At 43.9% G+C, this 57,671-nt stretch carries 52 protein-coding genes and 1 pseudogene (2 of these 53 only partly in view); 31 read left to right on the plus strand and 22 right to left on the minus strand.

Annotated elements, in window-relative coordinates; translation table 11 throughout:
* The 8 genes from tldD to BAE46_RS14560 form a co-directional block, all read right to left on the minus strand.
* Positions 1-1,279 carry the 5' portion of a metalloprotease TldD gene (gene tldD / locus BAE46_RS03580; protein ID WP_006002192.1) on the minus strand. It extends 167 nt beyond the left edge of the window, so 1,279 of the gene's 1,446 nt are visible here — the first part of the coding sequence; the start codon lies at positions 1,277-1,279; the stop codon falls past the left edge of the window.
* Between the two features lie 182 nt (positions 1,280-1,461).
* Entirely contained in the window at positions 1,462-5,367 is a 3,906-nt protein-coding gene (locus BAE46_RS03585) for a YhdP family protein (RefSeq protein WP_006002194.1), read from the minus strand.
* Between the two features lie 7 nt (positions 5,368-5,374).
* Positions 5,375-6,841 carry a ribonuclease G gene (gene rng / locus BAE46_RS03590; RefSeq protein WP_070111766.1) on the minus strand — a complete coding sequence of 489 codons (1,467 nt, stop codon included), beginning with the start codon at positions 6,839-6,841 and terminating at the stop codon, positions 5,375-5,377.
* Positions 6,842-6,846: 5 nt separating this feature from the next.
* On the minus strand, positions 6,847-7,401 hold the full coding sequence (locus BAE46_RS03595) for a Maf family protein (RefSeq protein ID WP_244884982.1): 555 nt from the start codon (positions 7,399-7,401) through the stop codon (positions 6,847-6,849).
* An 18-nt stretch (positions 7,402-7,419) separates the two neighbouring features.
* Entirely contained in the window at positions 7,420-7,896 is a 477-nt protein-coding gene (gene mreD / locus BAE46_RS03600; RefSeq protein ID WP_006002201.1) for a rod shape-determining protein MreD, read from the minus strand.
* Positions 7,897-8,772 carry a rod shape-determining protein MreC gene (mreC, locus tag BAE46_RS03605; protein WP_006002204.1) on the minus strand — a complete coding sequence of 292 codons (876 nt, stop codon included), beginning with the start codon at positions 8,770-8,772 and terminating at the stop codon, positions 7,897-7,899.
* 11 nt (positions 8,773-8,783) lie between these two features.
* The gene (locus tag BAE46_RS03610; RefSeq protein ID WP_006002206.1) at positions 8,784-9,827 is read right to left on the minus strand and encodes a rod shape-determining protein; all 1,044 of its coding nucleotides are present in this window, start codon (positions 9,825-9,827) and stop codon (positions 8,784-8,786) included.
* Positions 9,828-10,008: 181 nt separating this feature from the next.
* On the minus strand, positions 10,009-10,323 hold the full coding sequence (locus tag BAE46_RS14560) for a hypothetical protein (protein ID WP_006002208.1): 315 nt from the start codon (positions 10,321-10,323) through the stop codon (positions 10,009-10,011).
* A 250-nt stretch (positions 10,324-10,573) separates the two neighbouring features.
* Here BAE46_RS14560 and BAE46_RS03620 point away from each other — a divergent pair, with 250 nt between their 5' ends.
* Positions 10,574-11,146, plus strand: coding sequence for a hypothetical protein (locus BAE46_RS03620; protein ID WP_006002210.1), 573 nt, complete (start codon positions 10,574-10,576; stop codon positions 11,144-11,146).
* Positions 11,147-11,367: 221 nt separating this feature from the next.
* On the opposite strand, the gene ssb is transcribed toward BAE46_RS03620, so the two are convergent.
* A complete protein-coding gene (gene ssb, locus BAE46_RS03625) occupies positions 11,368-11,946 on the minus strand; it encodes a single-stranded DNA-binding protein (RefSeq protein ID WP_070111767.1) in 579 nt (192 codons plus the stop codon).
* Between the two features lie 24 nt (positions 11,947-11,970).
* A complete protein-coding gene (locus tag BAE46_RS03630) occupies positions 11,971-13,347 on the minus strand; it encodes an MFS transporter (RefSeq protein WP_006002215.1) in 1,377 nt (458 codons plus the stop codon).
* Positions 13,348-13,545: 198 nt separating this feature from the next.
* Between BAE46_RS03630 and BAE46_RS03635 the strand changes: the two genes are divergently transcribed.
* Both BAE46_RS03635 and uvrA read left to right on the plus strand, forming a co-directional pair.
* On the plus strand, positions 13,546-14,019 hold the full coding sequence (locus BAE46_RS03635; protein ID WP_006002218.1) for a LabA-like NYN domain-containing protein: 474 nt from the start codon (positions 13,546-13,548) through the stop codon (positions 14,017-14,019).
* 108 nt (positions 14,020-14,127) lie between these two features.
* Positions 14,128-16,968 carry an excinuclease ABC subunit UvrA gene (gene uvrA, locus BAE46_RS03640; RefSeq protein ID WP_006002221.1) on the plus strand — a complete coding sequence of 947 codons (2,841 nt, stop codon included), beginning with the start codon at positions 14,128-14,130 and terminating at the stop codon, positions 16,966-16,968.
* 74 nt (positions 16,969-17,042) lie between these two features.
* Here the strand turns inward: uvrA and ppa are convergent, their stop codons facing one another.
* Positions 17,043-17,579, minus strand: coding sequence for an inorganic diphosphatase (ppa, locus tag BAE46_RS03645; protein ID WP_006002223.1), 537 nt, complete (start codon positions 17,577-17,579; stop codon positions 17,043-17,045).
* Between the two features lie 75 nt (positions 17,580-17,654).
* Complete coding sequence (locus BAE46_RS03650; RefSeq protein ID WP_006002225.1) at positions 17,655-18,623, minus strand: class 1 fructose-bisphosphatase; 969 nt, start codon at positions 18,621-18,623, stop codon at positions 17,655-17,657.
* A gap of 221 nt (positions 18,624-18,844) precedes the next feature.
* Here BAE46_RS03650 and mpl point away from each other — a divergent pair, with 221 nt between their 5' ends.
* Positions 18,845-20,224 (plus strand): UDP-N-acetylmuramate:L-alanyl-gamma-D-glutamyl-meso-diaminopimelate ligase, encoded by a 1,380-nt coding sequence (mpl, locus tag BAE46_RS03655; RefSeq protein ID WP_083256783.1) that lies wholly within the window; start codon positions 18,845-18,847, stop codon positions 20,222-20,224.
* 170 nt (positions 20,225-20,394) lie between these two features.
* Positions 20,395-21,183, plus strand: coding sequence for a S1/P1 nuclease (locus tag BAE46_RS03660; protein WP_070111769.1), 789 nt, complete (start codon positions 20,395-20,397; stop codon positions 21,181-21,183).
* 94 nt (positions 21,184-21,277) lie between these two features.
* Here the strand turns inward: BAE46_RS03660 and rraA are convergent, their stop codons facing one another.
* Entirely contained in the window at positions 21,278-21,763 is a 486-nt protein-coding gene (gene rraA / locus BAE46_RS03665; protein ID WP_070111770.1) for a ribonuclease E activity regulator RraA, read from the minus strand.
* A gap of 168 nt (positions 21,764-21,931) precedes the next feature.
* Here rraA and lptM point away from each other — a divergent pair, with 168 nt between their 5' ends.
* From lptM to cysE, 10 genes are all read left to right on the plus strand, one after another.
* Positions 21,932-22,117, plus strand: a complete 186-nt coding sequence (gene lptM / locus BAE46_RS15200) for an LPS translocon maturation chaperone LptM (protein WP_141729315.1) — start codon at positions 21,932-21,934, stop codon at positions 22,115-22,117.
* A gap of 3 nt (positions 22,118-22,120) precedes the next feature.
* Positions 22,121-23,371 (plus strand): diaminopimelate decarboxylase, encoded by a 1,251-nt coding sequence (gene lysA, locus BAE46_RS03675; protein ID WP_070111772.1) that lies wholly within the window; start codon positions 22,121-22,123, stop codon positions 23,369-23,371.
* A gap of 3 nt (positions 23,372-23,374) precedes the next feature.
* The gene (dapF, locus tag BAE46_RS03680) at positions 23,375-24,265 is read left to right on the plus strand and encodes a diaminopimelate epimerase (RefSeq protein WP_006002238.1); all 891 of its coding nucleotides are present in this window, start codon (positions 23,375-23,377) and stop codon (positions 24,263-24,265) included.
* Positions 24,262-25,008 carry a DUF484 family protein gene (locus BAE46_RS03685; protein WP_006002240.1) on the plus strand — a complete coding sequence of 249 codons (747 nt, stop codon included), beginning with the start codon at positions 24,262-24,264 and terminating at the stop codon, positions 25,006-25,008. Before dapF ends, BAE46_RS03685 begins: the two co-directional genes overlap by 4 nt.
* A gap of 5 nt (positions 25,009-25,013) precedes the next feature.
* Complete coding sequence (locus tag BAE46_RS03690; protein ID WP_070111773.1) at positions 25,014-25,913, plus strand: tyrosine recombinase XerC; 900 nt, start codon at positions 25,014-25,016, stop codon at positions 25,911-25,913.
* The gene (locus BAE46_RS03695) at positions 25,910-26,635 is read left to right on the plus strand and encodes an HAD-IA family hydrolase (protein WP_006002244.1); all 726 of its coding nucleotides are present in this window, start codon (positions 25,910-25,912) and stop codon (positions 26,633-26,635) included. The genes BAE46_RS03690 and BAE46_RS03695 overlap by 4 nt, the downstream gene beginning before the upstream one ends.
* A 422-nt stretch (positions 26,636-27,057) precedes the next feature.
* Positions 27,058-28,227 (plus strand): benzoate/H(+) symporter BenE family transporter, encoded by a 1,170-nt coding sequence (locus BAE46_RS03700; RefSeq protein WP_070111774.1) that lies wholly within the window; start codon positions 27,058-27,060, stop codon positions 28,225-28,227.
* 254 nt (positions 28,228-28,481) lie between these two features.
* Positions 28,482-31,091: a TonB-dependent receptor plug domain-containing protein gene (locus tag BAE46_RS03705; RefSeq protein WP_006002248.1), complete on the plus strand. Its 2,610-nt coding sequence runs from the start codon at positions 28,482-28,484 to the stop codon at positions 31,089-31,091.
* A 213-nt stretch (positions 31,092-31,304) separates the two neighbouring features.
* Entirely contained in the window at positions 31,305-32,159 is an 855-nt protein-coding gene (gene yghU, locus BAE46_RS03710) for a glutathione-dependent disulfide-bond oxidoreductase (protein WP_070111775.1), read from the plus strand.
* 138 nt (positions 32,160-32,297) lie between these two features.
* Positions 32,298-33,113, plus strand: a complete 816-nt coding sequence (gene cysE, locus BAE46_RS03715; RefSeq protein ID WP_006002252.1) for a serine O-acetyltransferase — start codon at positions 32,298-32,300, stop codon at positions 33,111-33,113.
* Positions 33,114-33,302: 189 nt separating this feature from the next.
* Here cysE and BAE46_RS03720 read toward each other — a convergent pair whose 3' ends face one another.
* Entirely contained in the window at positions 33,303-33,488 is a 186-nt protein-coding gene (locus tag BAE46_RS03720; protein ID WP_006002256.1) for a hypothetical protein, read from the minus strand.
* Positions 33,489-33,762: 274 nt separating this feature from the next.
* Here BAE46_RS03720 and BAE46_RS03725 point away from each other — a divergent pair, with 274 nt between their 5' ends.
* The 5 genes from BAE46_RS03725 to BAE46_RS03745 all read left to right on the plus strand — a co-directional run bounded on the left by BAE46_RS03725 (position 33,763) and on the right by BAE46_RS03745 (position 41,727).
* Positions 33,763-34,374, plus strand: a complete 612-nt coding sequence (locus tag BAE46_RS03725) for a flavin reductase family protein (protein ID WP_070111776.1) — start codon at positions 33,763-33,765, stop codon at positions 34,372-34,374.
* 117 nt (positions 34,375-34,491) lie between these two features.
* Positions 34,492-36,660, plus strand: coding sequence for a DNA helicase II (gene uvrD, locus BAE46_RS03730; RefSeq protein ID WP_070111777.1), 2,169 nt, complete (start codon positions 34,492-34,494; stop codon positions 36,658-36,660).
* A gap of 344 nt (positions 36,661-37,004) precedes the next feature.
* Positions 37,005-38,105 carry an efflux RND transporter periplasmic adaptor subunit gene (locus tag BAE46_RS03735; protein WP_070111778.1) on the plus strand — a complete coding sequence of 367 codons (1,101 nt, stop codon included), beginning with the start codon at positions 37,005-37,007 and terminating at the stop codon, positions 38,103-38,105.
* Positions 38,106-38,252: 147 nt separating this feature from the next.
* Positions 38,253-41,330: an efflux RND transporter permease subunit gene (locus tag BAE46_RS03740; protein WP_051987255.1), complete on the plus strand. Its 3,078-nt coding sequence runs from the start codon at positions 38,253-38,255 to the stop codon at positions 41,328-41,330.
* Between the two features lie 58 nt (positions 41,331-41,388).
* On the plus strand, positions 41,389-41,727 hold the full coding sequence (locus tag BAE46_RS03745) for a hypothetical protein (protein ID WP_070111779.1): 339 nt from the start codon (positions 41,389-41,391) through the stop codon (positions 41,725-41,727).
* Between the two features lie 167 nt (positions 41,728-41,894).
* On the opposite strand, the gene BAE46_RS03750 is transcribed toward BAE46_RS03745, so the two are convergent.
* A complete protein-coding gene (locus BAE46_RS03750; RefSeq protein ID WP_070111780.1) occupies positions 41,895-42,380 on the minus strand; it encodes a GreA/GreB family elongation factor in 486 nt (161 codons plus the stop codon).
* Positions 42,381-42,626: 246 nt separating this feature from the next.
* Here BAE46_RS03750 and BAE46_RS03755 point away from each other — a divergent pair, with 246 nt between their 5' ends.
* The 3 genes from BAE46_RS03755 (at position 42,627) to BAE46_RS03765 (ending at position 44,190) form a co-directional block, all read left to right on the plus strand.
* Positions 42,627-43,076: a phosphate-starvation-inducible protein PsiE gene (locus tag BAE46_RS03755; RefSeq protein WP_070111781.1), complete on the plus strand. Its 450-nt coding sequence runs from the start codon at positions 42,627-42,629 to the stop codon at positions 43,074-43,076.
* A 425-nt stretch (positions 43,077-43,501) separates the two neighbouring features.
* Positions 43,502-43,972: a hypothetical protein gene (locus BAE46_RS14730; protein WP_006002275.1), complete on the plus strand. Its 471-nt coding sequence runs from the start codon at positions 43,502-43,504 to the stop codon at positions 43,970-43,972.
* The gene (locus tag BAE46_RS03765; protein ID WP_006002277.1) at positions 43,972-44,190 is read left to right on the plus strand and encodes a helix-turn-helix transcriptional regulator; all 219 of its coding nucleotides are present in this window, start codon (positions 43,972-43,974) and stop codon (positions 44,188-44,190) included. The genes BAE46_RS14730 and BAE46_RS03765 overlap by 1 nt, the downstream gene beginning before the upstream one ends.
* Before the next feature lie 165 nt (positions 44,191-44,355).
* Here BAE46_RS03765 and BAE46_RS03770 read toward each other — a convergent pair.
* A pseudogene (locus tag BAE46_RS03770) lies at positions 44,356-44,664 on the minus strand (pirin family protein); the annotation flags it as partial.
* Between the two features lie 50 nt (positions 44,665-44,714).
* Entirely contained in the window at positions 44,715-45,593 is an 879-nt protein-coding gene (locus BAE46_RS03775) for a LysR family transcriptional regulator (RefSeq protein WP_006002279.1), read from the minus strand.
* Between the two features lie 154 nt (positions 45,594-45,747).
* Here BAE46_RS03775 and BAE46_RS03780 point away from each other — a divergent pair, with 154 nt between their 5' ends.
* A complete protein-coding gene (locus tag BAE46_RS03780) occupies positions 45,748-46,248 on the plus strand; it encodes a lactoylglutathione lyase family protein (RefSeq protein ID WP_006002280.1) in 501 nt (166 codons plus the stop codon).
* Between the two features lie 57 nt (positions 46,249-46,305).
* Here BAE46_RS03780 and BAE46_RS03785 read toward each other — a convergent pair whose 3' ends face one another.
* Entirely contained in the window at positions 46,306-46,488 is a 183-nt protein-coding gene (locus tag BAE46_RS03785) for a hypothetical protein (protein WP_006002281.1), read from the minus strand.
* A gap of 102 nt (positions 46,489-46,590) precedes the next feature.
* Here BAE46_RS03785 and BAE46_RS03790 point away from each other — a divergent pair, with 102 nt between their 5' ends.
* Both BAE46_RS03790 and BAE46_RS03795 read left to right on the plus strand, forming a co-directional pair.
* Entirely contained in the window at positions 46,591-46,803 is a 213-nt protein-coding gene (locus tag BAE46_RS03790; RefSeq protein ID WP_070111782.1) for a hypothetical protein, read from the plus strand.
* Between the two features lie 71 nt (positions 46,804-46,874).
* Positions 46,875-47,729, plus strand: coding sequence for a phytanoyl-CoA dioxygenase family protein (locus BAE46_RS03795; RefSeq protein WP_070111783.1), 855 nt, complete (start codon positions 46,875-46,877; stop codon positions 47,727-47,729).
* A 305-nt stretch (positions 47,730-48,034) separates the two neighbouring features.
* Here BAE46_RS03795 and rarD read toward each other — a convergent pair whose 3' ends face one another.
* Positions 48,035-48,997: an EamA family transporter RarD gene (rarD, locus tag BAE46_RS03800; RefSeq protein ID WP_051987256.1), complete on the minus strand. Its 963-nt coding sequence runs from the start codon at positions 48,995-48,997 to the stop codon at positions 48,035-48,037.
* A 193-nt stretch (positions 48,998-49,190) separates the two neighbouring features.
* Between rarD and recQ the strand changes: the two genes are divergently transcribed.
* Positions 49,191-51,014, plus strand: coding sequence for a DNA helicase RecQ (gene recQ, locus BAE46_RS03805; RefSeq protein WP_081483868.1), 1,824 nt, complete (start codon positions 49,191-49,193; stop codon positions 51,012-51,014).
* Positions 51,015-51,016: 2 nt separating this feature from the next.
* Here the strand turns inward: recQ and BAE46_RS03810 are convergent, their stop codons facing one another.
* Together BAE46_RS03810 and BAE46_RS03815 are read right to left on the minus strand one after the other, a co-directional pair.
* Positions 51,017-51,688: a glutathione S-transferase gene (locus tag BAE46_RS03810; protein WP_006002286.1), complete on the minus strand. Its 672-nt coding sequence runs from the start codon at positions 51,686-51,688 to the stop codon at positions 51,017-51,019.
* A gap of 84 nt (positions 51,689-51,772) precedes the next feature.
* Complete coding sequence (locus tag BAE46_RS03815) at positions 51,773-52,156, minus strand: c-type cytochrome (protein WP_006002288.1); 384 nt, start codon at positions 52,154-52,156, stop codon at positions 51,773-51,775.
* 304 nt (positions 52,157-52,460) lie between these two features.
* Between BAE46_RS03815 and BAE46_RS03820 the strand changes: the two genes are divergently transcribed.
* The 4 genes from BAE46_RS03820 (at position 52,461) to BAE46_RS03835 (ending at position 56,867) form a co-directional block, all read left to right on the plus strand.
* Complete coding sequence (locus BAE46_RS03820; protein ID WP_040519852.1) at positions 52,461-55,331, plus strand: EAL domain-containing protein; 2,871 nt, start codon at positions 52,461-52,463, stop codon at positions 55,329-55,331.
* Positions 55,332-55,449: 118 nt separating this feature from the next.
* On the plus strand, positions 55,450-56,067 hold the full coding sequence (gene ribA / locus BAE46_RS03825; protein ID WP_070111784.1) for a GTP cyclohydrolase II: 618 nt from the start codon (positions 55,450-55,452) through the stop codon (positions 56,065-56,067).
* Between the two features lie 237 nt (positions 56,068-56,304).
* Positions 56,305-56,550 (plus strand): type II toxin-antitoxin system CcdA family antitoxin, encoded by a 246-nt coding sequence (locus tag BAE46_RS03830; protein WP_040519854.1) that lies wholly within the window; start codon positions 56,305-56,307, stop codon positions 56,548-56,550.
* Positions 56,550-56,867, plus strand: a complete 318-nt coding sequence (locus tag BAE46_RS03835) for a CcdB family protein (RefSeq protein ID WP_040519856.1) — start codon at positions 56,550-56,552, stop codon at positions 56,865-56,867. Before BAE46_RS03830 ends, BAE46_RS03835 begins: the two co-directional genes overlap by 1 nt.
* Positions 56,868-57,063: 196 nt before the next feature.
* On the opposite strand, the gene BAE46_RS03840 is transcribed toward BAE46_RS03835, so the two are convergent.
* Positions 57,064-57,671, minus strand: partial view of an ATP-grasp domain-containing protein gene (locus BAE46_RS03840; protein WP_006002301.1) — the 3' portion only. The gene runs 259 nt beyond the window's last position; 608 of the gene's 867 nt are visible here — the last part of the coding sequence; its start codon lies off the right edge, out of view — the gene reads right to left on this strand; its stop codon occupies positions 57,064-57,066.

Consider the following 57,671-nt stretch of genomic DNA (forward strand, 5'->3'; position numbering starts at 1 on the left):
GCGTTGCTCCCTTAATAGCGTGAGTAATTTTACCCTTTTCAATAAGGTAGGCTTCTGAGGTTGAAAACACGAATTTGCCCGAGGTAATATCTACTTGTCCACCACCAAAATTAGGCGCGTAAATACCTTTATCCACTGACCCAATAATGTCCTGTGGTGAATGTTCACCGCCCAGCATGTAGGTATTGGTCATACGCGGCATAGGCAGGTGCGCATATGATTCTCGACGCCCATTCCCCGTGGGCTTTACACCCATTAGGCCAGCATTGTGCTTGTCTTGCATATAACCAGTCAGTATGCCGTCTTCAATGAGTACGTTACGCTGAGTAGGCGTACCTTCATCGTCTATTGACAGTGAACCACGGCGGTCGTCCATAGTACCATCATCAATTACGGTTACGCCACGTGATGCTACTTGCTTGCCCATACGGCCACTGAAAGTAGATGCGCCTTTTCGATTAAAATCACCCTCTAGTCCATGCCCTACCGCTTCATGCAGCAGCACGCCAGGCCAACCACTGCCTAGTACGACCGGCATCGCGCCAGCAGGTGCTGCAATAGCGTTAAGGTTAACGCGCGCCATGTGTATCGCTTGATCAGCGATTTGCTCATACCGCAGTTGCCCCGATTCAATGGTTTGTTCAAAAAAATCATAGGTTCTGCGTCCGCCAGCACCAGAGCTTCCACGCTCTCGTTTTCCATCTTTTTCTAGCAACACTGAGCAATTTAAGCGAATAAGGGGACGAATGTCGGTAGCGAATGTGCCATCAGTAGCGGCGATTAATATCTCTTCGTACACGCCGGTTAAACTAACGCTAACTTGACTAGCCTCTGGTGCTTTAAGGCGAGTGTAACTGTCCACCCTTTTAAGTATGTCAACTTTGTCGGCGTCGGTCATTTTCAGCAGCGGATTACTGCTAGTATAAAGCGCCTTATTACTTGAGCTTGTGAACCCCGTTACCGATACTTTGCGACCACTTTTGGCAATGCTACGTGAGGCTTTACAGGCTTCTTGCAGCGCTTTTAGGCTAATTTCATCTGAATATGCGAAACCCGTTTGTTCGCCAGTAATAGCGCGTACACCAACGCCTCGTTCAATATTATAGCTGCCGTCTTTTATAATTCCATCTTCTAACACCCAGCTTTCATGCTGAGATAACTGAAAATATAGATCGGCAAAGTCAATTTTGTAATCTAGAATAAGGTCTAACAACTGCGTGAGGTTTTGTTGGTCAAGCCCAGATTGGCTTAATAAATTATCGACAACATTAGGATTCAATAGCGTATCTCTCTTTATGATGGAGCCCCATAGGGTTTTGCGAGCGCTTCATTGCATGTTTCATTACGTTCTTATAGCGATAATGCAGATGCTACTACAAAACACGCCATTTCGATACCGCAGTGCTTTAATAGACATAGCAAGTGGGTGTAAAAGTATTGAGTAGTCAACACCCCCCTTGTTCAGCCGCCTTGCTCTTGTAAGTCGGTCAGACCTTCGTTGGTAGGCGGTGCAAAAGGAGGCAAGTTGCCACTAGGAATAGCCTCTATTTTGGCCGGTAATTCAACCTCAGTGCTTTGTCTGCCCGTTTCAACCAATATCGGTTGAGAAATTGTGCCCGTTATTGAATAATTAATATTAGAAATAACTTTGGCAGATGTCAGCACTTGGTCAAGTGCTAACGCGGCTAGCGCTGTAGGTGGACTAACCGTAAAAAAATAAACCAGCACCGGCAGATTCCCCGTTACATTAGGCGCGAAACTAACATTGTAGTTGAGTACTTGGGTGGTTAAATTAGTGTTGCCATATATTTCAATTTCGCCTGCTGCGCCGTCTATGAAGGTGTCACGCGTGTCTGCTATGCCTTGGGCAATTTGAATGGAGCCTTTCATGTTGTCGTAAAAAAAACCTCTGGCAAAGACATCTCGAAAATCTAAGGACAGTTTCCTGACTAAGGAGTTTAAGCTCAACAAGGTAAAAATGCGCGAGCCTTGATCACTCAACTCGGTCAGTGAGCCATCGCTCAAGGACCAGTCAAGTTGACCATCAAGATTGGCAAAGGCAATATCCATCGGTGAATCTTTCCACGTCAATGCAAATGACATATTCGCAGAGGAGTCTTTAATACCGGCATCAAATCCAAGCTTACTTACAAATGCGCCGAAGTCCTTACTCGTGACATCGCCTGCGATAAAGGTGTAATGATCTTGATTGCGTTTGTACCACTGACCCGACGTGTTTACAGAGCCAAATTCATTGTTAAACTTAAGTGAGCTTATTTTCAACCCTTTGCTGTTAGGGGCCGCTGAAAAAGCTATTTCGCCAAAATTTATGCCCTTGATATCGCAGGCTTTGCAAGTAAAATTTATACGGGGCAAAGACTGTGGCTCAAGCTTGAACTGATCAATCACTGTGTCTTGTTCATCCAAACCTTCTACTTCAATTTCTTCATTTTTTATGCTCGCTTTTGCAATGCGAACATATTCGGCATCAACCACAAGACCTTTGTCATCACGATCATCGAATAAGCTAACGTTAGCCTTAAGCTCGTTGGCATCCACATCGAAAGACCATTGGTCTGTAAGGCGTCTTATATTTATATTCGCGTTGCTTAGTATCTCTCCTGCAACAATTAATTTGGCTGTATTAATGAAAATACGCTCAGGGACCCCTAGTAAATTTATTTTTTGAGGGTCAACACCACTCGTTAATGTGTTTATGAAGGGATACCAATCCTGCGCAATTATGCGATCTAGATTGGCAGTAATACTAAAGCCAAGGCCACGATTACCTTCGGGTACTGATCCTAAGGATAAATGTGCACGGTTAAACTGCTTTTCTTGATGTGCAAGTGCCCCGTCAAAATAAGCAATATCGCCCAGGCTAAGGGTAATGCTCGACGCTATACGATCTCCACTTGCGTTAAGTATTAAGGGTAAATTCCGTTGCGCTGTTTTAGCAAAGGGCTTAGGTAACTTTGCTTCAATGCCAACTAAGCTGCTGGTAAGCTTAGCGTCATAAGTGAAATTCTTTGCCATAAGATCAAGACCAAGATTGAATTGCCAATCGCTACGCCCATCGAATAAGGCGGCAAGCTCTGCATTTATGTTTTGAGCCAGCAGCGACGCCTGCCAGTTACCAGTCATATCAGCGCTGAGAGAATATTTGTCTTTTGATTGTTTTCCGCTAATATCAATGCTAACAGCTTGATCAAACAATGTTGCCTTCATGGCGTCAATACGGATGGTTTCGTTATCAAAACTTAACAGGCCTTTGGTATTATTAAAAGCAAGATTGATGGCGGGAATAGAAACCTTATTGTTGTCTAAATACACCTCTCCCTTCACGCGGGTTTTAGTCCCATCGTTTAAGGGGATATACAAGGCTAACTGTGTGCTTAGGTCGCCATCAACTAACACATCTTTGTGTAGCAGTTGACCTAAGCTCGCGGCAAGGGAGCTTTGCAACATAAGACTGGTAATATCGGCGCTGCTGGCCGCTCCGTCAGCAATAATCGTGAGCAGCGCATTGGCATCTAGCGCATCAATATTGGCCTGCAAGTTCGTTAAGGCGACTTTGTCTAATAATCCCCTTTGACCTTTCATGTTTAGGCTTTTATTTTCAAACAGTAAATCAATGTCTAGCTTAGTCAGTGCAGGCCAACCCTTGGAAAAAGAAAAGTCGGCTTGCTCTATTGCCACCGAACTTTGAAATACGCCGGAATTATCAGTAAATGGAAAGTTGGATAAGGCTCCATGCCAAATTATGTCGGCATCGTTTGCCTTACCCTTGCCCACAAAGGCATTTTGCAAAAAACGGCGCGTTCCATCGCCCATTAAGTGCTTAGGCAGCAAACCTGGTATTTTAGCAAGCGCAAAAGGCTCTACGTCAATCGCCAGCGATAAAAATTTATTGGCAGATGCGTACTGCGTGTTAACCAGCAGTGCTAATCCATCAACTAGCGCTGTACCGTCTTTTATGGCTAAGCTTATAGCGCCTTGGTCTTTGACTAGATTGATAAGCAAAGGTAGCTTAAGTGCTTTTACGGGCACCGACCGCGAAAAATAATACTGTGAAGCAAGCAAGGAATCCTGGCTACTAAGCGCTACTTTTCCGCTTTTACCTTGCCAAAAAATAGAGGCCTGTAAATTGTTAAAGCCCGGTAGCTTATTATACTCTTGCCAGTGCATATCTTGAATCTCGGCTTGTAAACTCAAGCCACTTTGATCAACTAAAGCACTCAGCTCAAACAGAGTAGCGTCGGCATCGGCCTTTACAAGTGTTTCGCCTAAAGCGCTAGAAAACAGACTCGTCAGCGGCAGTAAAGGTTTCAAAGACAGCGCTTGTTCTAAGCGAAAAACCGCGCCTTGCTGCGGTGAAAAGTGGCCATGTATGTCGCTTTTAAAATCATTGCCTTGAGTTTGAATATGCAAGTCAGCGATGGAAAAATCCCATTTTTCTTCATCTTTTATTCCAGCAAAACGCGCGTTAATGCTGTTGCTTAAAGTCGATTCTTTAGTGACCCATTCAAAGGTGGTGGGTAATATCTGTCCGTCAATTCTTTGTAATTCGCCATTTTTGATGTTGGCCCACACTTCCAAATTGCCTTTACTCGAGACCAGCTTACCTTCTAAGCCCGTAAATTCGTTTATCCATGAAGATAAGTTTATATCTTGAGCCTTGGCAAATAGTGTGCCGCTGTAGCTATCTACATTGCCATATAAATCGAGTATGAAACGTGCACTGTTGCTAGAAAAATCCTGCAAAGTAAATTCGCCCACGCCTTGATGCCGATTGTCTTGGTTAAGCCAAGACAATTTTGTAATATCAATGACTTGATTATTTTCTTGGCTTATGAGGCTTAAGCGGCTATTTGATACTTCAAAGCTACTTAACTGCTCAAGAAAAATGTTCTCAAGTGCCGCTATAATAGGAAAGTCTGAATTAGCCGTCTTCATGCGAGTGAGATCAATATCTAAGGCTAGTTCGTTGAGTGAAACCTTATTGCTTTGCACTTTACCAGACACAATAGACGCCCAAAAATCGACTTTTAAAAACACTTCTTCGATATTCAGGACCAAAGGGGATTGGTCACCATTTTTAATGCTGACATTGCGCAAAACGATGGCTGGACCGTCGTTTTGCCAACTAGCAAATAACTCGCCTATGGCTAGCTCTATTGAATATTCACGGCTAATGTAGTTTTCAAGGTATTCTTTATTATCGTTTAAAAAAGGCAGCGAATAGCGCAGCAAGCTCATAATTAAGGCAAGTAGCACCAGAGCAATGGCAAATAAGGTCCATAGCTTTTTTAGCATGAAGGTCGCGCCAGCGCCTAGTTTACTGCCCCAACTGGCTTTTGTTATCATTACATCATTACATCATTACAACGTCAAACTTGTCTTGATGGTAAAGCGGCTCGTTAAGTACCTTAATTTGTTTCCCAACAAATGCCTCCAGTTCGGCCAAAATATCTGACTCTTCTCCAAGCAAAGCTTCTGCCACAATTGCAGACGCATAAATCACAAATTTGTCAGCGCTGTAAGCCTTATTCACCCTGACTATTTCACGCGTAATTTCAAAACAAATAGTCTCTATGGTTTTTATACTGCCGCGCCCTTTGCAAGCGGGGCATTCACCGCATAGTAAATGTTCAAGAGACTCACGCGTGCGCTTGCGCGTCATTTCAATCAGTCCAAGCGCCGTGAAGCCGTAGATATTCGATTTAGCTCTGTCTTTTGCTATGCTAATTTCTAATGAATGTAAGACTCGCTTTTTGTGATCTGGTTCCATCATATCGATAAAATCGATGAGGATCATGCCGCCTAAATTACGCAATCGAAGCTGACGCGCAATCACCGACGTCGCCTCTATATTGGTGTTGAAAATAGTTTCTTCTAAGTTACGATGCCCTACAAAAGCCCCTGTATTTATGTCGATGGTGGTCATTGCTTCGGTTTGGTCTATAATTAAGTAGCCGCCCGATTTTAAGTCTACCCGCCGGCCTAAGGCACGCTGAAGCTCGTTTTCAACATCGTACAAATCAAATATTGGCAGGTCACCTTGATAGTATTCAAGCTTGTCGAACACCTCTGGCACATATTCTTTGGTAAATGTTCTAAGCTCAGTGTAAGTCAGTTTTGAGTCTACCCTTACCCGATCAATTTTTGACCCGACGAAGTCACGCAGTACACGCCGCGCTACGGGCAAATCCTCATATAGCATATGAATTTTAGTGCCGGGCTTGCGCGACTGAATTTTTTCCCATAAGGCGCGTAAAAAGCTTGCATCTTGAATTAGCTCTTGTGCCTCTGCGCCCTCTGCTGCGGTGCGCAATATAAAACCGCCGTTTTCGTCACACAAGCCTGACACTATAGCGCTTAATCGCTCTCTTTCTGCGCTGTCCTCGATTTTTTGGGAAATGCCCACGTGCGTCACCGACGGCATGAACACTAAATATCGTGACGGTATGGTAATATCGGTGGTGAGTCTTGCGCCTTTTGTACCGATTGGGTCTTTCACCACTTGCACAACAATGATTTGTCCCTCGCGCACCAGCATACGAATATCTTTTCTATCAAGTTGGGAAGCGTTCACCTCTTCGGCAAGTTCATCGTATACCGCAATGTCGGAGGCGTGTAAGAAAGCCGCTTTGTCTAAGCCTATATCGACAAAGGCTGCCTGCATGCCCGGCAACACTCTGATTACTTTGGCTTTATAGATGTTGCCAACTAAGCCTTTTTTCGTATGTCTTTCTATGTGAATTTCTTGCAGAATTGAATTTTCAATTAACGCAACGCGCGACTCGGAAGGGGTAACATTAATTAGTAGTTCTGCGCTCATGAGATTTACTCGCTGACTTGTGTTAAAAGTTCTTTGGTTTCATAAATAGGAATACCGATAACCGCGCTAATACTGCCGCTTATAGATTTCACATATTTGCCACCAATGCCTTGGATAGCATAGCCACCGGCTTTATCATGTGGCTCGCCTGTTTGCCAATAGCTAAGTGCGCTTTGACTAGATATTTCACCCATGTTCACATGGGTGATGAGCACCTTATTTAACGTACGCATGCTAACGGTATTAATGACAGCTACGCCAGTATAAACTTGATGCTGGGTATTACTTAACAATGTCATCATGCGCCTAAAATCGGTAAGGTCGTAAGGCTTTCCTAAAATAGTATCGCCGACGCTAATCACCGTATCTGAGCCAATCACTAAAGACCTAGGATGACGCTTTGCCACGCTCTGGGCCTTGCTCAGCGCAAGGCGCAGAACTAGATCGTGCGGACTTTCATGGGGAGACGGCGTTTCGTCTATGTCGGCGCTGTCAAAACTCAACTCAGGCGCAATATAAGCCACCAGCTCTCTACGCCTAGGAGATGCTGATGCTAACACAACCGGCAAACAATACATTTAGGTAACCCGAAGGTTGCGTCGAAATTTTCGTAACAGCCAGAAAAGCCATGGCCAGAGGATCATAGACGCCAAACATGGCCACATAAACACCCAGCTAAATTCAATACCGGTGATTAAATACACCAACCAGTACACAATCAGGTGATATAACGCCGACAGTACAAGCACCATTACTGCTTGCTGAGGCATAGAGTAATTACGTAAACGCTGATAATTAGCCGACATTAGATAAACCGGAACCGCTAAAGCAAAGCTGTGAACGCCTAAAGCCGTGCCATATAAAATATCAAGAATAAGCCCTGCAATACCGGCAACTCCTACATTTACCCTATTTGGCAGCGCCATTGCCCAATACAATAGAATAAGCAAAAGCCAGTCAGGACGGTATAAATCCATTGGCGGCGGCATCGGAATAATCTGCAGGATAACACCCATTATAATGCTGATAAAAATAAAGGATTTATTGGCGCGCATTTAAGAGCCCTCTCGCGTTAATTCGTCGCTAGGACTTAATGCGTCTACCGGCGCTATGTCGGGAGGCCATAGTAGCAATAAATATTTAATACGGTCTAATTGAGCTGAAGGCTTTGCCGTAATACTGGCAAAAGGTAAACTCTCGTCTCGCACAATATTAATAATGGTGGCCACCGGGTAACCGGCAGGGAAAATGTTGCCTAAACCTGACGATATTAATAAATCGCCCTCTTGGATATCACCGCTGTGGACAACGTGGTTGAGGCTTAGCTCGTTTAAGCTGCCACTGCCGCTGGCAATCATGCGAATATTATTACGACTTATGCGCACCGGAATAGCGTGCGTTATATCAGATATGAGTAACACCCGCGAGTTGGTGGTACCAACTTCAACAATCTGCCCCACAACACCCGTGTCATCTAGCACCGGCTGGCCCTCGTAAACACCGTGAATAGCACCTTTGTTAATCACTATTTGATGGCTATACGGATTATTGTCTACCGCCATTAACTCCGCAATCATCCTATACATACCTTCGCGCACGGGGGCATCGAGTAACTCTCGCAAGTTATTATTCTCGTCTTCAAGCACAACAAAACGCTGAAGTTTTTCATTCATGAGAGTAATCTGATTAGTCAGACGTGAGTTCTCTTCAAGCATTTTTTGACGAGAATTAAAGCGAGAGGCGCTCCAATCAAGGAGCCCTCCGGGTAAATCGGCAATGTACTGCAGCGGACTCACCAAAGAAGTAAGGTAGGTGCGCAGAGTTGACAAATTATCCACTTTGGTGTCGATCACCATAGCCCCAACGCTTAGCATGAGCACTATACATAAGCGTGTTAGTAAGGAAGGGCCGCGGGCGAATACTTCATTCATATAGGCGTGGCCTACTCGTAGCTAAACAAGTCGCCGCCGTGCATGTCGATCATATCGAAGGCTTTACCGCCGCCGCGCGCTACACAGGTGAGCGGATCGTCTGCAATAACCACCGGAATGCCAGTTTCTTCCATTAGCAAACGGTCAATGTCTTTTAACAAAGCGCCACCGCCAGTGAGAACCATGCCGCGTTCAGAAATATCTGACGCGAGTTCGGGCGGAGACTGCTCCAACGCCACCATAACCGCGCTAACTATACCGGAAAGTGGTTCTTGCAGGGCTTCCAAAATTTCATTGCTGTTAAGGGTGAAACCACGCGGTACTCCTTCGGCTAGATTACGTCCCCGCACTTCAATTTCTTTTACATCTTCCCCTGGATAGGCCGTGCCAATTTCATGTTTTATACGCTCTGCGGTGGCTTCACCAATTAATGAACCAAAGTTACGACGAATATAATTAATGATGGCTTCGTCGAATTTGTCACCGCCAATACGCACTGAAGACGAATATACCACGCCGTTTAAAGAAATGATCGCCACTTCGGTGGTACCGCCGCCAATATCAACCACCATGGAACCAGTCGCTTCAGAAACCGGCAGACCAGCCCCTATCGCGGCAGCCATGGGCTCGTCTATGAGGAATACTTCACGTGCGCCTGCACCTAGGGCTGATTCACGAATAGCACGACGCTCAACTTGGGTAGATCCACACGGCACGCACACCAGCACGCGAGGTGAGGGGCGCAAAAAGTTGTTATCGTGGACTTGTCTAATAAAATGTTGAAGCATTTTTTCAGTCACATAGAAGTCGGCAATTACACCGTCTTTCAAGGGCCGAATGGCTTTTATATTACCCGGGGTTCGGCCCAGCATCTGTTTTGCTTCATGTCCAACAGCCGCGAGACTTTTAGGCCCAGCATGGCGCTCTTGTCGAATGGCGACAACCGAAGGCTCGTTAAGCACTATTCCTTTGTCTTTAATATAAATAAGGGTGTTTGCGGTACCGAGGTCGATAGCCAAGTCGTTTGAGAACATGCCTCGAAGCTTTTTGAACATGGGGTGCCTTTATTATTATAATGTGAATAAACGGTACTATTGTAACCTAAGTCTTTTCATTTCCATAGCGTTGGGCTTAAGTAAATACCGAAGACAAAGGAATTTTGAAGGTATACGAGATGACTTCGCTAGCAAGCAGTAAAGACGCATTAATGTTGACAGAGCATAGCACTACACATTTTTACAAAATGATTTTGAGTATCGCATAAACCGACAAGGTTCTGCTCACGACATTAACGCTTGTTTCACAAAAACCGGTGCTGGAAAATCTGAAGTATTGTCGGTTTACGCCATTAAACGAAATAGTTTGCGTGGTGCGTGTGGCTGCATCCCTGCGCCCGTTTAGGCGTGTGACATTGCTAAAACTGAGCGCGCTTGAAGCCGTTGTATTAGAGCTTAGTGCGGCTAAATTCAAAGGGAAGCTTGTTGTGGTTGAATTACCAGTAATGAAATCGATAAAATTGGGGGTAAGGAAAATGTTGTTGGGAATACACATTACAAAACTTGTTCTTCCAATATGTTTGGTAATTGGTATGTTCGTGAAGATTTTATTACTTCCCCCTAATATTGATTAAACTATGAAACCTAACAAAACAATAAACATCGTTCGCTTTGCTTTCTGTGAAAAAAACTCGCGCTCGCTCTTCTTTTCACGTTATTATAGGCGTTATATTTCAGAGTCACTCCACCGATAAGCGGGGCACTCTTTAAAGTTTTGGAATTCAATTAAAAAGAGGACTACTAATATGCGCTCTGTTTGTTACTTTTATTTTGCCATTTTTTTATTATTCACGTGCGAACTTGCAAACGCAGAAGATGAATCTATACGTCATAATGAATTGCAAAAATCTGAAAGTCTGATTGATGCCTTTTATTCATTTGAAAAAGATCGACTAGAAGCCGAGTTAACATTTGCACAAGGTTCGATTCCCTATGTCCTATTTTATCAAGGGTGGGCAGAAGGCGGTAATTACAAAATTATAAAACGTCAGCCATGTTTAGCAAAGAAGTTAGAGATTATAAGTTGCTCTATAAAAGTTCAAGATGATCTTATGCTTGCTTTAGGTATTGATTTCAATGTTACAGATACCTTCAAAATTAAATTCTCTGGTTCGAAAATTATTTCAGTAGAAACAAGCTCTAATGACTTGGAGGTTTTTTGGCAGGCGAGAGAATGGGTTAAGATAAAAAACCCAGAATTAATTGAAGTCCCATGTATAGGAATTTGGAATGGTGGCCCAACGCCCGGGAAATGCGTACGTGCAATGGTTGAAGGTTATACTCTTTTCGCCAAGAGTGATGATTTTCCAAAACAATAACGTGTAGCGGTGTTAAGTTATTATCCATACAAGCCACTCAAGCAGGACTTTTGACAGTTGGTTAGTTTCCGCTTCGCTTCACATTTTAACCAACAATTAAAAGCCTCTTTTAATGTACAAAAAAACCCCTTTTTTTTATCAATCCTAGCTGTAGGCTAGTAAAAATAAAGAACAAAGGGGTTTTAAATAATCTTACCCTACTAATCTAAGTTTCTTTCAAATTAAAACGGGATATCGTCATCAAAATCTATATCTGGCTCAGACATTTTAGGTGCCTGCTGGGGCGCTTGCTGGGGCTTTTGTGGGTTTTGCTTATATCCACCTTGACCGCCGCCCGAGTTTTGCTGATCATTACTTTGATCGTAGCTGTCTTGACCGCCACTGCTTTGCTGCGCCGGACGCTGCTGGTAGCCGCCGCCTTGTGCGTTTTGACCGCCGCCTTGGTTACCCCCACCGCCACCGCCGCCGCCACCCATCATTTGCATGTTGTCAGCAATGATTTCAGTTGTATAACGGTCGTTACCCTGCTGGTCTTGCCATTTGCGGGTTTGTAGTTTTCCTTCAACGAATATTTGTGAACCCTTCTTTAAATATTCACCGGCAACTTCAGCTAAACGGCGGTACATGGTTACTTTGTGCCATTCTGTGCGTTCTTGCTGCGCGCCTTGCTGATCTTTCCAGCTTTCACTGGTGGCAATGCTCAAATTAGCCACTGCGTTTCCGTTTGGCATGTAGCGTATTTCAGGATCGTTACCTAAGTTACCTACAATGATGACTTTGTTTACACCTCGTGAGGCCATGATGTTTCCTTTATTAATCTGGTTTTAAATCTGTGCTTTAATATGCGCGTTAGCTACGTCCATTTCAAATATTTTAGCGTCTACTTTCAAATACATAGCATTTTCTTCAGGGTCGGCTAGTACTTCTTGCACGCCTGCCATGCTGTTAATTTTGTCGCGTAAAAGCTGCAGGCTTTGCGCGTCTTTATGTCTATTTTCGAGCCTTAGTGTGACGCGCTGTACTTGCAGCGTGCTAGAAGCTAGGCCTGAGGCTATTAAGCTTAACAAAAAGATAACGACTAAGCACATAATAAAGGTATATTCAGGTGAGAAATAGCTGTTCAAAAGGCCTGAAAGTACACCGCCTAAAAACGCCCCTAAAAACTGATGGCTCGCATAAATACCCATGGCACTGCCTTTGCTGCCAGCGGGGGATATTGAAGACACCATTGCCGGCATTTTTGCCTCTAAAAAATTAAAGCCGGTAAAGAACAATATTCCCGCCATCGCGATGCCAGACCAGCTAGGCGAAAGAATGAGTAACAAAGCAAATGCACTGGCCATAAACAACAGCGCTACCCTAAAACTGATACTAACGGGCAGTTTACCAGCCATTTTTATCAAGCCTATAAGGCCTATTACCGAGGCAAACAGTACCAAAGAATAAAGCGCCCAATGCTCGCTTAAGGGCACATTTATGCTAATTAACATAACTGGCACCTGCACAAAAAAGCAGGTAATTAGCAAATGCACCACTAATACCGACCAGTTTAGCCGCCATAAATGAGGATGCTTAAATAAACTACCCAGCAGCTTTGTCTTTGGTAGCGCATCGCCCGACGGCGCCTGATAGGCCTTATTGTCGATGCCTAGGCGCACCAGTGGAATACACAACAGAGAAAATACAGCAGTAATCAAAAAAATGCCCTGCAGACCAAAGCTCGCCGCAATCACAGGACCTAGTAACAAAGCAATGTAAAAAGAAAACCCAATTGAAATACCAATTAAAGCCATTACCTTAGTACGCTGTGATTCACGCGTAACATCGGTAGCCAAGGCCATTATAGCGCCGGCAATAGCACCACTACCCTGTATTATTCGGCCAATAGTGAGTAACCACATACTGTCTGCCAAGCCCGCTATTAATGAACCAATAGCGAATAAAACGAGCCCAATATAAATAATGGGCTTACGTCCCCACTTGTCCGAGAGCAGGCCCATTGGGATTTGAAAAATAGCCTGTGTTAGTCCGTAGCCGCCTATGGCTAAACCAACCCACAGCGGCGAATAGTCGGGGTATTCTTGCGCGGCTACTGCAATAACCGGAATTACCATGAACAGACCAAGCATACGTAACACGTAGACCGAGGCTAAACTTATGCCAGCCTGCCATTCAGATTTAGTCAGTGAATTTGCTTCCATTTAGCGCAAAAGCTTCCTATGTGATCAAAAGATTGTGTAACAATGTGTCACCATATATGGTAGACCTTTGTGGTGCATATTAATAGTATTGCACGCATACTGGCAAGCTAGTAAATGTAAAGCACACAGACATGGCACCCTTAGTTCACTAATTACAGTTAGTATGTCAAAGCCCCACATCAATGAGGAACCTATCCATTGCACAAAATAGCGATTTTTGCCGATGTTCAAAACATTTACTACACCACCCGCGACACCTTTAACCGGCCATTTAACTACCGCGCTTTTATGCACGAGCTGAGTTTACATAATGACATTGTATCGGCCTATGCCTATGCTATTGACCGAGGCGATCCCCAACAAATGAAATTTCAAAGTGCGCTGAAACATATAGGCTTTGAGGTAAAACTCAAGCCGTTTATTCAGCGTAGCGATGGCTCAGCCAAAGGCGACTGGGATGTTGGCATAACCATTGATGTGTTAGAACAAGCCCCACACGTTGACGAAGTTATATTGTTATCAGGCGACGGCGACTTTGCTATTTTACTAGACACCATTACTCGCAAGTATGGCTGTAAAACCTCGGTATACGGTGTATTAAACCTTAGCGCCAACGCACTCATACAAAGCGCGACTCAATTTATAGATATCAATAAAAAGTGGTTACTGTAACCAAAGTGTACACTTTGTTTAGATGAAGGATGTTTAACAAAAGCATCATTTTTAAGAAAGCTGTGACATAATATTTGATTACTTTAGAAAGGTGTATTTTTAGCAAACATGGATTACATAGAAGTTCGCGGTGCGCGCACGCACAACCTCAAGAATATCGACATAACCCTTCCTCGCAATAAACTCGTTGTCATTACAGGCTTATCAGGATCGGGAAAATCTTCTCTAGCGTTTGACACTTTATATGCAGAAGGTCAGCGCCGTTATGTTGAGAGTCTTTCGGCCTATGCTAGGCAGTTTTTGTCCATGATGGAAAAACCCGATGTCGATCACATTGAAGGTTTATCTCCCGCTATTTCGATAGAACAAAAGTCTACTTCGCATAACCCTCGTTCAACCGTGGGCACTATTACCGAAATTTATGATTATTTACGCTTGATGTTTGCTCGCGTTGGCACACCGCGTTGCCCCGAGCATAAAGTGGCTTTAGATGCACAAACAATCAGTCAAATGGTCGACAAGGTGCTGACCTTTAAAGAAGGCACCAAGTTAATGTTACTTGCACCGGTAGTGCAAGAGCGAAAAGGTGAACATACAAAAACCCTAGAAAGTTTAAGCGCACAAGGCTTCATTCGCGCCCGTATCGACGGCGAAGTATGTGATTTATCCGATCCTCCCGACCTAGATTTGCGCAAAAAACATACTATCGAAGTCGTTGTAGACCGTTTCAAAGTACGTGACGATCTACAACTGCGTTTAACTGAGTCTTTTGAAACCGCATTAGCGCTATCCGCAGGCACGGTAAAAGTGGTTTACATGGATGACAAGGATCAAGACGAGATTGTGTTTTCGGCTAATTTTGCCTGCTCACACTGCGGCTACAGTATTTCTGAGCTAGAGCCTCGGATCTTCTCATTTAACAATCCCGCAGGAGCGTGTCAAACCTGCGATGGTTTGGGCACAAAACAGTTTTTCGATTCACATCGAGTTGTGTCAAACAGCGAGCTGAGTTTGTCGGGCGGTGCTATTCGTGGTTGGGACAAGCGCAGCTATTACTATTTTCAAATGCTGATGTCGGTAGCCGAGCATTTCAGTTTTGACTTAAAAATACCTTTTAAAGATTTAGATAAATCTGCCAGAGACATTGTGCTAAACGGCTCAAAAGGCGAATCAATCACCTTTAAATATATAAATGAACGCGGCGACATTATGGAGCGCAAGCATCCGTTTGAGGGGATAATCCCTAATATGGAGCGCCGATATAAAGAAACCGAGTCAAACACCGTGCGCGAAGAACTCGCTAAGTACATGAGCCACCAGCACTGCACTGCCTGCTCAGGCTCGCGTTTGCGTTTAGAAGCGCGCAACGTATTTATACAAGAAACGAACTTGCCTGCCATCGCTAACATGTCGATTGAAGAAGCATTTAACTTTTTCCGCGACCTTAAACTAAGCGGTCAGCGCGCCGCTATTGCTGATAAAATTCTAAAAGAAATTATGGATAGACTTAATTTCTTAATTAACGTGGGCCTTAATTACTTGTCGCTTGAACGCAGCGCCGACACTTTGTCAGGCGGCGAAGCCCAGCGTATTCGTCTGGCTAGCCAAATAGGAGCTGGACTTGTAGGGGTTATGTACGTGCTTGACGAACCTTCAATTGGTTTGCACCAGCGCGACAACGAGCGCTTGCTCAAAACACTTCGCCACCTGCGCGACTTAGGCAACACCGTAATAGTGGTAGAGCACGATGAAGACGCCATCAAAGAAGCCGACTACATCGTAGATATTGGCCCTGGCGCTGGCATACACGGCGGTGAAATAATCGCACAAGGCAGCTTGCAAGACATTATGTCGTGCCCTGAATCACTCACGGGGAAATATCTTGCAGGCATCGAACGGATAGAAATACCAAAAGTACGCACGTCCACCGCAGACAAACATTGGTTAGAGCTAAAAGGGGCCACTGGCAACAACTTACGTAATGTAGATCTTAAAATACCCACTGGCTTGCTGACTTGTATCACCGGCGTCTCGGGCTCGGGTAAATCAACTTTAATAAACGACACTTTTTATCGCATTGCCCAGCGCGAACTTAATCGCGCCACGGTGAATGAGCCCGCGCCGTATAAGTCAATGACGGGCTTAGAACATCTTGACAAAGTGGTCGACATTAATCAGGGTCCAATCGGCCGAACGCCGCGTTCAAATCCAGCAACCTATGCGGGTTTATTTACGCCTATTCGTGAAATATTCTCAGGCACACAAGAGGCGCGCTCACGTGGCTACAAGCCCGGCCGCTTTAGTTTCAACGTAAAAGGCGGACGCTGTGAAGCCTGCCAAGGAGATGGCTTAATAAAGGTTGAGATGCACTTTTTACCCGACGTATATGTGCCGTGCGACGTCTGCAAATGCAAGCGTTATAACCGAGAAACGCTCGAAATACGGTTTAAGAATAAGAATATCCATGAAGTGCTCGACATGACGGTTGAAGACGCGCATGCGTTTTTTGAAAAGATCCCTTCAATCGCCCGCAAACTTCGTACCTTGATGGATGTAGGGCTTTCTTATATACGCTTAGGTCAATCGGCTACTACGCTTTCAGGCGGAGAAGCGCAGCGCGTTAAGTTAGCCAAAGAGCTATCAAAACGTGACACCGGCCAAACGCTTTATATTTTAGATGAACCCACCACCGGCCTGCATTTTCACGATATAAAGCAGCTGCTGCAGGTACTGCATAGGCTAAGAGATCATGGCAACACGGTTGTGGTTATTGAGCACAATTTAGACGTTGTAAAAACAGCAGACTGGGTCATAGACTTAGGTCCTGAAGGCGGTTCAGGCGGCGGCCAAATTATTGCACAAGGTACGCCAGAAAGCGTAGCGAAGAGTAAAAAATCGTATACGGGCGGTTTTTTAGCGCCAATGCTTAAGGCAAAGCGTCCTGCATAGGGTGCTAAGCGTGCATAGTTAATAAAGCCCGCGAGGCGGGCTTTTTTAAACTAATATAGAAGTGCTTAAGCCTACTATTTTGCATCTTTTTGGTAGCGTTCAGCGCTTGACACAAGTTCAGCTTTGGCGGCATCTATACCTGCCCAGCCTTCAATTTTGACCCACTTGCCTTTTTCCAAATCTTTGTAATGCGAGAAGAAATGCTCAATCTGGTTTTTAGTGATTTCAGGCACATCGTCAATATCTTTGATGTCTGAGTAAATTTTAGATAGCTTATCTACCGGCACCGCAATTATTTTAGCGTCTATGCCCGACTCATCAGTCATGTTTAATACGCCTACAGGACGTACTTTAATGACCGAACCTGCAATAAGAGGATGCGGCGTCATGACGAGTACATCAACTGCGTCACCGTCGTCAGACAAAGTGTTGTTTACATAGCCATAGTTAAGTGGATACTGCATGCAGGTACCCATAAAACGATCGACAAACAAAGCACCTGTGTCTTTGTCTACTTCATATTTTATAGGAGCCGAATATGCGGGTATTTCGATGATCACTAATACTTCATCAGGCAAGTTCTCACCAGCCGGTACGTTGTTCAAACTCATTTTTTTTCCTTTGTGTAATACTCAATTAATAATGTATATAGCCAACTACCATGAGTAGCCAGCCTTGCTGCTTGGCTACTTGAAACGCGCCACGCAGTTCTCAACTTCTTCTTTAGACCCAATAATAACGGGAACGCGCTGGTGAATTTCCTCAGGCATTACATCCATAATACGGCCACTACCGGTAGAGGCTAAACCGCCGGCTTGCTCTACCAAAAACGCCATGGGATTTGCTTCGTACAATAAACGTAATTTACCTGGCATTTGTGGATTGCGCTTATCAAAAGGGTACATGAAAATACCGCCGCGGCAAAGCACCCGATGAACGTCGCCTACCATGGCAGCAACCCAGCGCATATTGTAATCTTTTTCACGCGGCCCTTCGCTACCGGCTAATAATTCACTTACGTAGCTTTGAATGGGCTCTTGCCAATGGCGTTGGTTAGACGTGTTGATAGAAAATTCACTGGTTTGCACAGGTATTTTCACATTAGGATGCGTGAGTAGAAAGCCGCCGTGAGTTTTATCTAGGGTATATAAATGCGTACCGCGACCGGTTGTCATGGCTAACATAGTAGAGGGGCCATATAGCACATAACCCGCTGCAACCATTTGCGTTCCCGGCTGCAAGAATGCCGAAGGGTCGTCGGCTTCCATCCACTGCGGGGCATGCGCGATTGAAAATATAGTGCCAATAAGACTATTAATTTCAGTGTTTGACGAGCCATCTAGAGGGTCAAAGCTAACTAAGTAGTTACCGTTAGGTGAACAGGGCACCACGCTTTCTTCTTCTTCAGAAGAAATAGCCTTTACGTAACCCGACTCTGACAATATGTCTTTTAATATCTGGTTAGAAATAACGTCTAGTTTCTTTTGTGTTTCACCCTGCACGTTTTCGCTTAAGGTTGACCCTAACACACCCGCAAGCGCGCCCTGACTCACTCGAAAAGAAATTTCTTTACAGGCAGCTAGCAGCGTGCGAATAAGTAATACTAATTCCAGCGGCGCACCGTCATGCTGTAATTGCGAATTGAGTCGTTTCATTAGTAAACGTTTCCTATGTAAAATGGGGTGTTGAATTGTTAATCAAATAAATTATGGCATAACTTGACCACAAAATGGACTAAACCAATGAAAAAAAGTCAAACACTTTAGTCTCATGCTTCTATAGTGTAACTGGGTTACCAAGCGATTAAAAACAGTTATTTCGGCTTGCTCAACTCATCTGCTACACTTAGTGAATTATTCATTAAACAATATAAAACATGCACGTACATATACTAGGAATTTGTGGCACATTTATGGGCGGTATCGCTGCCATTGCTAAAAGCGTGGGCCATACCGTCACCGGCTCTGATCATAATGTTTATCCCCCCATGAGCACCCAGTTAGAGCAGCTTGATATCACCCTATTCCAAGGCTACGATGACAGTCAGTTTACGCCTACACCCGACATGGTCATCATTGGCAATGCATTAGGACGTGCAAACCCCGCAGTAGAATATGTCTTGAATAAAGGCTTGGCGTATACTAGCGGGCCTCAGTGGCTACTAGAAAATTTACTAAAAGATCGGTGGGTGCTAGCGATTTCAGGCACCCATGGCAAGACCTCAACTAGCAGCATGTTGGCCTGGATTATGGAGTCGGCTGGCTTAGCGCCCGGATTTTTAATAGGCGGCGTACCCGAAAATTTTGGCATATCGGCACGCGTAGGCCAGTCTCCCTTTTTTGTGATAGAAGCAGACGAATACGACAGTGCTTTTTTTGATAAACGCTCAAAGTTTATTCACTATCGACCCCGGACGCTTGTGATCAACAATCTTGAATTTGATCACGCTGATATTTTTGAAGACTTAAACGCCATCAAAAAGCAGTTTCACCATCTCGTTAGAACCGTACCTGGAAATGGTCGTATAATATCACCCGCTGACGAGCCTAATGTTCAGTCGATGTTAGAAATGGGCTGCTGGAGCGAACAAAGCTTGGTAGGAAACGCTAGTGAGTCGCGCTATAAGGCCACTAAAATAAGCCCCAACTGCAGTGAGTTTTTACTCACCCACACCAGTGATATTCAAGGAAGGGTAAGCACAATAGTAAACTGGCCGCTCATTGGCGAGCACAATATGAATAATGCGGTAACGGCGATTGCCGCGGCGCATCATGCGGGCGTGGATATAAAAGATGCGGTCGCAGCTATGGCGACGTTCAAAAATGTAAAACGCCGCATGGAAGTAAAAGGCGTGGTAAATGGTATTACTGTTTACGACGACTTCGCTCACCACCCCACGGCAATTAAAACGACCCTGCAGGGTTTACGCGCCAGCGTAGGTAAGCAGAAGATTGTCGCCATACTTGAACTTCGCTCTAATACCATGCGTACAGGCGTGCATAAGAATGCATTGTCAACGGCGTGGGAAGAGGCAGATTCAGTGCACCTGCTCGAGCCTGCGCATTTAACGTGGTCGCTCAACGATGTTATTAACAACAGTAAGACGTTGGTAATACCGCACAAAACAGTACAATCCATTGTAGATGCGGTTGTTAAATCGGCACAAGCGGGCACTCACATCTTGGTCATGAGCAACGGCGGATTCGGCGCTATTCACCAGAAATTATTAAATACCTTAGGAGAAATAGATGGGTAAAGCAATAATATTAGCGATAACAGGCGCCGACGTGGTCATAAAAGAGCGGGCAGCTTATACTGTTGCCGCGTGAAATGCCGTTTTTAAGCAATCACCTAGACATACCCCAAACCTTAGTAAAGCCTTGGGGTTATCGATTCCCTAAAGAGATATAAAAAGAGAACTATCATATGAAATTAGCAAAATCGCTCATATTGGCAGGCATGTTAGCCGCATCTGCGTATTCACAGGTAGCGAACGCGTGGGGTCAAACAGGGCATCGTGTTACCGGTCAAATTGCCGAACTATATTTAAGCATAAGCGCACGCTCAGCCATACAATCTATTCTAGACAACGAAGGTTTAGCTGAAATAAGCACCTACGCGGATGAAAACCGCTCCAACCCTGCCCACTTTTGGCAAAAAGTAGCTGGCCCCTTCCATTACGTTACCGTGCCGCCGGGCAAAACATACGTTGAGGTAGGTGCCCCAGAAGAAGGCGATTCCCTTACCGCTATTGAAATGTACACCAAAACGCTACAAGATCCGCAGTCATCGCGGGCCGACAAACAGCTAGCGCTGAAGATGGTTGTGCATATTATTGGCGATTTGCATCAGCCCCTACACGCAGGTAACGGTAACGATCGCGGCGCTAACGATGTGAAAGTTGAGTTTTTTTGGGAAGATTCTAATTTACATCGTGTATGGGACTCGGGCTTAATTGATCGCAAGCAGCTGTCATATACTGAATGGTATAAGTTCTTAGCGCCCAAAATTTCCGCTGAAAAAGCGGCGGCTTGGCAAACGACAGATCCACTCGTGTATATTCAAGAAAGCGTTGAAATCAGGGATACCATTTATCCCGACGGGGAAGTCTTATCGTGGCAGTATTTGTATGATCATACACCGGTCATGACGCTGCGTTTGCAGCAAGCTGGCGTTAGAATTGCGGCGCACTTGAATGCGGTATTTGCAAAGTAAACACGCCGTCGCTTCTCGTTTTGCTTGTCTAGTATGATAGCCGTTGGTGAAAGACGCGTTTTGTGCTTCTCACCAACTGTTTATACGGTAAGGTTTACTCTAAATCTAAGGGTTCGCCTGACACTACAATGCCAGTGTTGTCTGCATATAAATGGTCCTCAGGTAGGAAAGTCACGCCTGCGAAATTAACCGCTATGTCTACGTCGCCCACTTCACGCGAGTCGGCACTTACGGGAATAGCGCCTAGGGCATGAATGCCAATATCATAGTCTTGCAGTAAATCCACATCGCGAATAGCGCCATAGCAGATTATGCCTTCCCAGTCGTTTTCTAGGGCTAGCTGAATATTTTCTGCGTCAACTAAGGCACGCCTAAGTGAGCCGCCCCCGTCTATTAGCAGTACTTTACCCATGCCGTTTGTGGCGAGTATTTTGTCAACCAAACCGCGATCTTCAAAACATTTTACAGTGGTTATTTCACCGCAATACACAACGCGTGCGCCAAAGTTAGTAAATATTGGATCAACTACGTCAACACTGTCAGCAAACAAGTCGCATATTTCAGATGTATTGAAGTCCATGGCTATTCCTTACAAGTATAAGATTACACTATTTCAGACTAGCACACCTTTGTAATTTCTACATACCAGTCTTGCATCTAAAGCTATGTAAATATCTATTCTAAAAGGTTGCTTTTTTGCCTCGCTCAAGGCATGGTTAGCGCAATTATATTTGTCAGAATTGAACTTATGCGTCACCTAAAACTAACGGCTGTGATTGGCGTAGTGTTACTGCTTCTTAGCGGCTGTGGGCAAAGAGGCCCGCTTTATATGCCTCAAGATATGCCTCAAGAAAACACAGAACCAACGTTAGTGCCAATTACACAAAACGTCCTGCCAGCTTCATCTTCTTCGCTTACGCTAAAAGGGGCCTAACAAATGGACTTTTTTACGTATAAAGACAATCTGTTGTTTGCAGAAGAAATTGCGGTAGACGATATTGTTGCCGAACATGGCACGCCCGCCTATATTTATTCTAGAGCGACATTAGAGCGACATTGGCATGCTTTTAACAATGCAGTAAGCGCTCACAAACATCTTATATGCTACGCGGTAAAAGCAAATTCAAACATAGGTGTACTGTCGGTATTAGCCAAGCTAGGCTCGGGATTTGATATTGTATCAGGCGGTGAGCTCGCGCGCGTGATTGAAGCAGGCGGAGACCCTGCAAAAGTGGTTTTTTCAGGCGTAGCCAAAACACAAGGCGAAATAGCCTATGCGCTAGAACAAGGCATAAAGTGCTTTAATGTAGAATCATTTCCCGAACTCGACCGAATTAATACCGTGGCCAAAGAAATGGGCAAACAGGCACCTATATCGCTGCGTATTAACCCTGATGTCGACGCTAAAACACATCCTTATATTTCGACAGGTTTAAAAGCGAACAAATTTGGTATCTCAAGAGAGTATGCTATTGGGGCCTACGAGTATGCTAACACTCTGTCAAACCTTGACATTCAGGGCATGGATTGCCATATAGGCTCGCAAATAACCGAGCTGTCGCCCTTTGTTGATACGCTTGAAAGACTCTTAGCCTTAATTGACCAGTTAGCGGCAAAAGGCATCCATATCGCTCACCTCGATGTAGGTGGAGGCCTAGGCGTCAGATACAACGAAGAATCACCACCACACCCAAATGAATACGCAGCCGCTATGGCCACAACAATGGTAGGCCGCGAAGACCTTATGCTAATACTAGAGCCCGGCCGGGCCATAGCCGCAAATGCGGGCATTTTAGTTACCAAAGTGGAATTTTTAAAACAGGGTGAAGAGAAAAACTTCGCCATTGTAGATGCGGCAATGAACGATTTAATCCGCCCTGCGCTGTATAACGCTTGGCAAAAAATAGAACCCACCAATGTACGAGAAGGCGCGGGTAAAAAATACGACGTTGTCGGCCCGGTGTGTGAAACTGGCGACTTTTTAGGCAAAGACCGCATGCTAAACATTGAGCCAAACGACAACCTCGCGGTTAAAAGTGCGGGTGCCTACGGCTTTGTGATGGCTAGTAACTACAATAGCCGCTGCCGCTGCCCCGAAATAATGGTAGACGGTGACAAAGTGTATGTTGTGCGGATGCGCGAAACCCTAAGTGACCTTTACAAAGGCGAACAAAGGGTGCCTAACTAGCCTATGCAAAATGACGGCAACTACCCTCAACAAGAACAGCACTTTGCCCATAAGCAAAAAAAAAGCATTATCCACTTTTCCAAAATGCATGGTTTGGGTAACGATTTTATGGTGATAGACAACATCACGCAAAATGTATTTTTTTCGAAAGAAAAAATATTGGCCTTGGCAGATCGCAATTTCGGCATTGGCTTTGACCAGTTGCTTCTTGTTGAGCCGCCCTACGACCCTGAACAAGACTTCCACTACCGTATCTTTAACGCCGACGGCAACGAAGTTGCGCAATGCGGCAATGGCGCTCGCTGTTTTGCACGTTTTGTTAGAAATAAAGGGCTGACCAATCGTAATAAAATAAGCGTTAGCACCAAATCGGGGCGCATGATTCTGTATCTTGAAAAAGACGGCAACGTTACTGTTAATATGGGAAAGCCTAATTTCATCCCTGAGTACGTGCCATTTAAGGCCAACAAGCAAGAGAACACCTATATTATCAGAGAAGACGACCAGACTTTTTTCTGCGGCGTAGCGTCTATGGGCAATCCGCACTGCGTGATTGAAGTTGCCAACATAGACAAAATAGACATTAACAACATAGGCTCCATTTTAGGCAAACACGAACGCTTTGTTGAAGGCGTAAATGTAGGGTTTATGCAAATAGTCAGTAAACACGAAATTAAGCTAAGAGTATATGAACGTGGCGCGGGCGAAACTTTAGCCTGCGGCAGCGGTGCATGTGCGGCAGTGGCCATAGGACAAATGCAGAAAAAACTTGGCCAAGATGTTAAAGTTGTGCTGCGCGGTGGTGAGCTAAAAATACGCTGGCAGGGCGGCGACTCAATGTTGAAAATGACCGGCCCAGCAGAACATATTTACGATGGACAAATATCAATATGACAGACTTAAACGCAAAGCCAAGCGTGGCTCAGTGGGAAGTAAACGACCTCAACGATTTATCGCCACGGGTAAAAAAAGAGTTAGTCAGTAATTACCTACTAGCTAACCCAAGTTTTTTGATCGACAACCCCGATTTATTGGTGCAAATTCAGGTTCAGATGCAGCATAACGGCGTGGTGTCACTCACCCAAATTCAAGCAGCCCAGTCGCGTGAAAAAATTCAGCTGCTCAAATCACAGTTAGAAGCGTTAGTCCACAACGCGCGCAAAAATGAAGTGATTTATAAAACCTACGCCGACCTAAATCTTGCTTTAGTCAATACGACGAGTATCGTTGAGGTAGAGTTATGTTTACACACGCACTTAGTCGGTACTTTGCGCCTTGAGTCGGTCCGCCTTGTGTTACTCAATAATGATAATACCCAGCATGCACCCCTTTCTGAAATACAGCAGCGCTCACTTTTTGATAAAAAGCTTGCTCGCCAACCGTTTTATTTTGGCCGTGTGGGTAACATTGAAAAAGGCGCACTTTTTCCAAAAGCTGAAGCCGAGTCAGTTGCGCTGGTATTGTTAAATGAACACGACACATCTACGCAAAATACATTGCGCTCAGACAAGCCTGCCAACATGGGCCTTTTAGCCATAGCCAGTAAAGATCCCTTGCACTTTCAGCCTGAAATGGACACGGTGCTGCTAAACTATTTGCGTAAAAACCTTAATCATCATCTAATAAGACTGCGCTAAGGTTTATGGATACTGACGCTAGCAGCCTACATACTTGGGTAAATAGCTACATCCAAGAGTGTAGAGTTGAGCGCCAGCTATCGCCGCACACTATAAAAAGCTACACACGCCAGCTACAAAGCGTGGTTAAACATATCAGAATAAGCCAGTGGCAAGACCTAAGCCCAACCATAGCCAGACGTATTTTACAGCAGGCAAATAAAGAGGGTTTGTCAGCCCGCTCTATTAACCTTCGCCTTTCCGTGCTGCGTAATTTTTGTCGATTTTTGGTGCATAAAAAAGTGATGCCTAATAATCCGCTAGACGCTATTCATTCTGTTAAACAAAACAAACCCCTGCCCAAATATTTAAATGTAGACGAAGTCAGTAGCTTATTAAATTTTGAAGGCGATGACTTTTTAAGCCTGCGCGACAAATGCTTATTTGAGGTCATGTACGGATGCGGGCTTCGTTTATCGGAGCTTACCGGCTTAATGCATAACGATTTATTAGGCGACGGCACGCTCAAAGTCACCGGTAAAGGCAATAAACAGCGTATATTACCCATTGGCAGCAAAGCGCAGATAGCCATTGATGAGTATTTCCTCGTGCGCAAAGCGCTAGTTGATTTTTCAATAGAGCCCGCGCTTTTTATTTCTATTAGACAAACCCGCTTATCAAATCGCCAAGTGGCAAACAGATTAGAGAAATGGGCGAAACATCAAACCCTATATCAGCAAATTAGCCCACATACGCTACGCCACTCCTTTGCCACGCACTTGCTTGAATCGAGCAATGATTTACGCGGCGTACAAGAGCTATTAGGTCACGCTAGTTTGTCAACCACGCAAGTATATACGCACTTAAATTTTCAGCATTTAAGTGCGGTATACGACAACGCACATCCACGAGCACGCAAAAAATGATTGTATTTAAACCTCTATCTCATATTAGGGCTATATCATTCGATTTAGACGATACCTTATATGACAATATGCCTTATATTTATGAAGCGCAGCGCGCCTTAAACGAATATATTCTAGAGAATTATCCAATTGCTGCCGCTATCACTCCTGCAAAATGGCAAGAAATTCGCTTCGCCACACTGGCAGAGCAGCCAGAACTGGCCAACGATTTAGGCTTATTGCGCACCACCGTCATCACCAAAGCCTTCCTGTTAGCGGGTATGCCTAGTCATTTAGTATCAAAAGCAGTCACCAATTGCTTTGACTTCTTTTACTTCAAGCGAAGCGATTTTGAAGTGGCTAAATCGGTACGTAAAGTATTAAAAAAACTGTCAAAGCGCGTGCCTATTGCCGCTATTACCAACGGCAACGTAGACCTTAAGGCCATAGGCATCGAAAAGTACTTTAGCTGCATCATTCACGCTAGCCCCACTCACCCAATGAAACCCGACCCCGCCATGTTTGACCACGTTTCAGCAACCTTAAAAATACCCAGCAAAAATATCCTGCACGTAGGGGACGATTTAGACAAAGATATAAAAGGCGCCGTCGACGCCGGCTACCAAACCGCCTGGCTCGCCGTTAATCGTCCCATGCACCTACGCAACGAAAACGCCTCCATGCTTCCGCATATACAGCTAAGTGAACTAAAGCAACTCACTAAACTCGTCAAGAAACGCTAATGCCTTATTCTTTCAACACTATGATTTTTAAATACTACATTTGTGCATTTTACCCACGTTAGCATTTTTGTCATGATGACCTATTATGATTTTATGGACTCCCTTCAATGCTAACGACGAATAAATTTATCGCTATTATTACTTTCTTAAGCGCGATTCTCCTAAGTACAAGCTATTAGGCAAGTTCAAACGAGCCTGGTAAAGCAGGGCTATCACCAACAGACTACTTCAAATTCACATTCGTGAAAGACCCGCAGGTTTCACCTAACGGTGAAAATATCCTTTTTGTGAAATCACAAGCACTCTTACACGGCCGTCCTATGAATGCATTTCCTTGATGGGTGTTTGCCCAGAAAGTTTAGCCTTGCTACCACGTTTTTTCTGTATACAATATTGTTTTTTCAAACATTTCTTCCTTCTCTATGAAAACATTTCTCAAAGATTTTTCAGTGTCTGCTGCCACTGCAGGCTTTATTGCAGTGTTAATTGGTTTTGCGAGCTCTATTGCTATTGTTTTTCAAGCGGCAGTAGCCTCTGGGGCGAATGCTGAGCAAATGGAGTCTTGGGTGTGGGCACTTGGTATTGGCATGGGTTTGTGCACGTTTGGTTTATCTTTATATTATAAACGGCCCTTAATAATTGTGTGGTCTACGCCCGGTGCAGCGCTCATTGCCGCGAGTCTTAGCGGCTCTGACGGTAGTCTAGAACAAGCCACCGGTACGTTTATTTTTGTGGGCTTGTTAATTGTAATTGTAGGCGTGTCAGGCCTGTTCAAAAAGCTCATATCTTATATTCCGCTTTCAATCGCTAGCGCTATGCTTGCGGGTATTCTGCTACAGTTTGGTATTGGTATATTTAGCGCAATGAATAACATGCCAGTGCTAGTTATTCTTATGTTCGCCACATATGTTGCGATGAAATACTACCTTCCTCGATACACTATTCTTGCCGTGTTAGTGGTAGGTACTTTATTTTGTTTACAAACAGATGCACTCACCTTATCGCAAATTGATTGGTCTTTTGCCACACCGCAATGGGTGACACCTGAATTTTCTCTCGCCTCAATTATTGGTATAGGCATTCCATTATTTATTGTAACAATGGCTTCACAAAACCTTCCAGGAGTGTCCATTCTTAAAAGCAGCGGCTATTCTCAGCAGAATGTGTCGCCCATAATTACTACAACTGGTTTGAGTACATTGGCATTTGCCCCGTTTGGTGGTTTTACGTTTAATTTAGCTGCGATAACCGCGGCTATTTGCACTAGTGAAGAGGCGCACATTGACCCAGGTCGTCGATATATTGCAGGTGTGTCAGCTGGTGTTTTTAATATAATTGCGGGATTTTTCGGCGCTGCAGTCGTGAGCTTATTTGCCGCTTTCCCGCACAGTATGGTTGCAGCACTAGCGGGGCTTGCCTTGCTATCAACCATTGCCAATAGTTTGAAAGCAGCCTTACAAGCAGACTCGGAACGAGAAGCGGCCCTTGTAACTTTTTTGCTCAGCGCAAGTAGTTTGAGTTTTTTTGGGATCGGGTCTGCTTTTTGGGGCGTGGTCGTTGGCATGTTAGTGCTGCGGTCGAGTAAAATTTGAAGGCGTCAGAGAAATTTAAATTTCCTCCTAAAATCAAAGCTAGTTGCATAGGAAAGTGATGTGTTTTATTCTTTCAAATCTTACTATATAGTAAGCCATATGAGTTTTATGCCAAAACCGAATATAAGTATCATCTTAAACGTTTAAAAACAGCGTCGAAGGTGAGATTCGGTTTTGTCAGCTCGTGCAAATTAAAGCTGCAATATAACTTTGCTTCAAGTTTTTAAAAAAATAAAACACCACCAGGGATAATAATGAAACATAGCACAATAAAACTCACTCTATTAGCCACGGCTATTTCAAGTAGCATGGCTGTGCACGCACAGTCAAACGAAATCAGTCAGGTTGAACGGATACAAGTCACCGGTTCACACATAAAAAGAACCGACATGGAAGGACCTTCACCGGTTACTTCCTTATCTGCCGAAGACATCAGCAACACAGGCGTGACAGATTTAATAGGCTTATTTACTAAACTACCCATGGCGGGACAGGGTACCTTTTCCACCCAAGGTAACAGCAGTGACGGCACCGGCAATGGCGGATCAAGTGTATCGCTAAGAGGCTTAGGCGCTGACTCAACGCTTATACTCGTGAATGGTCGCCGTATTTCGGTTTCGCCTTTCGCCAATGAAATAGACACGGCCTTTGTTGATATAAACAACATTCCAATTGCGGCAATTAAACGCGTTGATATATTAAAAGACGGCGCATCGGCCACCTACGGTTCTGACGCAATCGCTGGCGTTATTAACATTATATTAAAGGATGATTATAACGGCTTAGAAGTGACCACCAGAATAGGCGATACTGCAGATGGCGGCGGCAAAGAAGCTAATACCAGCCTATTGTTTGGCAGCAGTTCAGAAAATGCCAGTCATACCTTCGTACTGGATTATTTTGACCGCGAAGAAATACTTAATGCTGATAGATTCTATACCAGCTCTGCTAACCAAACGGCTTTAAGACCCAATGACCTTTATGCCACAGACGGCAGAAGCTCGTCGGGCTACCCTGGCACTATCGCACTAGCCTCTAATAACTCTATTCGCGTACCTGACACCTTCGGCAACGATGTTTGTCCAGCTGAAGACATTGTGGGCACTTTATGCCGCTATGACTATGCACCAATGGGCTCTACCGTGCCAGCTTCAGAGCGCGTTAGCTTTATGTACATGGGCAAGTTTGAGATTAATAATGAACTGCGAGCGTTTATTGAGCTAAACGGCCAAAATTCAAAAACCACCATTAGAGGGGCTGCTAGCCCAAGTTTTAATGAATTGTTTATGTCGGCTGACAACGCAAATCACCCGTTTGCCGATGACCCCACTAGTCAATTTTATCAGCAAGAGTTAACTATGCGCCGTCGTTTGGTAGAAATTGGCAATCGTGAAAAGCGTGTCGATTCAGATTATTATCGCAGCGTGTTGGGCCTGCAAGGTGAAATTGCCGAGTGGAGCTGGGAAGCGGCTTATAGCTATATTAAGAGTGACTCAATTGAACGTGGCGTAAATGGTTTTCCAAACTCACGTCGTACTCAAGAAGCTATAGACAGTGGTTTATGGAACCCCTTTGAGCCGTCATCTAATAGCCAAGCAGCGCTTGATTTTATCGAAACTCAAACCACTCGATACGGTAAATCTACAAGCCGTTCGTTTGATGGTAAAATTTCTGGTCCTATTATGGATATGTCGGCCGGCGAGCTTATGCTAGCAGTGGGCGCGGAGTATCGTGAAGAGACTATTAGTGATAACCCCGACGACCAGTTTTTGCGCGGCGACGTGTTTGGTACCGAAGCAACACAGGCAAACGGAGAGCGTGACAACACCTCTATTTTTGCCGAGTTAGCCATACCCATTACTAACACGCTGAATGTTCAAGTTGCGGTGCGTCATGAAGACTACAGCGATTTTGGTACCACTACCGATCCTAAAGTTGCTTTCATATGGACACCTACCGACGAATTATCAGTACGAGGCTCATACGGAACTGCTTTTCGTGCACCGTCTTTGAGTCAAATTGGTTTAGGCAGTACCGACGAATCACCAAGCTTAGTAGATACCGTGCGCTGCGATGCTATCGGCAATGTGGATCAAGCCTGCGAACTTTTTGAGTACACGGCCATATTGGCGGGTAACCCAAATTTAGGGCCAGAAGAGTCTAAAAGTTATAACTTAGGCGTGATTTATGAAGTCACCGACAACATTGATTTCTCGGTAGACTATTATAATTACGACATTGAAAACGTTATTGGTAAAGACACGCAGTTTGTATTCACCACACAAGGTGGCAACCCAGCGGTTGTAGATCGTTTGGCAACTGGCATAGAGAATGATCCTGGCCAGGTGATAAACATTTTTGATCGTTTCGAGAATTTATTCGATCTTAAAACATCGGGACTAGATCTTGATTTAGGCTACCGAGTGTCTACCGACATGGGTGACTTCAAACTCAACTACGTCTTAAACTATGTGTTGAATTACGAAGATATTCGCACAGGTGGTCGTATCGACACTCAAGAAGGTGGTTTTGAGCAGCCGCAGGTACGCTGGACAACTGCAGGCTCTTGGGTAAAAGATGACTGGAGTGCAAATTTTGCCATCAACTATGTTGGCGAATTTGAAGAAGATGCAGCAGTGCGAATTCGGACAGACGGCACCATTGCGCCTGATATTGACGCGATGATAACGGTTGACACTGTAGTTAACTTTTCTGGTATCGACAATACTACGCTAACACTTGGGGTAACAAACTTGTTTAATGAAGAGCCACCGTTTAGCTACAATTCATGGACAGGTTATGTGTTAGGCACGCATAACGCACAGGGCAGATTTATGTATGCTCAGGCTACTTATCGTTTTTAAGTATCCCAATTCACAATTTGTAGACTAACTAATGTTATTGTGCAGCAAATTGTAAAGTAAATTAAAAGGCGCCATTATGGCGCCTTTTTACTGGCCTAAAATACGATAAGCCATAGCAGATAAAACAAGTCAATTTGACCCAAAACCGCGTTGGCGGACTATAACACTCAGTACATTACTTAATATTACGCTAACAAAACAGGAATGTAACTTATGAGCGGCAAGGTATATCAACCACCAAAAGTATGGACATGGGACCAATCGAGCAACGCAAAGTTTGCCAATATTAATCGTCCTATTGCGGGGGCAACCCACGACAAAGAATTACCCATAGGCGAGCATCCGTTCCAATTACACTCACTAGCTACCCCCAATGGCGTAAAAGTCACCATTATGTTTGAAGAGTTGCTAGCGCTAGGCGTAAAAGACGCTGAATACGACGCATACATTGTTGATATTCAAGAAGGGGAGCAGTTTGGCAGTGACTTTGTCGCCATAAATCCAAACTCAAAAATCCCAGCTTTGATTGATCGTAGCGGGGCAAGTCCGGTAAAGATATTTGAGTCGGGCGCAATTTTGGTCTATTTGGCTGAAAAATTCGGGCATTTTTTACCTGAAGAACCTGCCAAAAGAGCTGAAGTAATGGCTTGGCTTATGTGGCAAATGGGTGCAACACCATTTTTAGGCGGCGGCTTTGGCCATTTTTACGCCTATGCACCAGAAAAGCTTGAATACCCGATTAACCGCTATGCCATGGAAGTAAAACGCCAGTTAGATGTGCTTGATAAGCAATTAGCCCACAATGCGTTTATAGCCGGTAACGAATACAGCATAGCCGACATCGCTATTTGGCCTTGGTACGGATTACTAGTACAAGGCAAGATTTATGAAGCCGGAGATTTTTTAGAAGTTGAAAGTTACACTAACGTGCTTAGATGGGCTAATCAAATCAACCAGCGAGAAGGCGTTAAACGCGGACGAATAGTCAATCGCGTTTGGGGTGCTGAAAATGAGAAACTAAGCAATCGCCATTGTGCTAACGACATCGACGAAGTCTTAGCTAAGTAGTGCACCCGAATTACTATAATCACTCTCCGAATGCCTTGAATTTACAATATTTAAGCCAGTATAACCCGCTAGGCTTTAATAAGGCCGCGTGTTGCTCTACACTAATGTTCAATTATTCACACGACACAAGACGCAAGTATGTACAAAACAATTAGTCGCGAAGCATTTTGGCTGGCCCTTAAACAAGAGGCTAAACTAGTTTCAGCGAAAGAACCGATGTTAGCGAGTTATTTAGAAGCTTGCGTGCAAAAACACCATAACTTTGAAACGTCACTTAGTTTTATATTATCAAATAAAATAAGTGACGATGTAATGCCTGCTACTACCCTAAGCGAAATGTTCAATTATGCTTACTCGCTTAATCCTGAAATGGTTGAAGCCGCGGTTGCCGACGCGCAAGCCATTGTAGCTAGAGACGCAGCGGTTTCAAGCTACTTAACGGTCATTATTCACTTTAAAGGCTTTCAAGCTCTGCAAGTACATCGTTTAGCACATCATTTATGGCAAAGTGGTCGCAAAGAACTCGCACTATTTATGCAAAGCCGCAGCTCAGAAGTATTCTGTGTTGATATTCATCCTGCCGCTAAAATTGGCAAAGGCGTCATGTTTGACCACGCCACCGGCATTGTTATTGGCGAAACCGCGGTGGTAGAAAACAACGTATCAATTTTGCAAGACGTTACACTAGGTGGCACCGGCAGCGAGTCGGGCGACCGTCACCCTAAGGTGCGTGAAGGCGTGATGATTGGCTCGGGCGCTAAAATATTAGGCAATATAGAAATAGGCCGAGGATGTAAAATAGGCGCCGGCAGCGTAGTATTAAAAAGCGTGCCGCCATGCATGACAGTGGTAGGCGTGCCGGCTAAAATAGTGGGTCAGCCAAACTGTGATATGCCATGTGACTCTATGCAGCAAAACGTATTTGAAGATAAAACGCGAGTAACGAAGGCTTAATAGCGATTGTCTCGCCACAGTTCGCTAACAGTTGTAACTGTGGCGAGCTCTTTACTCACAATTTCAGATGAAAACCTGCTCTGGCCAAAGCAATCGCCATGTTCATATCGAATATAAACAAAGGCATAAAAATACCAGGCACAAAGCAAATAATTGCGACAGCCGTAAGCCTAAATGCTTTAGGAGCACTCAATCGTCTTTTTTAGAGGCCGGCTCAGGCTGGTGCCGTTTTTTAGATTCACTGTTTTTAAGCCTTTTTTCGCGCTCCTTTTTTTCAAGCCCGGTTCTAATATGCTCGGCGCTTTTATTCTTTGATGAATGTGCTAACTCTTCTGCATCAAAGTCGTCTAATTTTACACGATTGTCTTTACCCATTTTACTCGTCTACTTTGGAATCCACTTTATGTGTGATATTGATTGTAGTGCTAAAACGCAAATAAATGAACACTCAAATCGAATAATTTTGCACTAATGCGTATAATTATCACACCAAGGTTTAAAATATAGTAAAAACATGCTTCGCTGTATCGCCTTAACCAAGCCCTTCATCTAAGAAACGTAATGAAATGGTATAAAATAAGTAAATGCGCCCTTGCACCGAAAAATCATTTGCATTGGCTTACATGATAAATTTAGAAAAGGAAACCCAGTGAATATTGATTTGTCGACCCTGTCTAACACCAACATATACCACGTAATGACACAGACTATAATACCTAGACCCATTGCATGGGTGCTTAGCGAAAACAGTAATGCGAGTATGAACTTGGCGCCCTTTTCATATTTTAATGCAGTATGTTCAGATCCGCCCTTATGTATGTTGTCTATGGGCAAAAAGCCAGATGGTGCAGCCAAAGACACCGCAACAAACCTAGTCGTTGGCGCGTACTGCGTTATTCATATTGCCCACTTAGAACAGGCCGACACAGTTACCGCCACCGCCGCCACCCTAGAATATGGCGAGAGTGAAATAGACCATAGTAGGGTATCACTTGTTGAACACGCGAACTGGCCTCTAAAACGCATTAGCGACTGTCCCATTGCTTACTTGTGCAAAGTACACAGCACCAGCGAAATTGGCAACACGCCTCAGCAGCTTGTGTTTGCACAAGCCTTAGAGTTGTATGTAGATGACAGCGCAATTTCACAACAAAACGAGCGTTTTTATATCGACGCTTTAGCTGTGAACCCTTTAGCCCGCTTAGGCGCAAATCAGTATGCGAGCATAGGCGACGTTATTAGCAAAAGTCGGCCTAAATAAATGCCAGCATAAAAGCCTGTATAAATAGACAGCTTTGTGCGCATTTTCTTGTTATATTTAGCATATATAAGCAAATCGCTTTTACTCACATTATCACGTATATATAAAGGCTATTGAATGGATGTTTCCCTTCTTCTTGACGAACTAAACGATAAACAGCGAGAAGCTGTAGCGGCACCCAATCAAAACATGCTCATACTCGCGGGCGCAGGCAGTGGCAAAACACGCGTGCTGGTGCATAGGATTGCATGGTTAATTGAAGTGGAGCATATATCCCCCTATGGTGTGCTAGCAGTAACTTTTACAAACAAAGCGGCAAAAGAAATGCGCTCGCGCGTTGAAAGGCTTATGGGTAATTCACTCAAAAATATGTGGATGGGTACCTTTCATGGCTTAGCGCATCGCTTGCTTAGGTTACATTATGAAGAAGCGAAACTACCGCAAAATTTCACTATCTTAGACAGCGACGATCAGTATCGTTTAGTAAAACGCCTGATAAAAGCCTTAAACTTAGACGAAAAACACTGGCCACCCAAACAAGTGCAGTGGTTCATAAACGGTAATAAAGACGAAGGCCTTCGCGCCGCCCAAGTTGAAACCTTCGACGACCCCACGCAAAAGAAAATGCGCGATATTTACAAGGCTTACGAAGACGCCTGCCAGCGCTCAGGCCTAGTCGACTTTGCTGAACTATTGCTGCGCTGCTATGAAACTATTCGCGACAACGAGTCACTTAAAAAGCACTATCAAAAACGCTTTCGCTCAATATTAGTAGACGAATTCCAAGACACCAACAACATTCAGTACGCTTGGCTTAAGCTACTCACCACCAAAGACAACAACATGATGATTGTGGGCGATGACGATCAATCAATATACGGCTGGCGCGGCGCTAATGTTGAAAACATAGCGCATTTTTTGAAAGACTTTCCTAACGCCCAAACCATTCGTCTTGAACAAAACTATCGCAGTACCAGCAATATACTAAGTGCGGCAAACGCGGTTATAAACAACAACAGCGGCCGCTTAGGAAAAGAGCTGTGGACGAAGGGCGAGGAAGGCAAAAAGATCGCTCTCTACGCCGGCTTTAATGAAGTAGACGAAGCGCGCTTTATTGTGTCGCGTATTAAAGACTTTCATGAACAAGGCGCCGCGCTGAGCGAGTGCGCCATCTTGTACCGAAACAATGCCCAGTCACGTGTGCTGGAAGAAGCCTTACTGCATCAACGCATGGCCTATAGAATATATGGCGGACTACGATTTTTTGAACGCCAAGAAATTAAAGACGCATTAAGCTATTTACGCTTAATCAGTAACCCCGTAGACGACGCTGCGTTTGAACGGGTGGTTAACACACCCGCTCGCGGTTTAGGGGATAAAACGCTAGGCATTATTCGCCAGTTTGCGCGTGAACACGAAAAATCCATGTGGGACGCAGGCCAAGCAATGCTTAATGAAAAACGTCTGTCGGGGCGCGCTGCAAAAGCACTGGCTAGCTTTTTTGGCACCATCGACAAGCAGGCAAAAGACACCTTCGACATGCCGCTGCACGAACAAGCCGACAGCGTCATTAAAGGCTCTGGTTTATACGCCATGTATCAAGCAGAAAAAGGCGATAAGGCGCAAGCGCGAATAGAAAACTTACAAGAATTAGTCACCGCTGTTAAGCAGTTTGAAATACCTGACGATACCGAAGAAATGACGCCCTTAGCCGCCTTTTTAGCCCACGCTAGTTTAGAAGCCGGCGACGCCCAGGCCGATGTAGACCAAGACGCGGTGCAGCTTATGACCATTCACAGCGCAAAAGGACTCGAATTCCCCTTAGTCATATTAGCCGGCGTTGAAGAAGGTATGTTCCCTAGCAATATGAGCAATGAAGAACCCAGCCGTTTAGAAGAAGAGCGCAGGTTAGCCTACGTGGGCATGACCCGTGCTATGCAACAACTAATAATCACTTACGCAGAAACACGGCGTGTCTATGGCCAAGATAAATACCACACTATATCGCGCTTTGTGAGAGAAATTCCTGGCGACTTCATTGAAGAAATACGCTTGCGCTCGCAGGTCGCCCAGCCTGTTTATAATCGGTTTAGCGGGCAAGCCTCGCATACCTCTTTTGTCGACAGCGGTTTTGCCTTAGGAGAACGCGTTATGCACGCCAAGTTCGGGGAAGGCACGGTGTTGAATTATGAAGGCAGCGGCGAGCATGGCCGAGTACAGGTGCATTTTGACGATATTGGCAGTAAATGGCTTATGCTGGCATATGCTAAGTTAGAGAAATGCTAAACGAGTTGGTGAAAGAAGGCCCCGCATATGCAAGGCCTCAACGTTTAACGTAAGATAAATTAATTTTTTTGTGCCCTTAGTCACAAGCATGGGCGGTGCAATTTCACCTACTATGATTTGCTAAAACGCGTTTAAGGTCGCACGCTCGCTCCTGATTACTTCTATTCTTTTGCATATAAAGTGAATTTTTTATAGCACCTTTACCTTACCCATCTATTTATAAATAAACGATATTTAATAGTCTTTACGGACGCATATACAGTAATATTATGGACTGCATGTTGCTTTTCTAATTATAGCTTTTACATCATCTTCATGGTTAACCATTTATAAGGAATGAATACATGCTCCAACTTAAACGCTGGCTAATCACCATTGTTTCCCTACTGGTGATTATTGCGGGCTTGGGCTTTGTGAAATTTACGCAAATAAAAGCGGCAATGGCCTTTGGTGCGTCTTTTCCTGAAGCCAGCGAAACAGTGGAAGCAACTAAAGCACGGTGGTCTAGCTTTCAGCCGACCGTCACGGTAGTGGGCCAAGTAAGATCTAAAGCAAGCGTTGATGTACGTAATGAAGTTGAAGGTATACTGACCACGGTAAATGTGGGATCGGCTGCTAAGGTCAACAAAGGCGACATATTAGCGCAGTTCAATGTAGACACCGAAATGGCGCAGCTAGATGCTGTGAAAGCTCAAATTGACTTAGCTAAACTTGAAGTGCAACGCTTTGCCGATTTGCTGAATGTGCGTGCATCTTCAAAAGAGCAGCTTGATCGTGCAAGCGCTCAGCTTGCCATAAATAAAGCACGTGCGCGGGCATTAGAAGCTACCATTGCTAAAAAGACCTTAATCGCGCCTTTCACGGGATACACCAGCATTCACGATTGGAAAGTTGGTACTTACTTACCCGCTAACACTTTTTTTATAAATGTTACGGGGAAAGATAAGGCCGTGTGGGTTGACTTCAATCTGCCACAAATTTACGCTAATATTAAAGTAGGTACCTTGATAATGGTGAATGCTAAGGCATTGGCCAGCGCGCGCCCTTTACAAGACGCTAATGCTGCCACATCAGCAACCATAGTAGCGGTTAATCAACAGCTAAATACAAGTTCGCGCACACTGCAAGCCCGCGCTGAAATAGTTAGCCCGCCGCAAAACATGCGCCCCGGCGCAGTCGTATCGCTACAGCTGCCGACGGGCGATGAAAAGCCGGTTATTCCATTGCCTAACCAAGCTATTCGCTACGACTCTTTTGGCAGCTTTGTATATGTGCTAACTAAAGACGATGAAGGCAATTATAGAGCGACGCGCAAACCTGTGAACGTGGTGAGTAAAGAGGCCGATTTAAGCCACATTTCAAGCGGCGTTGAGGCCGGTGAACTAGTGGCTACCGTAGGCTCAGCTAAACTCTTTCCCAATATACTAACGTACGTTAAAGAATAATCAGCATCAGAGCAATCTGTTACGCACTTTCCATACTCATCGCACAATTGTAAGCAGGCACTATAAGTGAATGACAAAATAAACAGCGGATCTAACACGCTAGACAAACATGAAGCCGGTGCCACTTTATTAAACACCCCTTCCAAAATGGACATTTTTAGCAAGCGCCCGGTGCTTGCTATTGTGTTCTCGCTAGTGCTTATACTGCTTGGCATACGCGCTGCCATGAATATTTCGGTACTGCAATTTCCGCAGATCAGCAGTGCGTCTATCCAAATAACAACGCCTTATGTAGGCGCTTCAGCCGAAATTGTGCAAGGGTTTATAACCGAACCCATTGAACGGGCTGTATCGTCGGTGCCGGGCGTTGACTATATAGATTCAAACACCACACCGGGCCTGAGTTTTGTAACCGTTTGGCTTAAACTCAATGAAAACAGTTCATCCGCATTAGCGGAACTATCATCACGTATCGATCAAATTCGCTTTGAACTGCCCGAAGGCGCTGAAGACCCCGCTATTCAAGTTGTAAGAGCCGACCGTCCCTTCGCTATTTTTTACTTAACCGTAAATTATGATGAAGAAAACGCAGGTATGTCACGCTTGGAAGTAAGCGATTACTTATCCCGAAATGTCTCGCCTACTTTGGCTTCAATACCCGGTGTTCAGCGCATTGGGCTTGAAGGCGCGCGCTCACCGGCCATGCGAATTTGGCTAGATCCACAAAAAATGGCGGCGCTTGATGTCGCTGCCGACGACGTGTCTAGCGCACTTCGCGCTAATAACTTAATTGCCACAATAGGCAACAGCGAGAACGATCAGCAGCGCATATCGTTATTAACCGACACCAGTTTAAGCAGCGTAAAAGAGTTTGAAAATTTGGTTGTGCGCGATAGCAATAACAATCAGGTAAGAATTCGTGACATCGCCACTGTTATGTTAGGCGAAGAAGAAGGCGTCACCACCGCTCGTTTAGACAAAGAGCAAGTACTGTACATATCGGTTTGGCCCCTGCCCGGCGCGAATGAGCTTGAAATTGGCGATCGCCTATATGTAATGATAGACGAAATAAATAAAACCTTGCCTAGCGGCTTAAGCATTACCGACGGCTTTGACGGCACTATTTATATGCGCGACTCGCTGCGCGAAATATTCATCACCCTAGCCGAAACGGTGTTGTTGGTAGGTCTAGTTGTGCTGGTAATGATGGGCTCGTTTCGTACCGCATTAGTGCCCTTAGTGACTATTCCTATTTCGATACTAGGGGCGATAGCCGCCATGTATATGGTAGGTTTTTCCCTTAATCTGTTAACCGTGTTGGCCATAGTATTGTCGGTGGGCTTGGTAGTAGACGACGCCATAGTGGTGGTAGAAAATGTGGCGCGCTACATGCGCTCAGGCATGGGCAAAATGGAAGCGGCGCTTGCCAGCTCTCGCCAGTTACTTGCGCCTATAATAAGTATGACGATTACCTTGGCGGCTGTTTATGCGCCCATAGGCTTATTAACGGGTTTAACCGGTGCATTGTTTAAAGAGTTTGCATTTACTTTGGCAATAGCGGTCATAATTTCAGGCATAGTCGCACTAACCCTGTCTCCTATTATGGCAGCTTATGCTAGCCCTGAAGGCGGCAAGGAAGGCAAAATAACCAAAAAGATAAATGGCTATTTTGAATCACTGCAAATATTTTACGGCAAGGTGCTTGATAAAACCATGTCGTTAAGATCGCAAATTTTAGTGGCTGGCTTTATCTTGTCTTTGCTCAGCGTACCGTTTTATCTACTCTCATTAAAAGAACTGGCGCCTACAGAGGACCAATCAAGTATAAACGTTATTATTGAGTCGGCGCCTGAGGCCTCTTTAGACTATACACTCACGCACATGAACGACGTGGTAGACACTCTACTTGAGCTTGAAGGCGCGACAAACATGTGGCAAATAGTGAATCCTGCGGCGGGCTTTTCTGGCCTTAACTTTGTACCTGTTAACGAGCGTAGTCAAAGCGTGCAAGAAATATACTGGCAGGCCTTTGGCAGCCTGTCGCAGGTGCCCGGGGTAAAGGCATTTCCAGTGTTGGATTCGGCCTTGCCCACCGCCGGCAACTTTTCGGTAGAACTGGTAGTACTGAGCACCGAGCCATATGCCGACATGAAAATTTACGCCGACAAAATGGTGCAAGCCGCCAACCGCTCGGGCAAATTCTTATTCGCCAGTACCGATTTAAAAATAGACCTGCCCCAAGTTCGGTTTATCTTAGATAGAGAGCGCATTGCCGATTTAGGCTTAGACTTAGCCAGCGTAAACAGGCAGCTATCTACTATGCTCTCGGGCAATTTTGTGAACCGCTACAACCAAGACGGCCGTGCCTATCGCGTAATTCCCATGCTTTCGCCTACCGAACGCTTAAACCCTCAAGCGATTATGGATTTGCAAATTCGCATAGGCGACGCCAGCACAATACCGTTTAGCGCTATTGCTGAACTGCAAACTGAAACCGCGCCTCGAGTACTGTCTAAATTCGAGCAAAAAAATGCCTTTAGAGTGTTTGGTGAAGTAATACCCGGCACCACTAAAGAGCAAGGTCTAAGTGCCCTTGAAGACATAGCGGCGCAAATGCTCCCGCAAACTTATTCTATTGACTATGCGGGTGAATCAAGACAAATTAGACTACAAGGCAGCACATTAGAAGGCGTGCTGTTAATTGCACTGGTGTTTGTATATTTTGTATTAGCGGTTCAGTTCAATAGCTTTAGAGACCCTTTGGTGGTACTGCTTGGTTCCGTGCCATTAGCACTTGCCGGGGCGATGATGTTTTCATTTTTAAACTTCACTACCATCAATATCTATTCTCAAGTAGGCTTTATAACCTTGGTAGGCCTTATTGCTAAAAATGGTATATTAATTGTAGAGTTTGCGAACCATATGCAACGCCAAGGTCTACATAAAATAGAAGCGGTCAAAAGCGCTGCAAAAACAAGGCTAAGACCCGTACTCATGACCACCGCAGCAACCGTGCTGGGTCACTTTCCCTTAGTGCTAGTGACTGGCGCAGGCGCAGAAGCGCGAAACAGTATAGGCATAATACTAGTGGCGGGTATGCTGGTAGGCACCTTTTTTACGCTAATAGTACTACCTAACGTGTATATGCTTTTAGCGTCTGACCACACTAAAGATTACGAGCGTGAACGTGATGGCGATGCAGATTTAGTAACAGTTAACTCGTAACGCTGTGCGTTCGCTGGTATCGTCACATTATTATTTATTTTTAAGGAAAGCGTAGCGCATGAACTTGTTTTTTGAACGCACTCATACCCCTGGCAAAACGATTATTGTCTTTAAGCCTTATTCAATGTATCTGCTACTTATTATTTTAGCGGTAATGACCGCGCTTACATTCACCCCAGCGCTAGTGGCTTATGAACATTTTGTGTCGATACTAATGCCGGTAGCTGCCGCGATTATCGCAGCGCGTATTGTTCTTATGTATAAGGTGAATAAGGAAATTCAGCAGGCTATTCGCGAAGATACAGTAAAGGTTACCGGCGGCAAGTTAAGCGCGAAGAATCCGTTAACGTTTGAGATTACACAGAGCGCGCCCGTAACACAAGAACCGGAGCTGTAATTTGATTTTCAAAATCTCCCTGTTTTTATCTTTAGTTTTTATCTTTAGCTCTTCTCACAGCCTGCGCTAATATTGTAGATATGAAAAGGCTAAGAAGCGCTATAAAAAGCAATGGTATAATAAGGTGTAGATTAAGCTCGTGTGGACTAGCATGTATCTCCATTGCTTTAGACAATGTCGCTGATTAAGTAGTTCTTTTTACGCGACCCGACTGTAAACTCGAACTCATCGTCAACAAATTTCCCCAGCAAATGCCTCCCTAGCGGCGATGATGGTGTAATGACCATTATCGCCCTTTCTTCTACTACAAATTTTAGCCCGCCTGCTACGGGTGCTAGAAATAGAGATAATGACTTTTCATGCTCATCTTCTAAGATAATTAATGCGCCTACCGCAATGGCGTCACCTGGTGAATAATCGCGCGTTTCAAGCGTGCGGGTTGCTTTCAAATCAGCTAGGCATTGTGCTGCGCGCTTAGCTTGACCTTCGGCTAAATAGGCTGCCTCTAGCGCGAGCGTATCGTATTTATTTTCTGCAACATTAGCTTTGTCTGTTGATGTGGAGTATGCCCTTTTTGCTTCAGTTAAAGCTGCTTGGTAGGCTTGTTCAAGCTCCAATATTAAATGATCAATTAGGTTTTTTTTATACTGCATATGTCTGGTTGGGCTCTTGAGGCAGGAACAATTGAAAGATAGACTTGAATGTGAGTCGACTATGTCGCTAATTTAGAATCGAGTCAATGGTACTCGCTAAAAATTGACTAGACAATATAACTTATGTTTGGGGCACGGTTACGTCTGTTATCAATATAATATGGTCGAATATTTGCTAAATTACCACACTAGCGCTATGTTAGTATCTACTTTGCGAAGCGTCAATTCAGGTAATTAAGCTCACATATGACTTCAAAAAAACAAAATGATAACGATGCTAATACAAAAGAAGACTCAGCAAAAGTCGTCGACGGGCCTGACCCAAGTGAAAAGGAGCGCTCTGTCGTTTTAGGGCTTTTTAGTATTATAGAACGAATTTTATTGTTTTTTTTAGTAGTGCTGACTTTGGGCGGTGTTGGCTTTGAAATCCAGACAATATTCAAGGCTAGAACAATAATCCTTGCAGACATACTGCTCATGTTCTTATATCTAGAAGTTATTGCAATGGTAGCGGTATTTTATTCTGATAGAAACTCGGTATTTGTATACCCCATCTTTATCGCAATAACCGCACTTGCCCGCCTAATAATCCTGCAGGGTAAAGACATGGATCCGCAAAACATTCTCTACGAAGCTGTCGCCATACTTGTTTTAGCAATTGCAATTGTTGTGTTACTAAGGATGAGAAAAAGTTAAAGCACCCTTTTTTAAGGAAATTACGCAATCTTCAAAGCGCTAATATAATCTTGGCATAGGGCCGTTCACCATAGGCTTTCTCGGCCCGCTTTTGAGCAGAGTCACTACCTTGCAATAAATCGACTGCGGCGACACCGCGAACACTGGCCCCGGTGGTACCTGCTTAGCGATGGCTCATAAATACGTGAACCCATTTTACTGAGTATGGAAAGGCTAATTCAAGCGAGTGCATCCTAAATATAACTATTAAACAGCACCGTGGTTGACAAAACACCGTGTCATTGCCCCTTTTTTATAACGCAAGCCCACTTTAAAATCTGCTATGATCTTAAAAATGTTCTTTAAAATTAACTTAATGTATAATATTTTTGACATGGAGTTAATTTTAAATTACTCTTCACGCATATTATCTAAGAGAATTTAGTATGGACATGTCATTTAAAGAAAAGAGCGCATGGATTTCATTTATTAGCACGGTCAGTATTTTTGGGTATTACTTCTATAGCATTTTCATGCTGATTGGTGAGCCGCCAGAAATAGCCAAAGAAGCTGCAAAAGATTATTTAATTCAAGCCGTTTTTTTAAGCATTGTGGTTGAAATATTTTTCCACGCAGTACTAAATGCAAGCAATAAAAAAGAAGCCGCATTGCAAAGCGATGAGCGTGATAAAGCTTTCGAATATAAAGCTAATAGTCTTGGTTATTCAATCTTAGTGGTGGGTGTGGTTATTACCTTAGGAAGAATAATAACGCTAGAATATAACCCCGAATTTGCGGAACAACATTCTTCGCTGCAAATTCCATTGCTAACTGCGCATATTTTAATGTTCACATTTATATTGTCTGAAATAGTGAGATTTGGTGGGCAAATATTTTTTTATCGAAGAGGCTATTAATGCTGACACAATTTCAGATTGTAAATCGGGTCAGAGAAAAGCGTTTTTTTGCTGATGAAATGACTCAGCAAGAACTGGCTGATCTCGTTGGCGTTACCAGGCAGACTATAATGGCTATTGAAAAAGGTAAGTACTCACCTTCCTTAGAAGTCGCTTTTAAAATTGCAGTCGTATTTGAGTGTAGATTTGATGATGTGTTTACATATGAAATACTATAAGTTTTGCAAGGTAGTCAGCACCTCAGCACTTCTTAGATGTAGAGGCTTGAAACAAAAAGCGGTTACATCCTCTCATAAACATATATAAAACCATTTTGCTTAGCGTCAACAGACCATGAAACAGTGCAGCCTTCCTGCAAATGTATATCTAAAAATTGAGGTTAAATAGCCTGGCTCAGACATTTTTTCTTTTGCAGGCAGATTCACCCAAAGCTGAAAACCTTGCATTCGGCCCTGCGTTTGCTGTGGCATTTCTTCATGAATAATGCCTTTGCCTACATTCATCCACTGCAAGCCGCCGTCTTCAATTACACCCGAATTACCAATGGCGTCTTTGTGGCCCATCTTACCCTTTAGCATATAGGTAACGGTTTGAAAGCCTCTATGAGGGTGCTTTGGAAAACCTAGTATATAGTCTTGTGCGTCACGAGCACCAAATTCATCTAGCATCAAAAATGGGTCTAATGTCGGCACAAGGTGAGCATAAACCCTATGATAGTTGAAACCTCAAGATAGGATTACTTTTAATTAATGGCTAAAAAACGTTTGATACGTTCGCTTATAAATTTTATACGTTGGCTTTGGCTTACTTGGGTATGGCGACACAAATATAAGGTTTCATTTACAGCAACGGATAAAATATGGATACAAATCTTGTGTTGCGCAGCAAATGCCTTTGCAGCATACATGGGCAGAACACTGAAGCCAAAGCCACGACTTACCGGCTCTAAAATAAGGCTTATTTGATTTGAAAAACCTTTTTCAGTAAATTGGCTCACATGCTCAAATTGAGGAAAGTTTCTGCTTAATAAAGTATTACAGTGATGGTTGCCATCAGGGTGTGAAATAAAACCCAATTGCAGTAACAAGTCCCAATCAATTTTTTGAATACTACTGTGGGTAACTAATACAAGAGCTTCTTGTCCTATTGCTTCGCACAAGACATCATCGCATGAACTTGGCTGTGTCATTATGCCTAAATCAACATGGCGCAGTCTCACGTCTCGTTCAATGCTTTTGTTTGGCGCAAATGCATGAGTCATGATTAATTGCGGGTGCTGCTGTTGTAAATCGAGTAAAAATGGATAAAGGTTTAGACCTATACTCCCGGGGGTCGACAATCTTATTCTTCCTTCGAATGCATCATCTTGCCTTAACTGTTGCCCAAGTCGCTCATTGGCAGTCACCAAGGACTGGCCTTCTTGATAAAGTTGTAATCCAGCGTCAGTTAATATGAACGACTTGCCCTCACGTATCAGCAGTGGCGTACTAAGTTGCTGTTCCAGCTTTTTTATTTGCTGGCTAACGCCCGATTGGGTCATGAAGAGTATTTCAGCGGTTCGCGTAAAATGACCGATGTCAGCCAAGGTGCAAAATGTTTTTAACCAGATGATATTAATCATTACAAAAGGTACTCAATAGTAATCCAAATAATAATTTTTCATACTTTATCATTGCGATTATAGTAAGGCTACTGAATTGATAATCACACAGACAAACAGTGATTTTTGAATATACTATTAGCCTAACTTAACACAATATTATTTGGAGAGAATGATGACAAGCGCATACCCAAGAACGTTTTCACATATCGGAATTTCGGTTCCTGATGTAGATAAGGCCGTTGAATTTTATACTCAGGTACTTGGCTGGTATTTGATCATGAAACCCACTGAAATAAAAGAAGATAGCAGTCCTATTGGTGAAATGTGTACCGACGTATTTGGAGGTGGTTGGGAAAAATTTAAGATAGCGCATTTGTCGACTGGCGACCGTGTTGGTGTAGAAATATTCCAATTTAAAGACCAAAAAAATCCTGACGACAACTTTGAATATTGGAAAACAGGCGTTTTTCATTTCTGCGTTCAAGATCCAAATCTAGAAGAGCTAGCCGAGGCTATAGTCGCTGCCGGCGGTAAAAAGCGCATGGAAAAGCCGCGCTATTACTATCCCGGTGAAAAACCTTACCGCATGATATATATGGAAGACCCTTTTGGGAATATATTAGAAATTTACAGTCATAGTTATGAATTGACCTACTCAGCAGGCGCATATTAGGCTCTTGGTCAGCAGATGCAAAATATTTATGTAAGTTTACACGCTTTCTAGGACTCTTTACAAAAACATCAGGCCTGTTGCCAAGCATTTGGCACATTTGGTATCGAGTTCTTTTTCAGTCTTATTTTCATATTTTGAAACATCTTCTGCGTTGAGAACATCACGGCCATTGGGACCAATATAGATGTACTTCGCTTTTTCAGACAGTAATAATGCAGCAACCGGAAGACGCGCTTTCATAAATCTTCGATGAGCTTGTGCCTAAAGCATCCCAAGCTTAACTTCTTTAGGTGGTATACGTAAGTCTACCCAAGATGATATTTCTGCGACTTTTGTGCCTTTATGTCAAAATCAGCTAGTTTTTTTACTAAAAACGTAATTGATGTGCTAGTGCATACCTATAGTCGCGGATCCATTTCTAACGAAGCTTTTGAGCGCCGTCTCGACAAGGTGATTGAAATGACCTCGCACCAAGCAATGATGGACCAAATCGCCGACTTAGATGCAACGCCTAACGAAGACACCTTGACCTACGCACTAGAAAACATAAACTAAATATGACAAGCTCATTAGACAGGTAATGAGACTGAAGTCTAAAAATTTATGCAAAGTTAGGAATTGAATAAATGCTCACTCAAGCACAGCAGCAAGCATATCAAACACAAGGTCATTTGGTTTTGGATGAACTATTTAGCCCGCAGCAGATGCAAACACTGCGCCAAGCCGCCCTTAAAATAGTGGATGACTTTGACCCAGAGTCAACAAGATCTGTTTTTTCTACTGACAACGCCGACACTAACCGTGACCACTATTTTTTAGCGTCAGGTGACAAAGTAAGATGTTTTTTTGAGGAAGAAGCTTTCTCATCTTCTGGCGAATTACAACAAGACAAATCCTTGAGCATCAATAAAATTGGCCATGCACTGCATGTATTATCGCCAGAGTTCAAGGCCTTTAGCCAATCTAAAATAATTTCAGATATCGCCAAAGGCCTTGGCGTTATAGCGCCTGAAATTCGCCAGTCGATGTACATTTTTAAACAGCCCAAAATAGGCGGCGTAATTCGGTGGCATCAAGACGCTTCTTATTTTTACACTATGCCAATGTCGGTAGTCACATTTTGGTTTGCGATAGAAGATGCCACATTACTCAACGGTTGCCTACAAGTAGACAAAGCAGGTGCAAATTTCCCTCTAAAAGAGCAATTTAAACGCTACCCTAACGACAGCACTGAACTTGTACAATTAACAAATATTAAATGGCCAGCAAATGAACGGGCCTTACCATTAGAAGTAAAAGCAGGATCGCTTGTAGTGTTTAACGGTGTTTTGCCACATTTTAGTGAAGCTAATCGTTCTGATAAATCTCGTCATGCTTTTACCTTGCATATTACCAGTGCACAAGCGCAGTATGACAAGTTAAACTGGTTACAGGCAGAGCCGGTTCCGTTAACTTCAAGCTCAGGGCTGCTATCAAATTGATGCTAAAGAAGAGCTTGGCAAACTACGTTTACTGGCGATTAAAGATTTCTTAGCGAATATCGTTACCACTGCTCGTTGGGTACTTGGTCAGGCATTTGCAATCGTAAGACCAGCCACAAACAAAATCACCCAGTTCATATAAAGCTCACAATTAGTTTTGGGCCGTCCCCTAACAATGATCGAGCGCTGAGGTCGTCCTCACTTCTAGGTGCCAACAACGTACGTCGGACTTTTTGGTAATACATGGGGTGTAGACGTAGCCATTACTTGACTAGAGGATTACAAAGTTAAAACAAATTATTTCACTAAGGGCTTTGCACAGCCTTCTTGAGTTTACGCTCAGCCCTATAAGCCGTGACCGAGTCGTACGTGAACAATCCAAGCGCTGACCACACAAAGATAAAGGTAACTAGCCGGGCGCTTGATAAAGGTTCATCGTACATAAAGGTGGCTAAGCAAAACATAATACTAGGCCCAATATACTGTAAAAATCCTAGTGTGGAATACCTTAGTCGACGAGCTGCTCCCGTAAAGCACAGCAGCGGCGCGGTCGTTACAATACCAGCGCACATAAGCACAATATTTAAGTGAGATGAATTTTGGGTAAAATTGCCGCTCACCTCAGCAAACCATACCCAATAAATAATCGCTGCGGGCAGCATCATAAGTGTTTCTATAAACAGGCCCGGCATGGAATCAACTGCCACTTGCTTGCGCAAAAGTCCATATATGCTAAAACTAAACGCCAGCGTTAAGGCTATCCACGGCAATTCGCCATAGGTAAAAAGCAAAATAAGTACACCAGCAAGCGCAATTCCCACCGCTACTTTTTGCAGGGGCCGCAATACTTCACCCAAAAATAGGCGGGCTAAAAACACGTTAATTAGGGGGTTAATGTAGTATCCTAAACTCGCCTCTAGCATGTAATTGTTGTTAACGGCCCAAATAAATAGCAGCCAGTTAAGTGCAAGCAGCAAGCCCGCAATAAATAGTGTTTTGAGGACTTTCGTTGAAGCAATTGCCACGCGCACTTTAGCAATACCGCGCAGACCAAGCACCAAAAAACACAGCACAAAAACAGACCACACCACCCTATGCATGAGCACTTCGGGGGCTGGAATAGCGGTAAGCATTTTGAAGTAGATAGGCGCAAACCCCCACATACTATAGGCACAAAGGGCAAATATTATGCCTATTTTAGTTTGATCATTTGCTTGAGCGTTCACGTCGTGTCCAATAGCGTAGCGCGACTTTATAGCGCTACGCATAAAGCCTTGAGCTGAATAGGCAAGTATTGTCGCAGTATTGCTTATCGGCATGCAAGGTCTGTTTGTACTACACCGACAAACTATCCCGCAGATCATTAGATTACCAGTGCAAATATAAGTACAATAGGTTGCTAATTAGCGTCTATTGAAATTGAGCAGTACTTTGACCCAAACTAGCAATGTTCTGAAGAGCATTAACACCGATATAACGCCTAACATTACTTTGCAAAACACCTGCTTAAAGGTGCTGAAAAAAAGTTTTGGTTACGATGAATTTCGTGACGGCCAGTGGGACGTCATAGAAAGTGTGCTAAACGGCCACGACAGCTTAATCCTGCTGCCCACCGGCGGCGGTAAATCAATATGCTACCAGTTACCTGCCCTTGTTTTTGAAGGCATAACAATAGTTGTTTCGCCGCTCATCTCGCTTATGCAAGATCAAGTGCAGCAGCTTCAGGCCCAAGGGGTAGAGGCTGCATATATAAATTCAAGCCTGGCGCCTGAAGAGGCTAATGAAGTCACGCGAAAACTTCACAGTGGCGAACTCGACATTTTATATGTCGCCCCTGAGCGTTTGCTGCAAAGCTATTTTTTGCGCAGCCTGCAGACCCTCAACATTAGCTTAATAGCAGTAGACGAGGCTCACTGCGTAAGTCAGTGGGGACATGATTTTCGCAAAGAATACCGCCGTTTACACGAAGTTAAACACGCTTTTCCCAACGCACCGGTTATCGCACTCACTGCCACAGCAGATCATGCGACCCAAGCCGACATTGTGTATCAACTAGGCTTAAACAATCCATTTGTTTATAAGGGTGGCTTTGACCGACCCAATATACGCTACAATCTGCTGGCGAAGTATAAAGGCGGTGACCAAGTGCTTGACTTTGTAAAGCAGCAGCGCGGCAACAGCGGCATTGTATACTGCAACAGCCGCGCTAAAGTAGACGACTTAGTAGCAAAGCTGCAAAAAGCAGGAATAAGCTGCGGTGCTTATCACGCAGGTAAAGACACGCAAGAACGCGAGCACGTACAAAATCTATTTTTAGCAGACGACCTACAGGTAGTCATCGCCACTGTTGCCTTTGGCATGGGCATAAACAAATCAAACGTACGTTTTGTGGTGCATCACGACGTGCCGCGCAGCATTGAGTCGTTTTACCAAGAAACGGGTCGTGCCGGACGTGACGGTATGCCGGCCGAAGCGCTGTTGCTATTTGACGACAAAGACGCCGCGCGTATCAAAAAATGGATTGCCGATGGCGCCACCTCAGAGCGTTTTGGCATTGAAATGCACAAATTTGAAGCCATGCAGGCCTTTGCTGAGGCACAAACCTGCAGACGCCAAGTTTTACTTAATTATTTTGGCGATCACCGCCACAAAGCTTGTGGCAACTGTGATATTTGCCAGTATCCGCCTAAAATGTTTGACGGCAGCGTAGTCGCCCAAAAACTGTTGTCGTGTATTTTCAGATTACAAGGTGACACCGCAGTGCAGTACGTAATTGATGTACTTAGAGGCAAGCAACATCATAAAATACTCGACAACAAGCATAATGAACTCAGCACCTATGGTATTGGTAAAAAAGACCCAGACCAATATTGGCATAATATTATTCAACAGGTAATTCACCAAGGTCATATACGCATTGATATGACACTTAATGGTATTTTGCGCCTAAATGAGTCGGCGAAAGGGGTGCTTAAAGGCAGCACGCTTGTGCAGCTAGCGGTGCCTAAATTTAAAGTCAGTTCGGCTAAAAAGAATACCTACGAAGCCAGCAATATAGACAAGGTGCTGTATGCCAAGCTTAAGAATTTGCGCAAAAAGCTCTCGGTAGAACAAGCCGTACCGGCCTTTAACATATTCAGCGACGCGAGCCTTAACGACATGGCAGCCAAAATGCCAATCACGCTAGACGATTTTTTAAATGTAACCGGCGTGGGAGAAAAGAAACTGCTGCAATACGGCGGGCCTTTCACTCGCCTAATTGCAGATTATTTGTCGGCTAGATAGACCTAGCTGGCAGCTTTTTCAGCAGCGGCCATCTTTTTCATTGCGAGTTTGTAGCTAGGCTCACTTTGGAAGCGCTCTACGTAGGCCGTCATATTGGGCGAATCTGCTAACTTGCCTGCGTTATACATGGCTTCTAAACCAAAGCTCATTTGAATATCGGCCACGGTTATATTGTTGCCCACTAGCCACTGCTTACCCTCAAGATGATCTTCGACAAACGACATGTTGCGCGCAACTGCCTTGCCAAAATAGGCATTTATAACGGCTTCAACAAATTTCTTTACGACGAACTTTATGAAAAACGGACTCGCTTTTTCTATGCCTTTATTTAACACCATAGATGTTACCAGCGGTGGCATAAAACTGCCTTCGGCGAAATGTGACCAAAACTGCACATTAACGAAATCGTCATGCTCTTTGGGCGGTATAAGGGTGGTGTCTTTGGCTTCTTTTACTATGTACTCGCAGATAGCGCCAGTTTCTACAATGTTATTGCCATTATGGGAGATAATCGGTGCGGTGCCTAAAGGGTGAATTGCTTTTAAACTGCTGGGCGCTAAATTTGTAGTGGCGTCGCGTTGGTATACTGTTATCTCGTAATCGAGCTTTAACAGCTCAAACATCCACACTAGACGCTGTGAACGTGAGCTATTTAGATGGTGTAAAATGAACATAGTACGGCCTTTTAGATAAGTGATATTGAGTTATACACACCTAGCGACGTTTAAGATTACACCCAGCTAAATATGAGCGGCTTGTTATTTTGAGCTGTTGGGAACTTTCTTACCCGACGGGTCCATGTTTGCATAAAAAGCTGACAAATCCACGATATCTTGATCGCTGAGCCGTTTAGCATGAGGTGACATAGCAGCATTAATGCGCTGACCTGATCGGAAGGCCTGCAGTTGCAGTTCCATATAAGCTTGTTTTTGACCCGCTAAATTAGGATAAATAGGAATAATAGAGATGCCGTTTTTACCATGGCATTGCCCGCAAATGGCTGCTTTTCTTTCGCCCTGAACAATATTTGGCACAAGGCTAGGCTCTCCACAGGCCGACACACTCATCAGTAAACTTGCCAGCGCTGCTATTTTTACCAATAAATGCTTAGAGGACTTTACATAATCAAGCTGTAACTTCATCGCTAGGATCCTTGTTAACTTATGTTGTTACCAATCGTTCAATACCTTAGCATACCGTATAGTGAAATTATCGCACCTTATGTTAACTAATGAGAGCACATTAAAAAATGTGTTAGCTATTGGTAGCACTTGTTGTATTAGTTTGTAATTAGTATTAACCTTTACACTAATTCACGTTGCGTATATTTTGTTATATTTAAGTGTACCTAGTACAGAGCGTCCTGCAGACAGTTATTCGTTAAGCGCCTGACAACACAAGGTTGCCTGGCTAAATATCCTACAACAATGACAATGACAAAGGTAAATGATCCTATTGCGCCTGCTTATTTTACTAATTTCCATAATCTTAAGCTCCTTAAGCTGGCAAAGTCCGGCACAAAGCCAATACGAAGGTAAAGCGCTTGACGCTTACTTCAACAACGCCATAAACGTTAATCCTTTTGCTGAGTTTCATGTAACGCAAGAAGACGCACTACTTTCAGACGTGCAGCAGCTCAGTCAGTGGCAAACGCACACAGAGTTTACGACTATTGCAGAGAATTCGGTCTTGTGGGTGCGCTTTAACATAGCGAATAACGCAACTGTTAACCGCATGCTCACGTTAATAGCTGGCAGTGCTTTTATCGATCGCGTTGATGTATTTTTACTTGACGAGCAGGGTCGGATAATTCAAAGCGCACGATCTGAAGACGAACAGTCAAGCGCTACAAATTTAAGCCGCAAAAGCTTCAAAATGCACTTTGTGTCTCGAAGCGAATCTACCTTTACTATATATGTTCGCATACAAGACGACGCACAAACATTGCTCCCCCTTGAGCTGTGGCAAACCGAAGCTTATTCCCAAGAAGCGAGCGTGCGGCTTATATTATTAGGCGCAATGAGCGGCGGTTTGTCATTGCTAGCAACTTACTTTTTGCTGACTTACGTGCTGCAAAATGCACCCGCTCGTTTTTGGTTTTTTTTGTTAGCCACCGGCGCAATGACCACCATGCTCAACGCTGAAGGTATATTACCGTCGTTATTCTTTCTACCATCAATGACCGCTGAGCTCACCAGTTTAAGTTTAGTACTCACTCTATTTGCGAGCATAAAAATAACCCGTCTTATATTTGACCCAATTCCCTCTTGGTGGGTGGGCACAAATTATGTACTTTTAGCACTGCCCTTATTGGGCGTCTTCGTGCTGAGTGATTTTAACCAGTTAGTCGCCTTAATGGCGTTTTCCATTTTCTTTTTCACCAGTAAAATCATTGCAACCGTGGTGTACCACAAAGCGATTGATTTACGTAGCGCGGCTATATACTTTATTGGTTGGATATTTTTGGGCTTAGTGGGGATATTCGAATTTTTAAGCTTTTTGAACCGGGACGATTACCTATCATACACCGCTTTATATCCATTTGCGTTTACGTGTATAGGAGTCATGTTAATTGGCGTGGCTATTATTAGCCGTGAACAATCCATTCACGCTAAACGTATTTTCTCCCAAGGTGAACAAATAGAACAGCTGCAGCATTACAACGACCTGTTTCAACATGCCGCGGAAGGTCTTTATACCGCGCTGCCAAACGGTGACCTTATTCAGGTAAATCCTGCTATATGCGCGTTATTTGGTTATAAAAACGGTGATGATTTATTGTCAAACAAACCCAACATAGCTGACTTTTTGTCCAATACTAAAGGCGCTGACCTTTTATTAGGCGAACTGATTATACAAAAAACGGTGCTAGGTAAAGAAATGAAAGGCAAACGCGTTGACGGCAGCGAGTTTTGGTTTTCTATTTCATGCCAGTTGAAAAAAGTAAACGGCGAAAATCTGCACTTTGGTTCACTGTTTGACATTACTCAAAGACGCCTCCACCAGGTAAACCTGCAGTATTTAAATACCCATGATCAGCTCACTGGCTTATTCAACCGCAGGCACTTTTTGCAAATGATGAATGAGCGCATTCAGTCTCGTGAAAATACCAAGAAATTTGCCCTAATATTTTTAGATGTCGATCAGTTTAAAGTCATAAACGACACCTGCGGGCACTCCGCCGGCGATGTCTTTATAAAAGAGCTCTCGCATGAGCTGTTTGCTGTAGTAAGCGAGCGTTACGCTTTTGCAAGACTCAGTGCCGACCAGTTTGGCTTAATTGTCGATTTTGAAGATAGCAATGAGCTGCGCATCTTAGCCAACTCACTGCTTGCAAAAGTACGCAAATTTGAGTTTAAATGGGATCGCCACATTTTTAACCAAAGCGTCAGTATTGGTATCGCATCCTGCGATGACAGTATTCCAAGTGGCGAAGAGCTGCTAAGCTATGCCGACACAGCCTGCTTAATTGCAAAAGAAAGCGGGCGCGATAAAATTCAAATCTATTCGCCCGAAATGGGGATGCATTCACACTATAAGCGTGACTTGTTTTGGGTAAATGAAGTTAATAAGGCGATAAAAGATGAAAGCTTCGCGCTTTTCTATCAACATTATCGACCGCTTAATAAGTCAGACGAATTACAATACTATGAAATATTGGTACGCTTGCGGACAAAAGACAACGACCTGGTGACACCTGAGTTTTTTATGCCCAGTGCAGAAAAAGCGCTTATTAGCAACAAAATAGACAAGCAAGTTGTTGAAGCCTATTTTAAATGGCTGCAGGCAAACCCCGAGCATGAAGCTAAACTAGGCAAAGCCAATATAAACCTTTCAGGCTTATGTCTGTCTGACGACGATTTTCAGTATTTCCTATTAAATGCCTTTGAAAAGTATAGCATTGCGTACCAGAAAATTTGTTTTGAAATAACCGAAACGATGGCTATTATTAGAATGAATGACGCGGTTGAATTTATGACTAAGTTTAAACGCCTGGGCTGCACCTTCGCACTTGACGACTTTGGCAGCGGGTTTTCAAGCTATAGCTACTTAAAAGATTTACCGGTAGACTTTGTAAAAATAGATGGTCACTTCATTCGCAACATTTTGCACGACCCAATCGACCTCGCCATGGTAAGCTCTATTAAAGATGTCGCGGTGGCCATGAACATCCAAACGGTCGCTAAATCTGTAGAAACACCTGAAATAATGGTCCAAATTGGAAAAATGGGCGTAAACTTTGCCCAAGGTTATTGTATTGCTAAGCCCGAGCCATTAACCTCTTACACTGATTTTTCAGAGCCGCAGCACACGTAGACATTTCATCACGTGGAATATGTATTGCCGCAAATAGACGCTTGTAATTGTGGTTTGGGTCCCAGTTGCTTGTTTACGTATAAAAGCCGCAAAATAAAAGTACAAAAAGCAGAAATAAATGACATCTAACACGCCTAAATTTGAGTTTATCAGTCGAGCAAAGTTACCCACCCGATATGGGGATTTTACGATCCACGGGTTTATCGACCATAGCAATGGTCAAGAGCATGTAGCACTTTCCTACGGTAATTGGGATCCTATTGCAACCGTACCCATTCGCGTTCATTCAGAGTGTTTAACCGGCGATGCTCTTTTTAGCACCCGCTGCGACTGCGGCTTTCAACTAGAAAGAGCGCTTGAAAATATCGTAGAGCATGGTTACGGCGTGCTTTTATATTTACGCCAAGAAGGTCGCGGCATAGGACTGCTAAATAAGATCCGCGCCTATAATCTTCAAGACCAAGGTTACGACACGGTAGAGGCGAATGAACATTTAGGCTTTGATGCTGACTTACGCGACTATGCGATTTGTAAAGTTATGCTAGACACTTTATACGTTAGCAACGTTGAGATCATGACTAACAATCCTCAAAAGATTCAGGCCTTAACGGATTTAGGTGTTAATATTATTTCTCGCCGTCCCATTGATCACGGCATCACCGAAGATAATAAAGTGTATCTACGGACAAAGACCACCAAGCTTGGGCATAAATTTAACCCCGACAGCCTTAAGTGAATAAGGCGCGTAAGTGTTCGATCCTATTAATGTTTGAAACTACACAAGACTTAGGCATGACGGCAAACGTGCCACAAACTGATAGCTCGTTTAGCGTTACCACGAAAATTCGCTTTGCCTAACTAGTAACCAGAGCTTATTGCTCAGATTTTGATTCAACCAACCGCTTAAATCTCACTCTGTACAATGCGCATCGAAATGCGCATAATGGTGGGGCTGAATAAAAAGGAAAAACTTATGAGTCATCTTTACGATATCAATGCCCCTAAAAAACCAACTAATTTATCGGTTAATAGCGATTTATTAAAACGCTCAAAAAAATTAAACGTTAATCTTTCTGCTACGCTTGAACAGGCCCTAAATGAAAAATTAGCCATACTTGAAAGTGAGAGATGGAAAGCGGAAAACAAAACCGCCATCTCGGCTTACAACAAATATATAGAAGCAAATGGTTGTTTCAGTGACGAATACAGAGAACTTTAATGGCGCAATTTGAAATCTATAGAAACCCATCTCAGAAAACTAAAGAGGCTTTCCCTTATATCGTCGACATCCAACATTCAATAATAAATGACTTAGCCACTAGACTAATAATTCCCCTAGCAAATGCTGAAGTTTTGTCTAATCAAGCAATGAAAAAGTTGACGCCGTTAATTGAATACAATGATAGGAAATACTTTCTAGTTACACCTCAGCTAACATCAATGCCAAAGCGGCTTCTGAAGCAGCCGTTAGGAACCATTGAACTGCAAAGGCACCATATTATCGATGCATTGGATTTTGCTATCACCGGTATTTAAATCTGCTTATTTAGGAGGCTTTGCTCCAGTCTCCAATGTGCCATTTGTGATCATTAGAGACGACCTTATTCATTATTCCTTGCGCAAATTCAAGCTGTATCAAAAATGTATGGTTAATAAAAGTTAAGCAGATTTTAAAGGATGTTCAGTTTCAAACATTAACTCAATAATACAGTAAGGCCATTCTGATAAGGTCTTAAGCTTGCGCCCGCTTTACGATTGCCTGTGCAAACCGCAATGCCGAAGCCTCATCCATATTAAAGTACAAAGAAGGCTCTATCAGCTCTACTTCAATAATCGCTAAACCTTTGGCGGTGCTTAGCATGTCTATGCGAGCATAAAGGGCACTTTCAGGTAAAGCATTCAAGGTTTTTAACGCCAGTGCTAGCATGGCCTCGCTAGGCGCAATACTGTGCAGTTGCCCGCCATGCTCTTCTTGCACTCTAAAATCGCCACTGGCGGGCACCTTGTTAATGCTATGACTATATTCACCGCCAAAGTAGAAAAGTGAATATTCGCCCTCATCAACAATACTTTTTTCAAAAGCTTGGACCATAATTTCACGCCCTTGCAGCTCTTTTTTTATGCTTTGTTGGTTAAATAAAAAGTCTTCTTCGTTTAAGCGATAGGTGAAGTCGGCATTAGCACTTATCAGCGGCTTTATAATAATGTCACTTGTGCCAAAGTAGTTAAAGGCAGCTTGAATTTGTTTGCTATTGAAGGCGCCTAGCCAAATCGTGGGCAGAATATCCACGCCTTTTTCTGCCAAGTCTTTCAAATACGATTTAGATATGTTGTATTGCA

The organism is Glaciecola punicea (assembly GCF_001756615.1).
GTDB classification, from domain to species: domain Bacteria; phylum Pseudomonadota; class Gammaproteobacteria; order Enterobacterales; family Alteromonadaceae; genus Glaciecola; species Glaciecola punicea.

Bases quoted from the DNA above. Each gene is read 5' to 3' on its own strand.
- mpl (WP_083256783.1), top strand. From the start codon at position 18,845: ATGCACGTACATATACTAGGAATTTGTGGCACATTTATGGGCGGTATC.
- BAE46_RS03735 (WP_070111778.1), top strand. From the start codon at position 37,005: ATGCTCCAACTTAAACGCTGGCTAATCACCATTGTTTCCCTACTGGTG.
- rarD (WP_051987256.1), bottom strand. From the start codon at position 48,997: ATGCGTAGCGCTATAAAGTCGCGCTACGCTATTGGACACGACGTGAAC.
- BAE46_RS03810 (WP_006002286.1), bottom strand. From the start codon at position 51,688: ATGTTCATTTTACACCATCTAAATAGCTCACGTTCACAGCGTCTAGTG.
- BAE46_RS03835 (WP_040519856.1), top strand. From the start codon at position 56,550: ATGGCGCAATTTGAAATCTATAGAAACCCATCTCAGAAAACTAAAGAG.
- dapF (WP_006002238.1), top strand. From the start codon at position 23,375: ATGCAAAATGACGGCAACTACCCTCAACAAGAACAGCACTTTGCCCAT.
- BAE46_RS03610 (WP_006002206.1), bottom strand. From the start codon at position 9,827: ATGTTCAAAAAGCTTCGAGGCATGTTCTCAAACGACTTGGCTATCGAC.
- cysE (WP_006002252.1), top strand. From the start codon at position 32,298: ATGTACAAAACAATTAGTCGCGAAGCATTTTGGCTGGCCCTTAAACAA.
- BAE46_RS03700 (WP_070111774.1), top strand. From the start codon at position 27,058: ATGAAAACATTTCTCAAAGATTTTTCAGTGTCTGCTGCCACTGCAGGC.
- BAE46_RS14730 (WP_006002275.1), top strand. From the start codon at position 43,502: ATGGACATGTCATTTAAAGAAAAGAGCGCATGGATTTCATTTATTAGC.
- ppa (WP_006002223.1), bottom strand. From the start codon at position 17,579: ATGAGTTTGAACAACGTACCGGCTGGTGAGAACTTGCCTGATGAAGTA.
- BAE46_RS03685 (WP_006002240.1), top strand. From the start codon at position 24,262: ATGACAGACTTAAACGCAAAGCCAAGCGTGGCTCAGTGGGAAGTAAAC.
- BAE46_RS14560 (WP_006002208.1), bottom strand. From the start codon at position 10,323: ATGTGTATTCCCAACAACATTTTCCTTACCCCCAATTTTATCGATTTC.
- BAE46_RS03720 (WP_006002256.1), bottom strand. From the start codon at position 33,488: ATGGGTAAAGACAATCGTGTAAAATTAGACGACTTTGATGCAGAAGAG.
- BAE46_RS03820 (WP_040519852.1), top strand. From the start codon at position 52,461: ATGATCCTATTGCGCCTGCTTATTTTACTAATTTCCATAATCTTAAGC.
- BAE46_RS03785 (WP_006002281.1), bottom strand. From the start codon at position 46,488: ATGAAAGCGCGTCTTCCGGTTGCTGCATTATTACTGTCTGAAAAAGCG.
- BAE46_RS03695 (WP_006002244.1), top strand. From the start codon at position 25,910: ATGATTGTATTTAAACCTCTATCTCATATTAGGGCTATATCATTCGAT.
- BAE46_RS03705 (WP_006002248.1), top strand. From the start codon at position 28,482: ATGAAACATAGCACAATAAAACTCACTCTATTAGCCACGGCTATTTCA.
- BAE46_RS03765 (WP_006002277.1), top strand. From the start codon at position 43,972: ATGCTGACACAATTTCAGATTGTAAATCGGGTCAGAGAAAAGCGTTTT.
- BAE46_RS03660 (WP_070111769.1), top strand. From the start codon at position 20,395: ATGAAATTAGCAAAATCGCTCATATTGGCAGGCATGTTAGCCGCATCT.
- BAE46_RS03620 (WP_006002210.1), top strand. From the start codon at position 10,574: ATGCGCTCTGTTTGTTACTTTTATTTTGCCATTTTTTTATTATTCACG.
- BAE46_RS03650 (WP_006002225.1), bottom strand. From the start codon at position 18,623: ATGAAACGACTCAATTCGCAATTACAGCATGACGGTGCGCCGCTGGAA.
- BAE46_RS03745 (WP_070111779.1), top strand. From the start codon at position 41,389: ATGAACTTGTTTTTTGAACGCACTCATACCCCTGGCAAAACGATTATT.
- BAE46_RS03815 (WP_006002288.1), bottom strand. From the start codon at position 52,156: ATGAAGTTACAGCTTGATTATGTAAAGTCCTCTAAGCATTTATTGGTA.
- ssb (WP_070111767.1), bottom strand. From the start codon at position 11,946: ATGGCCTCACGAGGTGTAAACAAAGTCATCATTGTAGGTAACTTAGGT.
- lptM (WP_141729315.1), top strand. From the start codon at position 21,932: ATGCGTCACCTAAAACTAACGGCTGTGATTGGCGTAGTGTTACTGCTT.
- BAE46_RS03755 (WP_070111781.1), top strand. From the start codon at position 42,627: ATGACTTCAAAAAAACAAAATGATAACGATGCTAATACAAAAGAAGAC.
- ribA (WP_070111784.1), top strand. From the start codon at position 55,450: ATGACATCTAACACGCCTAAATTTGAGTTTATCAGTCGAGCAAAGTTA.
- mreC (WP_006002204.1), bottom strand. From the start codon at position 8,772: ATGAATGAAGTATTCGCCCGCGGCCCTTCCTTACTAACACGCTTATGT.
- BAE46_RS03780 (WP_006002280.1), top strand. From the start codon at position 45,748: ATGACAAGCGCATACCCAAGAACGTTTTCACATATCGGAATTTCGGTT.
- BAE46_RS03740 (WP_051987255.1), top strand. From the start codon at position 38,253: ATGGACATTTTTAGCAAGCGCCCGGTGCTTGCTATTGTGTTCTCGCTA.
- BAE46_RS03690 (WP_070111773.1), top strand. From the start codon at position 25,014: ATGGATACTGACGCTAGCAGCCTACATACTTGGGTAAATAGCTACATC.
- rng (WP_070111766.1), bottom strand. From the start codon at position 6,841: ATGAGCGCAGAACTACTAATTAATGTTACCCCTTCCGAGTCGCGCGTT.
- BAE46_RS03790 (WP_070111782.1), top strand. From the start codon at position 46,591: ATGTCAAAATCAGCTAGTTTTTTTACTAAAAACGTAATTGATGTGCTA.
- BAE46_RS03585 (WP_006002194.1), bottom strand. From the start codon at position 5,367: ATGATAACAAAAGCCAGTTGGGGCAGTAAACTAGGCGCTGGCGCGACC.
- BAE46_RS03795 (WP_070111783.1), top strand. From the start codon at position 46,875: ATGCTCACTCAAGCACAGCAGCAAGCATATCAAACACAAGGTCATTTG.
- uvrA (WP_006002221.1), top strand. From the start codon at position 14,128: ATGGATTACATAGAAGTTCGCGGTGCGCGCACGCACAACCTCAAGAAT.
- BAE46_RS03630 (WP_006002215.1), bottom strand. From the start codon at position 13,347: ATGGAAGCAAATTCACTGACTAAATCTGAATGGCAGGCTGGCATAAGT.
- uvrD (WP_070111777.1), top strand. From the start codon at position 34,492: ATGGATGTTTCCCTTCTTCTTGACGAACTAAACGATAAACAGCGAGAA.
- lysA (WP_070111772.1), top strand. From the start codon at position 22,121: ATGGACTTTTTTACGTATAAAGACAATCTGTTGTTTGCAGAAGAAATT.
- rraA (WP_070111770.1), bottom strand. From the start codon at position 21,763: ATGGACTTCAATACATCTGAAATATGCGACTTGTTTGCTGACAGTGTT.
- mreD (WP_006002201.1), bottom strand. From the start codon at position 7,896: ATGCGCGCCAATAAATCCTTTATTTTTATCAGCATTATAATGGGTGTT.
- yghU (WP_070111775.1), top strand. From the start codon at position 31,305: ATGAGCGGCAAGGTATATCAACCACCAAAAGTATGGACATGGGACCAA.
- BAE46_RS03750 (WP_070111780.1), bottom strand. From the start codon at position 42,380: ATGCAGTATAAAAAAAACCTAATTGATCATTTAATATTGGAGCTTGAA.
- BAE46_RS03830 (WP_040519854.1), top strand. From the start codon at position 56,305: ATGAGTCATCTTTACGATATCAATGCCCCTAAAAAACCAACTAATTTA.
- BAE46_RS03775 (WP_006002279.1), bottom strand. From the start codon at position 45,593: ATGATTAATATCATCTGGTTAAAAACATTTTGCACCTTGGCTGACATC.